This is a genomic window from Azospirillum melinis (genome assembly GCF_013340935.1).
GTDB classification, from domain to species: Bacteria; Pseudomonadota; Alphaproteobacteria; order Azospirillales; family Azospirillaceae; genus Azospirillum; species Azospirillum melinis.
On the sequence record NZ_WHOS01000013.1, the window covers coordinates 1 to 56043 of the forward strand.

Annotated in this window: 53 protein-coding genes (1 of these 53 only partly in view); 23 read left to right on the forward strand and 30 right to left on the reverse strand. The window is 68.2% G+C overall.

Annotated elements, in window-relative coordinates:
- Nucleotides 1–34 precede the first annotated feature (34 nt).
- The 4 genes from GBZ48_RS11935 to GBZ48_RS11950 form a co-directional block, all read right to left on the reverse strand.
- On the reverse strand, nucleotides 35–1123 hold the full coding sequence (locus GBZ48_RS11935; RefSeq protein ID WP_174471255.1) for an amino acid ABC transporter permease: 1089 nt from the start codon (nucleotides 1121–1123) through the stop codon (nucleotides 35–37).
- A 40-nt stretch (nucleotides 1124–1163) separates the two neighbouring features.
- A complete protein-coding gene (locus tag GBZ48_RS11940; RefSeq protein ID WP_174471256.1) occupies nucleotides 1164–2324 on the reverse strand; it encodes an amino acid ABC transporter permease in 1161 nt (386 codons plus the stop codon).
- Between the two features lie 37 nt (nucleotides 2325–2361).
- Nucleotides 2362–3414, reverse strand: a complete 1053-nt coding sequence (locus GBZ48_RS11945; RefSeq protein WP_174471257.1) for an amino acid ABC transporter substrate-binding protein — start codon at nucleotides 3412–3414, stop codon at nucleotides 2362–2364.
- Nucleotides 3415–3486: 72 nt separating this feature from the next.
- Entirely contained in the window at nucleotides 3487–4674 is a 1188-nt protein-coding gene (locus tag GBZ48_RS11950) for a trans-sulfuration enzyme family protein (protein ID WP_174471258.1), read from the reverse strand.
- A gap of 104 nt (nucleotides 4675–4778) precedes the next feature.
- On the opposite strand from GBZ48_RS11950, the gene GBZ48_RS11955 reads away from it, so the two are divergent.
- Both GBZ48_RS11955 and GBZ48_RS11960 read left to right on the forward strand, forming a co-directional pair.
- Nucleotides 4779–5678 carry a LysR substrate-binding domain-containing protein gene (locus tag GBZ48_RS11955; protein WP_174471259.1) on the forward strand — a complete coding sequence of 300 codons (900 nt, stop codon included), beginning with the start codon at nucleotides 4779–4781 and terminating at the stop codon, nucleotides 5676–5678.
- A gap of 91 nt (nucleotides 5679–5769) precedes the next feature.
- The gene (locus GBZ48_RS11960; protein WP_246307151.1) at nucleotides 5770–7125 is read left to right on the forward strand and encodes an ABC transporter ATP-binding protein; all 1356 of its coding nucleotides are present in this window, start codon (nucleotides 5770–5772) and stop codon (nucleotides 7123–7125) included.
- Nucleotides 7126–7430: 305 nt separating this feature from the next.
- Here GBZ48_RS11960 and GBZ48_RS11965 read toward each other — a convergent pair whose 3' ends face one another.
- From GBZ48_RS11965 to GBZ48_RS12030, 14 genes are all read right to left on the reverse strand, one after another.
- The gene (locus GBZ48_RS11965) at nucleotides 7431–8255 is read right to left on the reverse strand and encodes an amidohydrolase family protein (protein ID WP_174471260.1); all 825 of its coding nucleotides are present in this window, start codon (nucleotides 8253–8255) and stop codon (nucleotides 7431–7433) included.
- Nucleotides 8248–9018: an enoyl-CoA hydratase/isomerase family protein gene (locus GBZ48_RS11970; protein ID WP_174471261.1), complete on the reverse strand. Its 771-nt coding sequence runs from the start codon at nucleotides 9016–9018 to the stop codon at nucleotides 8248–8250. Before GBZ48_RS11970 ends, GBZ48_RS11965 begins: the two co-directional genes overlap by 8 nt.
- A gap of 1 nt (nucleotide 9019) precedes the next feature.
- Nucleotides 9020–10219, reverse strand: coding sequence for an amino acid ABC transporter substrate-binding protein (locus GBZ48_RS11975; protein ID WP_174471262.1), 1200 nt, complete (start codon nucleotides 10217–10219; stop codon nucleotides 9020–9022).
- A 49-nt stretch (nucleotides 10220–10268) separates the two neighbouring features.
- Nucleotides 10269–10685, reverse strand: coding sequence for a Zn-ribbon domain-containing OB-fold protein (locus tag GBZ48_RS11980; RefSeq protein WP_174471263.1), 417 nt, complete (start codon nucleotides 10683–10685; stop codon nucleotides 10269–10271).
- Nucleotides 10685–11848: a thiolase family protein gene (locus GBZ48_RS11985; RefSeq protein ID WP_174471264.1), complete on the reverse strand. Its 1164-nt coding sequence runs from the start codon at nucleotides 11846–11848 to the stop codon at nucleotides 10685–10687. The genes GBZ48_RS11980 and GBZ48_RS11985 overlap by 1 nt, the downstream gene beginning before the upstream one ends.
- Nucleotides 11849–11872: 24 nt before the next feature.
- Entirely contained in the window at nucleotides 11873–12595 is a 723-nt protein-coding gene (locus GBZ48_RS11990; RefSeq protein WP_174471265.1) for an ABC transporter ATP-binding protein, read from the reverse strand.
- Entirely contained in the window at nucleotides 12592–13374 is a 783-nt protein-coding gene (locus tag GBZ48_RS11995; RefSeq protein ID WP_174471266.1) for an ABC transporter ATP-binding protein, read from the reverse strand. Before GBZ48_RS11995 ends, GBZ48_RS11990 begins: the two co-directional genes overlap by 4 nt.
- Nucleotides 13367–14335, reverse strand: coding sequence for a branched-chain amino acid ABC transporter permease (locus GBZ48_RS12000; RefSeq protein ID WP_174471267.1), 969 nt, complete (start codon nucleotides 14333–14335; stop codon nucleotides 13367–13369). The genes GBZ48_RS11995 and GBZ48_RS12000 overlap by 8 nt, the downstream gene beginning before the upstream one ends.
- Nucleotides 14332–15213, reverse strand: coding sequence for a branched-chain amino acid ABC transporter permease (locus GBZ48_RS12005; protein WP_174471268.1), 882 nt, complete (start codon nucleotides 15211–15213; stop codon nucleotides 14332–14334). The genes GBZ48_RS12000 and GBZ48_RS12005 overlap by 4 nt, the downstream gene beginning before the upstream one ends.
- 12 nt (nucleotides 15214–15225) lie before the next feature.
- Complete coding sequence (locus tag GBZ48_RS12010; RefSeq protein ID WP_174471269.1) at nucleotides 15226–16407, reverse strand: acyl-CoA dehydrogenase family protein; 1182 nt, start codon at nucleotides 16405–16407, stop codon at nucleotides 15226–15228.
- Complete coding sequence (locus tag GBZ48_RS12015; RefSeq protein WP_209798328.1) at nucleotides 16404–17993, reverse strand: class I adenylate-forming enzyme family protein; 1590 nt, start codon at nucleotides 17991–17993, stop codon at nucleotides 16404–16406. Before GBZ48_RS12015 ends, GBZ48_RS12010 begins: the two co-directional genes overlap by 4 nt.
- 103 nt (nucleotides 17994–18096) lie before the next feature.
- Entirely contained in the window at nucleotides 18097–19014 is a 918-nt protein-coding gene (locus GBZ48_RS12020; RefSeq protein WP_174471270.1) for a hydroxymethylglutaryl-CoA lyase, read from the reverse strand.
- A gap of 3 nt (nucleotides 19015–19017) precedes the next feature.
- On the reverse strand, nucleotides 19018–20232 hold the full coding sequence (locus GBZ48_RS12025; protein WP_174471271.1) for a CaiB/BaiF CoA transferase family protein: 1215 nt from the start codon (nucleotides 20230–20232) through the stop codon (nucleotides 19018–19020).
- Complete coding sequence (locus GBZ48_RS12030; RefSeq protein ID WP_174471272.1) at nucleotides 20220–20405, reverse strand: hypothetical protein; 186 nt, start codon at nucleotides 20403–20405, stop codon at nucleotides 20220–20222. The genes GBZ48_RS12025 and GBZ48_RS12030 overlap by 13 nt, the downstream gene beginning before the upstream one ends.
- Nucleotides 20406–20502: 97 nt before the next feature.
- On the opposite strand from GBZ48_RS12030, the gene prpR reads away from it, so the two are divergent.
- Nucleotides 20503–22491, forward strand: a complete 1989-nt coding sequence (prpR, locus tag GBZ48_RS12035; RefSeq protein ID WP_174471385.1) for a propionate catabolism operon regulatory protein PrpR — start codon at nucleotides 20503–20505, stop codon at nucleotides 22489–22491.
- A 69-nt stretch (nucleotides 22492–22560) separates the two neighbouring features.
- Here prpR and GBZ48_RS12040 read toward each other — a convergent pair whose 3' ends face one another.
- The 9 genes from GBZ48_RS12040 to GBZ48_RS12080 form a co-directional block, all read right to left on the reverse strand.
- Nucleotides 22561–23361: a crotonase/enoyl-CoA hydratase family protein gene (locus GBZ48_RS12040; RefSeq protein WP_174471273.1), complete on the reverse strand. Its 801-nt coding sequence runs from the start codon at nucleotides 23359–23361 to the stop codon at nucleotides 22561–22563.
- 50 nt (nucleotides 23362–23411) lie between these two features.
- A complete protein-coding gene (locus GBZ48_RS12045; protein ID WP_174471274.1) occupies nucleotides 23412–24554 on the reverse strand; it encodes an acyl-CoA dehydrogenase family protein in 1143 nt (380 codons plus the stop codon).
- Nucleotides 24555–24582: 28 nt separating this feature from the next.
- Nucleotides 24583–25665, reverse strand: coding sequence for an acyl-CoA dehydrogenase family protein (locus GBZ48_RS12050; RefSeq protein WP_174471275.1), 1083 nt, complete (start codon nucleotides 25663–25665; stop codon nucleotides 24583–24585).
- Nucleotides 25666–25746: 81 nt separating this feature from the next.
- Nucleotides 25747–26847: a mandelate racemase/muconate lactonizing enzyme family protein gene (locus tag GBZ48_RS12055; protein WP_174471276.1), complete on the reverse strand. Its 1101-nt coding sequence runs from the start codon at nucleotides 26845–26847 to the stop codon at nucleotides 25747–25749.
- A 106-nt stretch (nucleotides 26848–26953) separates the two neighbouring features.
- Nucleotides 26954–27697: an ABC transporter ATP-binding protein gene (locus GBZ48_RS12060; protein WP_209798330.1), complete on the reverse strand. Its 744-nt coding sequence runs from the start codon at nucleotides 27695–27697 to the stop codon at nucleotides 26954–26956.
- Nucleotide 27698: 1 nt separating this feature from the next.
- Nucleotides 27699–28454: an ABC transporter ATP-binding protein gene (locus tag GBZ48_RS12065; protein ID WP_109095565.1), complete on the reverse strand. Its 756-nt coding sequence runs from the start codon at nucleotides 28452–28454 to the stop codon at nucleotides 27699–27701.
- Complete coding sequence (locus GBZ48_RS12070; RefSeq protein WP_174471277.1) at nucleotides 28451–29485, reverse strand: branched-chain amino acid ABC transporter permease; 1035 nt, start codon at nucleotides 29483–29485, stop codon at nucleotides 28451–28453. Before GBZ48_RS12070 ends, GBZ48_RS12065 begins: the two co-directional genes overlap by 4 nt.
- Nucleotides 29482–30342, reverse strand: coding sequence for a branched-chain amino acid ABC transporter permease (locus tag GBZ48_RS12075; protein ID WP_098735126.1), 861 nt, complete (start codon nucleotides 30340–30342; stop codon nucleotides 29482–29484). Before GBZ48_RS12075 ends, GBZ48_RS12070 begins: the two co-directional genes overlap by 4 nt.
- A gap of 142 nt (nucleotides 30343–30484) precedes the next feature.
- On the reverse strand, nucleotides 30485–31693 hold the full coding sequence (locus tag GBZ48_RS12080; protein WP_209798331.1) for an ABC transporter substrate-binding protein: 1209 nt from the start codon (nucleotides 31691–31693) through the stop codon (nucleotides 30485–30487).
- Between the two features lie 443 nt (nucleotides 31694–32136).
- On the opposite strand from GBZ48_RS12080, the gene GBZ48_RS12085 reads away from it, so the two are divergent.
- From GBZ48_RS12085 to GBZ48_RS12165, 17 genes are all read left to right on the forward strand, one after another.
- On the forward strand, nucleotides 32137–33228 hold the full coding sequence (locus GBZ48_RS12085; protein ID WP_209798332.1) for a mandelate racemase/muconate lactonizing enzyme family protein: 1092 nt from the start codon (nucleotides 32137–32139) through the stop codon (nucleotides 33226–33228).
- A gap of 67 nt (nucleotides 33229–33295) precedes the next feature.
- The gene (locus GBZ48_RS12090) at nucleotides 33296–34510 is read left to right on the forward strand and encodes a CaiB/BaiF CoA transferase family protein (RefSeq protein ID WP_174471279.1); all 1215 of its coding nucleotides are present in this window, start codon (nucleotides 33296–33298) and stop codon (nucleotides 34508–34510) included.
- Nucleotides 34511–34611: 101 nt separating this feature from the next.
- Nucleotides 34612–35448 carry an IclR family transcriptional regulator gene (locus GBZ48_RS12095; protein WP_174471280.1) on the forward strand — a complete coding sequence of 279 codons (837 nt, stop codon included), beginning with the start codon at nucleotides 34612–34614 and terminating at the stop codon, nucleotides 35446–35448.
- 40 nt (nucleotides 35449–35488) lie between these two features.
- Nucleotides 35489–35680 carry a 2-hydroxymuconate tautomerase gene (locus tag GBZ48_RS12100; RefSeq protein WP_098734949.1) on the forward strand — a complete coding sequence of 64 codons (192 nt, stop codon included), beginning with the start codon at nucleotides 35489–35491 and terminating at the stop codon, nucleotides 35678–35680.
- A gap of 137 nt (nucleotides 35681–35817) precedes the next feature.
- On the forward strand, nucleotides 35818–37515 hold the full coding sequence (locus GBZ48_RS12105) for a thiamine pyrophosphate-binding protein (protein WP_174471281.1): 1698 nt from the start codon (nucleotides 35818–35820) through the stop codon (nucleotides 37513–37515).
- An 89-nt stretch (nucleotides 37516–37604) separates the two neighbouring features.
- On the forward strand, nucleotides 37605–37766 hold the full coding sequence (locus GBZ48_RS12110; protein WP_174471282.1) for a hypothetical protein: 162 nt from the start codon (nucleotides 37605–37607) through the stop codon (nucleotides 37764–37766).
- Complete coding sequence (locus GBZ48_RS12115; protein ID WP_174471283.1) at nucleotides 37763–39190, forward strand: aldehyde dehydrogenase family protein; 1428 nt, start codon at nucleotides 37763–37765, stop codon at nucleotides 39188–39190. The genes GBZ48_RS12110 and GBZ48_RS12115 overlap by 4 nt, the downstream gene beginning before the upstream one ends.
- A 156-nt stretch (nucleotides 39191–39346) precedes the next feature.
- Nucleotides 39347–40186, forward strand: coding sequence for a ParB/RepB/Spo0J family partition protein (locus tag GBZ48_RS12120; protein WP_174471284.1), 840 nt, complete (start codon nucleotides 39347–39349; stop codon nucleotides 40184–40186).
- Nucleotides 40187–40365: 179 nt separating this feature from the next.
- Nucleotides 40366–41130, forward strand: coding sequence for an enoyl-CoA hydratase/isomerase family protein (locus GBZ48_RS12125; protein ID WP_174471285.1), 765 nt, complete (start codon nucleotides 40366–40368; stop codon nucleotides 41128–41130).
- Nucleotides 41123–41893: a creatininase family protein gene (locus tag GBZ48_RS12130; protein ID WP_174471286.1), complete on the forward strand. Its 771-nt coding sequence runs from the start codon at nucleotides 41123–41125 to the stop codon at nucleotides 41891–41893. Before GBZ48_RS12125 ends, GBZ48_RS12130 begins: the two co-directional genes overlap by 8 nt.
- A gap of 159 nt (nucleotides 41894–42052) precedes the next feature.
- Nucleotides 42053–43192 (forward strand): LLM class flavin-dependent oxidoreductase, encoded by a 1140-nt coding sequence (locus GBZ48_RS12135; RefSeq protein WP_174471287.1) that lies wholly within the window; start codon nucleotides 42053–42055, stop codon nucleotides 43190–43192.
- A 32-nt stretch (nucleotides 43193–43224) separates the two neighbouring features.
- Entirely contained in the window at nucleotides 43225–44013 is a 789-nt protein-coding gene (locus GBZ48_RS12140; RefSeq protein ID WP_174471288.1) for an enoyl-CoA hydratase/isomerase family protein, read from the forward strand.
- A gap of 1 nt (nucleotide 44014) precedes the next feature.
- Complete coding sequence (locus GBZ48_RS12145) at nucleotides 44015–45925, forward strand: AMP-dependent synthetase/ligase (RefSeq protein WP_174471289.1); 1911 nt, start codon at nucleotides 44015–44017, stop codon at nucleotides 45923–45925.
- Nucleotides 45926–45946: 21 nt separating this feature from the next.
- Nucleotides 45947–47074: a 3,4-dihydroxy-2-butanone-4-phosphate synthase gene (gene ribB / locus GBZ48_RS12150; protein WP_174471290.1), complete on the forward strand. Its 1128-nt coding sequence runs from the start codon at nucleotides 45947–45949 to the stop codon at nucleotides 47072–47074.
- 110 nt (nucleotides 47075–47184) lie between these two features.
- Nucleotides 47185–47682, forward strand: a complete 498-nt coding sequence (locus tag GBZ48_RS12155) for a flavin reductase family protein (RefSeq protein WP_343049528.1) — start codon at nucleotides 47185–47187, stop codon at nucleotides 47680–47682.
- A 247-nt stretch (nucleotides 47683–47929) separates the two neighbouring features.
- The gene (locus tag GBZ48_RS12160) at nucleotides 47930–49747 is read left to right on the forward strand and encodes a DUF1302 domain-containing protein (protein WP_174471291.1); all 1818 of its coding nucleotides are present in this window, start codon (nucleotides 47930–47932) and stop codon (nucleotides 49745–49747) included.
- Between the two features lie 111 nt (nucleotides 49748–49858).
- Nucleotides 49859–51217, forward strand: coding sequence for a spinster family MFS transporter (locus tag GBZ48_RS12165; protein WP_174471292.1), 1359 nt, complete (start codon nucleotides 49859–49861; stop codon nucleotides 51215–51217).
- A 132-nt stretch (nucleotides 51218–51349) separates the two neighbouring features.
- Here GBZ48_RS12165 and GBZ48_RS12170 read toward each other — a convergent pair whose 3' ends face one another.
- The gene (locus GBZ48_RS12170) at nucleotides 51350–52228 is read right to left on the reverse strand and encodes an AraC family transcriptional regulator (RefSeq protein WP_209798333.1); all 879 of its coding nucleotides are present in this window, start codon (nucleotides 52226–52228) and stop codon (nucleotides 51350–51352) included.
- A gap of 239 nt (nucleotides 52229–52467) precedes the next feature.
- On the opposite strand from GBZ48_RS12170, the gene GBZ48_RS12175 reads away from it, so the two are divergent.
- The gene (locus GBZ48_RS12175) at nucleotides 52468–52968 is read left to right on the forward strand and encodes an Lrp/AsnC family transcriptional regulator (RefSeq protein ID WP_244592227.1); all 501 of its coding nucleotides are present in this window, start codon (nucleotides 52468–52470) and stop codon (nucleotides 52966–52968) included.
- A gap of 132 nt (nucleotides 52969–53100) precedes the next feature.
- Here the strand turns inward: GBZ48_RS12175 and GBZ48_RS36920 are convergent, their stop codons facing one another.
- Nucleotides 53101–53478 (reverse strand): cupin domain-containing protein, encoded by a 378-nt coding sequence (locus tag GBZ48_RS36920; RefSeq protein WP_209798334.1) that lies wholly within the window; start codon nucleotides 53476–53478, stop codon nucleotides 53101–53103.
- A gap of 199 nt (nucleotides 53479–53677) precedes the next feature.
- On the opposite strand from GBZ48_RS36920, the gene parS reads away from it, so the two are divergent.
- Both parS and GBZ48_RS12190 read left to right on the forward strand, forming a co-directional pair.
- Nucleotides 53678–54157, forward strand: a complete 480-nt coding sequence (gene parS, locus GBZ48_RS12185) for a type II RES/Xre toxin-antitoxin system antitoxin (RefSeq protein WP_174471293.1) — start codon at nucleotides 53678–53680, stop codon at nucleotides 54155–54157.
- Nucleotides 54154–54657: a type II RES/Xre toxin-antitoxin system toxin gene (locus GBZ48_RS12190; protein WP_174471294.1), complete on the forward strand. Its 504-nt coding sequence runs from the start codon at nucleotides 54154–54156 to the stop codon at nucleotides 54655–54657. Before parS ends, GBZ48_RS12190 begins: the two co-directional genes overlap by 4 nt.
- Nucleotides 54658–54668: 11 nt before the next feature.
- Here the strand turns inward: GBZ48_RS12190 and GBZ48_RS12195 are convergent, their stop codons facing one another.
- Nucleotides 54669–56043, reverse strand: partial view of an FAD/NAD(P)-dependent oxidoreductase gene (locus GBZ48_RS12195; RefSeq protein ID WP_246307152.1) — the 3' portion only. 26 nt of this gene lie beyond the right edge of the window; the window shows 1375 of its 1401 coding nt (coding positions 27–1401); the start codon falls outside the window, past its right edge — the gene reads right to left on this strand; its stop codon occupies nucleotides 54669–54671.

Sequence of the window (56043 nt, forward strand, 5' to 3'; positions counted from 1 at the left end):
GGGGCAGGGGTGAGGACGGGCGGAGGGGAGGTCATCAGCGCAGATCCTTTTCCTGGACGCGGCCTTCCAGCCAGCGGGCGTAAAGCGAGATGGCGAAGCAGATGAGGAAATAGACCGCCCCCACGAACAGGTAGCTTTCCGCATAGGGGGCCGGCCAGACGGGGTCGGAGGCGGCGGTGCGCGCGGCGCTCAGCATGTCGAAGACACCGACGATCAGCACCAGGCTGGTGTTCTTGACCATGACGATGGCGGTGTTGGTCAGTGGCGGGATGACCTTCTGGATCGCCTGGGGCAGCACGACATGCCACACCGCCTTCCACACCGGGATGCCGAGCGCGCGGGCGGCCTCCATCTGTCCGCCGGGGACGCCCTGCAGGCCGCCGCGGATCACCTCCGCCAGATAGGCCGCGGCGAAGATGGTCAGGGCGGCGAGCGTGCGGCCCAGCTTGTCGACCGACCAGCCGGCCGGCAGCAGCAGCGGCATCATGATCGAGGAGATGAAGAGCAGCCCGACCAGCGGCATGCCGCGGATGGCCTCGATCACCAGCACCGACAGGAAGCGCGGGACCGGCACCTTGGAGCGGCGGCCGAGCGCCAGCGTGACGGCGACCGGAAACCCCAGCCCCAGCGAGAGGATCGCCAGCAGCAGCGTGACCGGCAGGCCGCCCCAGTTGGCGGTGGAGACGAAGGACAGGCCGGCGAAGCCGCCCCACATCAGCGCCAGCATCGCGCCGATTGCCACCCCCCAGGCCGTCAGCAGGCGGCGCCCCCAATGGCTTGGCGGCAGCGACACCAGCACCATCGCCAGCACCAGCCCGATCACGGCCAGCGGCCGCCACTGCTCGTCGGCGGGATAGACGCCGAACAGGATGAAGCGGATCTTGGCGGCGACGAAGGCCCAGCAGGCACCGCCGGCACCGCAGCGGGCGGGATCGGCCGTGCTCCACACGGCATCCAGCACACCCCAGCGCAGCGCCGGCAAGAGCGCCAGGACGAGGGCGCCGGTCATCACGGTCAAGCCGGCCGCGAGCAGGTCGCCGAACAGGATTTGCAGGATCGGGGTGCGGCGGCGCTTCGGCGGTCGGTCCGCTGCCGCGGCGGGAATGGCGGTGGTCATGGTCATGATCGGAAACTCTCTCATCGGCCTGCTCATCGCGTGACACTCATCGCGTGACCAGGGCGGTTCTGGCGTTGCACCAGTTCATCAGCAGCGAGACCGCGGCGCCGATGGTCAGATAGACGGCGAGCAGGATGGCGATGCTTTCCAGCGCCTGGCCGGTCTGGTTGATGACGGTGCCGATCACCAGCCCCAGTTCCGGGAAGCCGACGGCAAGCGCCAGGGTAGAATTCTTGACCGTCGAGAGATATTGCGTGGTCAGCGGCGGGATGATGACCCGCAGGGCCTGCGGCATGACGATCCGCATCAGCGTCTGCCGCTCGCTGAGGCCGAGCGCCCGCCCGGCCTCCCACTGGCCGCGGCCGACGGCGTCGATGCCGCCGCGGATGATCTCGCCGATGAAGGCCGCGGTGTAGAGCACCAGCCCGACCATCAGCGCCGCGAATTCCGGCGACAGCCGCATCCCGCCGCTGAAGTTGAAGCCGCGCAGTTCCGGCAGGCTCGCCGCGGCGCCGATGCCGGTGGCCCAGGCGAGGGCCAGGACAGCCGCCGCCGCTCCGATGGCGGGCAGGGCAGGGGCCGTCCGGCCTTGTCGGCGCAGCCGCCGGGCCAGCACCGCCGCGGCCGCGAGGATGGCCGCCGCCCCCGCCGCGAAGCCCCAGCCGTTGCCGCTCCACTCGATGCCCGGCAGATAGAGGCCGCGCTGCGACAGATAGACGTAGGGCAGGGGGTGCAGCGCGTTGCGCGGGGCCGGCAGAGCCGTGGTGGCGAGCGCGTACCAGAACAGCAGCTGCACGATCAGCGGTGTGTTGCGGACCGCCGTGACGAAGACGCCGGCCACCCCCGACAGCATCGGGTGTCTGGCCCGCCGGGCCAGCCCGACGAACAGGCCGAGCAGGGTGGCGGACAGGATCGCCATCGCCGAGATCATCAGGGTGTTGCCGATCCCGACCACATAGGCCCAGGCGAAGCTGTCCATCGGGCTGTAGGGAACCACGCTTTCCGAGATCGGAAAGTTGGCCGGGCGGGCGAGGAAGTCGAAACCGACGCGGATGCTGCGGACGGCCAGATTCTCCACCGTGTTGGCGGCGAGCCAGACCAGGGTCCCGACGAAGAGGAGCAGCAGAAGCGCCTGACCGGCCCAGGCCCGGAGGCGTGGGCTGTCCCAAAGGGCAGTGAGCTGGGCGGCGATCTGGGCAACGAGCATGGGCCGATCTCCCGGTTGCCGTGCGGATGCGGGGGGCTTACTGGAAGGCCAGCGGGAACATCAGCCCGCCGTCGCGGAACAGGCGGTTGTAGCCGCGGTCGATCTTCAGCGGGCTGCCGGCGCCGAGATTGCGGTCGAAGACCTCGCCATAGTTCCCGAGCTGCCTGACGATGTTGTAGGCGAATTTGTCGTCCAGCCCGATCGCCGTGCCATTGCCGGGCTCCACCCCCAGGAAGCGGCGGATGCGCGGATCGCCGGAGCCGAGCTTCTGGTCGATGTTGGCCTGGGTGATGCCGAACATCTCCGCCGCGGTCAGCGCCTGGAACGACCAGGTGACGATGTCCATCCACTGGTCGTCGCCATGCCGCACCGCCGGGGTCAGCGCATCCATGTACGGGGTTGCCGGGAAGATGACGTAGTCGGCCGGGTTCTTCGCCTGGGTGGCGCGGATGGAGGCCAACGCCGCCGCGTCGGTGATCAGCGCGTCGCAGCGGCCGGAGAAGAAGGCCTGCCGCAGCGCCGACACGCTGTCGAAGACCACGGTGGTCAGCCCGAGCTGATGCTCGCGCGACACGTCGTTCACCACCACCTCGGTGGTCGAGCCGGTCTGCACGCACACCGACGCGCCCTTCATGTCCTGAACCTTGGTGACGCCGAGGGTCTTCGGCATCAGGAAGCCGGTGAACTCGTAATAGTTGGGGGTGGTGAAGTTGATGCCGTTGCCGTCGCGCTGGATCGTCCAGGTCAGGGTGCGGGGCAGGATGTCGATCTCGCCGCTCTGCAGGGCCGGGATCCGCTGCTGGCCGCTGAGCGGCACGAATTCCGCCTTGTCCTTGTCGTTGAACACGGCGACCGCCACCGCGCGGCAGGTCTCGACGTCCAGGCCGCGCCAATAGCCCTTGTCGTCCGGCGCGCTGAAGCCGATGGTGCCGGAACTGGCGGCGCAGATCACCTTGCCGCGCGCCTTCACGGCATCGAGCGTGGTCCCGGCCCTCGCCGGAAGCGTCGCCGCGGCGAGGGCCAGGATTGCCCCGGTTGTCGCAATGGCAAGGCGGGCGGCGCGGCGCCGGCCGGATGTCTGTTCGGTCATGCGGGAAACCCCTGTTCGTCGTCTTGCTTGTTGCCCGGCCGCCTTCAGGCGGTCGTTTTAACCCCGCCGCCTTCAGGCGGCCTGCGCCCCGGCCGTCCGTGCGGCGATGTCGTCGAGGAAGGCGGTGAGGTCGTCGTGCAGGTCGGACGGATCCTCCAGCCCGACGCTGATGCGCAGGATCAGATCCTCGCCGGCCCATGGCCGGGCAGTGCGGTTGCGCCTGACCGGCATCGGCGCCATCAGGCTGCGGGTGCCGCCCCAGGAGGCGCCGATGGCGAAGGTCCGCAGCGTGTCGAGCGCCGGCGAGACGTGGGGAGTCGCCGCGGGCGTGAACACGACGCTGAAGACGCCGCTGGCCCCCAGGAAATCGCGCTTCCACACCGCATGGCCGGGGGAGGCGGGGAGGGGGGGATACAGCACCTCCGCCACCAGCGGATGGCCGGCCAGCCGTTCGGCCAGGGCCATCGCCCCGTCGGACGCCTGCCGCATCCGCACGCCCAGCGTCTCCATCCCCCGCAGCACCAGCGAGGCATCGTCGGGCGAAACGCCGATCCCGTAGCGGCCGAGAGCGCTGCGGATCGGCGCGATCAGGGCCTCGTTCCGTACGGTGATGGACCCCATCAGCAGGTCGGAATGGCCGCTGATGTACTTGGTCAGCGCTTCGGTCGCCAGATCGGCGCCATGGTCCAGCGGCTTGAAGTTCAGCGGGGTGGCCCAGGTGTTGTCGCAGCCGACCAGCGCGCCGTGACGGTGCGCCACCGCCGCGATGGCCGGCATGTCCTGGACCTCCATGGTGGTGGAGCCGGGGGATTCGCACCACACAACCTTGGTGCGTCCGTCGATCCGCCGTTCCAGATCGGCGACGGAGGTCGGATCGTAGTAATCGACCTCGATGCCGAACCCGACCAGATCGCGGTTGGCGAAGTCGCGCATCGGCGGATAGGAGGTGTCGGCGATCAGCATCCTGTCGCCCGCCTGCAGGAAGGGCAGGACGGCGAAACTGTTGGCGGCCTGTCCCGACGGGAGAAGGAAAGTCCAGGCACCGTTTTCGAGCGCCGTCAGCTTGGCTTCCAGCGTTCTTGTGGTGGGCGTGCCGTAAAGGCCATAGGTATAGCCGGTGTGCCCGCGGTCCCCGCGTGTCGCATAGCCTTCGGCATTGGCGAAGACGATTGTCGATCCACGGTGAACGGGCACGCTGAGGCTATCGAATCCTTCGGTGGCGACCGAAGGATTCACCACGCATTGGGTGAGATCTTTCATGGGAGGCGTCCTTTGACTGACGCCCCCGATTTGATGGCAAAGGCCCTATTTCGTCCAATATTGATTTCCAGCTAGTCTATTCCCCTGGGTTATAGGGGGGCAGCATGAATCTGCGACAGGTCGAGGTGTTCCACGCGGTGATGACCAACGGCACCGCATCGCGTGCGGCCGAGGTGCTGCGCATTTCGCAGCCGGCCGTCAGCAAGGCGATCCAGGAGCTGGAGCGGGAGATCGGCTTCCCGCTGTTCCACCGCGCGAAGGGGCGCATGATCGCGACGGAGGAGGCGCGCCTGTTCTTCCAGGAGGTGTCCTCGTCCTTCTCCGGCCTGATCCATCTGCGCGCCGCCGCCGCCCGCATCCGCGATTTCGGCTCGGGCGAAATCCGGGTCGCCTGCCAGTCGGCGATCAGCACCACCATCCTTCCGAAGGCGCTGCGCGCTTTCCAGCTGCGGCATCCCGATGTGTCGATCACTGTGCAGGCGCGCATGTCGTCGGTGGTGAAGGATCTGATCGCCTCCGGCCAGTTCGACGTCGGGCTGGCGGCCGACGAGATCGACGTGACGGGGGTGGATGCGACGCTGTTCATGCAGCAGCGCCTGGTGATCGCGGTTCCGGCCGGCCATCCGCTGGCGGAGCGCAAGGTCCTGCATCCCACCGACCTTCACGGCACGCCCTTCATTGCCCTGGCTCCGGAGGATACCGCGCGGCGCCGGCTCGACGGGGTGCTGGCCGCCCACGGCGTGATGCCGAAGATCGTGCTGGAGACCCCCTATTCGACGACGGTCTGCGCCATGGTGCAGGCCGGCATCGGCTGCGGTCTGGTCAGTCCGCTGACCACGGAACCCTATCTCGGCCGCGGTCTGGTCGCCTGCGCATTCGAGCCGGTGATCCGGTCGCGCACCCTGCTCCTGCTGCCGCCGAACCGGCGTCCATCCCGCATCGTCGCCGATTGCATCGAGGAATTGATGGCCTTCTCGTCCACCGGGGCGGACGCCTTCGACTGAGGCGGGACGGCTTGTGCGGCGCACACGCTCGATATATTCTATTGAATATAGCGTATCCCTCATCCGGGAGCCGGGGCGTGGAGAGCGAGCGATGAAGCCACCCATCGTCATAGTGGGCAACGGAACGCCATGGCTGCGGCTGGGCCGCGTCCAGCTGACCGCCGGGCAGTGCGGCCTGATCACCGGCCCCACCGGCACCGGCAAGACCAGCGTGCTGCGGGCACTTGCCGGGTTGCCGGGACATGACGGACGGGTGATGGCGGTCGAGGGCGGCATCGCCGTGCCGCGGGGGATCGCCTGTCCGGTCGCCTTCGTGCCGCAGATCCCCGACGTTCCCCTGCGCTCCGGCCCGGTGGAGGCAGCACTGACGGCCGGGCTTCGCCTCCAACTCCCGCCGAGCGGGGAAAGCGCGGCACGGATCGCCGATGCCCTGCGCGAAGTCGGGTTGGAGGGTGCCGCCGGCCGCCGGATCGAAACGCTGTCGATGGGAGAACGCCACCGCCTCGCCATTGCCGCCGCCCTGGCAGCCGATCCGGCGGTGCTGCTGCTCGACGAGCCCTTCGCCCTGCTGGACGATGCCGGGGTGCAGATGCTGCGCTCCGTCATCCGCCGGCGGCTCGCCATGGGGCGCATCCTGCTGGTCAGCGAGCACCGGCCGGACCGGCTGACCGGCCTGCCCGCCGTCCATCTGCACATGCCGGCCCCGGCCGGACGCGTGGCGCCGCCGGTTCCCGACGAGACTGTTCCGGGCGAGGACCTTTCAGGCGAGGACGGCAGGAGCCCGGCGGAGGCGCCGGTCTTGCATGCCGAAGGGCTGCGGGTTCCACGCGGCGACGGCACGCCCTTGTTCGACCGGCTTGCGATGATGGTGCCGGCGGGGCGGCGTTTCCACCTCAGCGGCGTCAACGGGGCAGGAAAGAGCAGGCTGCTGCGCTGCCTGATCGGTGCGGAACCGCTGGAGGACGGCACCGTCACCGTCACCGATCTGCGCAACCCCAGCCCGCGCGACCTGCCGGGCCGCGTCGGTTTCCTGCCGCAGGATCCGCCGCGTCATTTCTTCGCCGAGACGGTGCGGACGGAGATCGGCTTCGCCCTGACCCGCGCCGGCCTGCGCCCACCCGACCGGGCCGAACGGGTGGACCGGGCGATTGCGCAGTTCGGTCTCGCCCCGCTGGCGGACCGCGCGCCGCAGAGCCTCAGCGTCGGAGAGCGCCGGCTCGTGGCGTTGGCCGGTCTGGTGGCGGGGCGGCCCCGCCTGTTTCTGCTCGACGAGCCGCTGAGTGGGTTGGATCCGGGACGTGCCGCCCATGCCCTGGCTGTGCTGGCGGCGGCCGCCCGAAACGATGGCTCCGCTGTTCTTCTGGCGAGCCACGGCGCGCTTCCGCTCTCCGGCTGGGCCGACCGCAGCCTGCGCCTGGAAAACGGCCGCCTGCACGCACTGGCCTGAGGCCGCCGAGCTTATGCGACGCCGCATAACGCAAGAAGCCGATGCGTGTCGCGCTGCCGGCCGTCGCAAACCGGAGGGAAGACTGACACTTCTATGTTGCGAGGGACTGACATTTTGACATGGCGCCTACAATCAAAGAACGCATAAGGTATATTATGGAAATTTATTCTATCCGTCCTGAACCGCTTAATGGTTCCGTCAGCCCCCGCGCCGGAACTGGAGAATTGGCGCGGGAGCCGACGGCGGTGGATGAAGCGCTTCACCTCAGCCCGGCGGCAAGTCGATTCACCGCCCGGGCCTGTTTATCAGGCAAGCCCCAACAGGCGGCGGGCGTTGCCGCCGAGGATCTTCGCGCAGTCTGTGTCGGTCAGGTCGGAGGCCAGGATCTCCAGCAGGGGGAAAGGAACGCTGAACAGCTTGGGCGAGGAGTAGAAATCCGTGCCCAGCAGCAGCCTGTGCGCTCCGGCCTCGCGCACGAAACGCTCGATCATGTGGGAAACCGTAACCATCACCCCGGTGTCGAACAGGATGTTCGGATGACGCCGCGCGATGTGCGGCATCCAATGCGCGAAATCGGGTGACGAGAAGGCATCCAGTGCCACGAACTGCACGTCGCGGAAGCGTTCGGCCAGCACCTCCAGCTTCCATGGCGATTCCAGTTTCGAATCGCCGATGATGTGGATGAAGGCCGGCACGCCGTGATGGCGCACGCGCTCCAGCAGCGCGTCCATGCGCGGATGGTCGATAGCGCAGCCCTGGAAGCGATGGTGCCAGACGATGCCCTTCATCCCGAGGACCTGGATGCAACGGTCGATCTCGTCCAGCGCCGCATCCCCTTCGAGCGGGGATACGGTGGCGAGCGCCGCCGGGAAACGGTCGCTCCAGCGGTCGCGGTATTCGGCGACGGAATCGTTGACCCGTCGGGTGTCGGCGATGCCGTTCGGCGCCTGATAGCCGTTCGACGGCATCAGCAGGGCCTGGGCGATGCCGTGGCGGTCCATGAAGGCGATCCGCTGTTCGGCATCCGCCGCCATCCCCCCGCCTGCCCCGCCCCCATTTGCGCCGACAATGTCGAGCGAGCCGACATGGTGATGCAGGTCGAAGACCTGGAAGGATTTGGCGTCACGCATCCGATGTCCTCCAGAATTCGCTGTAATCGGGCCGCCGCCGGTCGCGGAACGCCCCCAGCCCCTCCGCCCATTCGCCGGGAGGCAGCTCGGCCAGCATCGTGCGCACCGCCGTCCAGTCGAGGGGGTCTGCGCGGCGCACCGCGCGCTTGACCGTGGCGATTGCTCCCGGCGGCGCCCCGTCGGTGATGGCCTGCGCCAGTTCAACCGCGGCGTCCACGGCGTTTCCGGGCGGGACGACGCGGGAGACCAGCCCCAGCACCGCCGCCTCCTCAGCCCCGATGCGGCGGCGGGTCAGGATCAGGTCCAGGGCGTGGCGCGGGCCGGCGATCTGCGCCAGCCGCGCCAGCCCGGTGTTGGGCACCACCCCCAGCCCCAGTTCGGGCAGCGCGAAGACGGCATCCGCCGTCGCGACCACCAGATCGCAGCACAGCGACAGCTCGAACCCGCCGCCGAGCGCCCGGCCATGGACGGCGGCGACGGTCGGGCGGGTATGGCCGTCCAGCCGCTCGAACACATCCATCGGCGTCGGCCCGCCGGGTGCCGGCGTCATCCAACCGGCATCCAGCAGGTCGCCGATGTCGGCCCCGGCGCAGAAGGACGGGCCGTCGCCGGCAATGACCAGGGCTGCGGCCTGACGCGCCTCGGGCCGGTCGAGCGTGGCGAGCAGGTCGGCCACCAGATCGGCGGCCAGCGCGTTGTGGCGGTCGGGCTTCGCCAGGGTGATCAGCCCGACCGATCCGCGCCGTTCGAAACGGACCGTCATCTCACGGTGCCGGATAGACGAGCTTGCCGCTCGCCTTGGCCGCCGGATAGACGATTTCCTCGCCCTCCTTGCGGTGCTGGACGATGACCATCGTCTCGTCCGACAGAAGCTGGTGCAGCCCGCCGCCCTCCGATGGCCGGTAGCCGATCTTGCCGTAAGGGGTGTCGAAGGTGGCGGTGGAGAGTGCCTGGCGCACCTTGTCCTGGTCCAGCGTGCCGGCGCTTTCGATGGACCTGGCCAAGGTCATCATGCCGACATAGCCCTGGGGGAAGACGGGAGCAATGGTCTGGCCCTTGGCCTCCACCTTGCGGATCAGCTCGGCGGCGGCCGGGGTGCGGTCGGCGGTGGACCATTCGGTGATCATGGTCAGCCCCTCGCTCATGTCGCCATAGTCGGCGCGGCGGTCGCCGGCCGACACCACCATGGTCAGCTTCGGCTTGATCCCCAGGCTCTTCATCTGGCGGACGAGCTGGAGGTTGTCGCCCGAATAGCCGACGGAAAAGAAGGCGTCGGGGTTCAGCGACTTGACGCGGGTCAGAACCGGCGAGAAGTCGGGCGAGCCGGATTTGAACGGCTCCTTCATCACCAGCTTGATCCCGGCCTTCGTCAGATATTCCTCGGCATATTTGGCGGCGTCGGCGCCGTAGAGCCCGTCCTCATAGGCCAGAGCCACCGTCTTGACCTTGGGATCGATGGAGGCGAGGAAGCTCGAAGCCGCCTTCTGGCGGTGATAATCCCAGATGTAGACATGATGGTACCAGTCCTCCGTGCCGAAGGTCTTTTCCAGACGGACGGACGAGGAACCGGTGTGGATGAACAGCGGCTTGTAGCGCTTGATGCTGGAGAGCAGTGCGAAGTCCGCCGTGCTGCCGTATCCGCCGACGAAGGCGTAGACCTTGTCCTCGGTCACCATCTTGGAGGCGATGGTGGCGGCGGTGTTGGGCTCGCTCTTGGTGTCTTCGATCAGCAGGGAGACCGGACGGCCCAGCAGGCCGCCGGCCGCGTTGATCTCGTCCGCCGCGAACTGCACGCCGGCCAGGATGGTCTGGCCGCCCACCGCCAGCACGCCGGTCAGCGGCAACGGCACGCCGATCCGGATCGGCTCCGCCGTCTGGGCGGCGGCCGGGGTCGGGCCGGCCATCGCCAGCGCGGCGATGCCCAATGCTGCGGCGCCGGCCGCCAGCCGTTTCACGAAGCGCATGGTTTCCTCCTGTTTTTATGGTCGTTGTCCGCGGGTGGTCTCCGCCGGTTCAGCCGGCGGCGGCGCGTTCGAAGAAGGGGTATCGGCGCTCGCCGATCCGGGGGAAGACGACGGACACGGCATCGCCGTTCCGCACGGCCGCGGCATCGTCGCCGATCAGCCGGCTGAGCATCCGCGGGCCTTCGGCCAGATCGACCAGCACCACCGTGTAGGGAAGCTGGCTGTCCCACGCCCCGCCCTGGAAGGCGACATGGACATGGCTGTGCGAGAAGACGGTGCCCCGGCCCGACATCCGCTGCCAGCCGAGGCCGGGGTCGCCGCAGAGCGGACAGTGCCGGCGCGGGTAGAAGAAGAGATGGCCGCAGCGTCCGCATTTGGGGAACAGCAGCTCTCCCCGGTCGCAGGCGTCCCAGAAGGGGGTGCTGGCCCCCGTCGGGTTCGGCGGGGTGGCGAGCAGATCCAGCATCAGGGTTTCTCCAGAATCATGGCGCCGCAGACCGAGAAGATGCCGCCGTTGCCGCTGACCAGCGCCCGGCGCGCGCCCTCCACCTGCCGCCGCCCGGCCTCGCCGCGCAGCTGGCGCACCGCCTCGGTGATGTGGAGCATCCCGCCGATGTGGGCCTGGGACAGCAGGCCGCCATGCGGGTTCAGCGGCCAGCGGCCACCGAGATCCATGGCGCCCGACCGGACCAGCGCCCCGCCCTCCCCCGGCCGGGCGAAGCCCAGCGCCTCCAGCGACACCAGCACCGAGATGGTGAAGGCGTCGTGCAGGTTGGCGATCTGGATGTCCTCCGGCCCCAACCCGGCCGCATCAAAGGCGTCGGCACCGGCGGCGGCCATCCCCAGTCCGGGAATGTCCGGCATCAGGGCCACCGAGTTGTGGGTGGTCTTCATGCCGATGGCGCGGATGGCGACGCCGCGGCCACGGCCCTGCGGCGCCCGTCCGGCCCGCGTCAGAACCAGCGCGCCGCCGCCGTCCGACACCAGCGAGCAGTCGAACAGGCGCAGCGGGCTGCTGATGAGACGGCTGGCCCGGTAATCCTCCAGCGTCATCGGCTTGCGCATCTGCGCGTTGTCGTTCAGCAGCGCGTGGCGGCGCGTGACCAGGGCGACCGCCGCCAGATCCGCGTCGGTGGCGCCGTAGAGATCGAGATAGCGCTGGGCGAGCAGGGCATAGGGGATGACCATGCCGTGCAGGCCGAATGGCTCCTCCCACTCCTCCCCGCCCAGCAGATTGTGCATGTGCAGGCCCTGGGCGCCGACGGGGCGGCCGGTCAGGGCGTTCTCGCCATAGACGCAGGCGGCCACGTCGCAATAGCCGCTTTCGATGGCCCAGACCGCCTGCTGCAGCATGGTCATCCCGGTGACGGTGCCGCCGACGTCGACCGTGCAGGCGAAGCGGGGCGCCACGCCCAGATGCTCGGCCAGCGTGGACGAGAACATGCTGTTCGGGGTGGCGTAGGGATCGAGGTTGATCAGCCCGTCGAGATCGGACAGGGCGAAGCCCGCGTCGCGCAGCGCCGCGAGAACCGCCGCCGCCTGGATTTCGACCGGCGACCAACCGGGCAGGCGACCGACGGGGGTTTCGCCGATGCCCGCGATGACGACGTCGGAACCGACTGCCGGCATGGGGTGTGCTCCGTTTCCGCTGCGTCAGATGCCCAGATAGGCGCTGCGCAGCTTCTGATGGTTGACGACCTCGGCCATCGGTCCGGAGAGGGCGGTCCGCCCCTCCTCCAGCACGACGCAATGGTCGGCGATGTGGGTGGCGTAGCCGACATTCTGTTCGGCCATGACGATGGCGCAGCCGGTCTCCCGCTTGATCTTGGCAAGCGTCACGAACAACTCCTCGACGACGATCGGGGCCAGCCCGGCCGAGGGCTCGTCCAGGATCAGGGCCGACGGCTCGGCCATCAGGGCGCGGCCGATCGCCAGCATCTGGCGCTGGCCGCCGCTCATGGTTCCGGCGATCTGGCGGCTGCGGTCGCGCAGGATCGGGAAATAGCCGCACACCATGTCGCGCAGCTGCCCATAGGGCGCTTGCCGCCGCCGACCCGCCGAGGCGCCATGGGCGCCCAGCAGATTGTCCTCGACGCTCAGGTTCGGGAAGCAGCGCGCCCCGTCCGGGACCAGCACCACACCATGGGCCGGAAGCTGCCAGGGCGCGCAGCCGCTCAGGTCCTCGCCGTCCAGCGCCAGATGGCGGCCGCTGGTGGCGACGGTGCCGGCGAGTGCCCGCAGCGCCGTGGTCTTGCCGGCGCCGTTGGAACCGAGGATCACGAGCATGTGCCCGCTCTCCACCGCGATGTCGAGCTGGTGGAGGACGCGCAGGCGGTCGTAGGAGGCGCCGCCGATCCGCCCGACGAAGCGGCTCATGACGCGAACCCCTTGCCCAGATAAGCCTCCCGCACCGCCTGGTCGGCCAGCACCGTGGCCGGCGCCCCTTCGGCCAGCAGGCGGCCGTTGTTCAGCACCACGACGCGGTGGCACAGGGTGGTGATGACGCGCATCAGATGCTCGATGATCACGATGCTGATCCCCTGTCCGTGGACATTGCGGATGAGGCCCATAACCTCCACCGAATCCTCGTGCGACAGGCCGGCCATCGCCTCGTCCAGCAGAAGCAGGTCGGGCGCGCAGGCGAGCGCGCGGGCAATCTCCAGCCGCCGGAGGTCGGTCACCGACAGGTCGCCGCAGAAGCGGCGGAACAGCGGACCCAGCCCGCAGAAGGCGGCGATGGAAGCAGCGTCGCCCAGCCCCGGCAGCCGGTGGCGGTCACGCCCGGCATAGAGCAGCGGAACCGACAGCACCTCCTCGACGGTCAGGGTTGGGGGAACGCGCGGGATCTGGTAGGTGCGGGCCATCCCGGCGCGGACGATCCGGTCGGGGCGCCGCCCGGTCACGTCGCCGCCATGCAGGCGGATGCGTCCGCCGCGGACGGGAAGCTGGCCCGACACGGTGTTGACCAGCGTGCTCTTGCCCGAGCCGTTGGGACCGATCAGGCCGGTGATCTCGCCCGCCGCGATGGACAGCGACACCCCGTCGAGCGCCTTCAGGCCGCCGAAGGCCACGGTCAGATCCTCGACCGCCAGGATCGCCCCGCCGGATGGCGGTGCAGACCGCCGGGTGGGATCGGGAGAGGCTGTGTCAGGCATGGCGTTCCCGCTCCTTCTTCTTCTCGCCGGCCGCGGTGCGGCGCCCGGCCAGCGTTCCGGCCTTGCGCAGCAGGCCGACGATCCCCTGCGGCATGGCGATGACGAACAGGATGATCACCGCGCCGTAGACCACCTGATAGCCGGTGCCGCCGATCACCGAGCGCGCCACCTCCTCCAGCGCCTTCAGCGCGATGGCGCCCAGCAGCGGGCCGATGGTGGTGTCCATGCCGCCCAGCGTGGCGATGGCCAGCGGCAGCACGCTCCAGTTGGTGGTGAAGACGTCGGTCGGCACGACATAGCCGTAGAGGCCGCCGTAGCAGGCGCCGGCCAGACCGATCAGCACGCCCGACACGATGAAGGCGAAGATCTTCATGCGCACCACCGGCACGCCGCTGGCCGCGGCCAGTTCCGGCTTGGTGCGGATCATGAAGAAGGCCGGGCGGAAGCGCAGGCCGAGCAGCGCGTCCGACAGGGCCACCGCCGCCAGCAGCAGAAGCCCGATCAGCCCGAGCTGCCAGCGCGGATCGCCGTCGGCCAGCACCGGCGGGGCGATGCCGCCCGAGCCGCCGGTCAAATCGGGGAACACCACGACCAGCACCTGCATCGACAGGGCGAAGCCCAGCGTGGCGATGGCGAAATACATCCGGCGCAGCCGCAGGGTCAGCAGGCCGAGCAGAGTCGCCGCCAGCGCGCAGACCACCACGACCGCGATCCAGGCCAGCGTCAGCCCGATCAGCGGCTCGAAGATCGCCAGCGTGTAGGACCCGATGCCGAAGAAGGCGGCCGACCCCAGCGACACCTGGCCGGTGCGCGACAGGATGTCCCAGGCCAGCGCCGTGATCGCGGTGATGGCGACGCCGATGGCGAGCTGGATCCAGAAGGGCTTGTCGATCCACACCAGCGCCAGCGTGACCAGCAGGATGAGGGCGTAGGGGAGGAGCCGCGTGAGTCCGGTCTTCATGCGCGCCGCTCCGATCCGAACAGGCCGGTGGGCCGCACGACCAGCACCAGGACGATGATGACGAAGGCGACGCCGTAGCCCCAGCTTCCCCCGCCCGGCACGAAGGTGGCGGTCAGGTTCTCCGCCGCCGACAGCAGCACCGCGCCGATCAGCGCGCCGCCGATGCTGCCCAACCCGCCCAGCGCCACGATGGCGAAGGCGCGCATCACCAGATCGACGCCGACCAGCGGCTGGACATAGAGGATCAGCGCCACCAGACCGCCGCTGACGCCGGCCGTCAGCCCGCCGATCAGGAAGGACAGGCGGAACATCCGCGTCACGTCCACCCCGGCCAGAACCGCCAGCTGCGGGTCGTCGGCGGCCAGACGCAGCAGCAGCCCCTGGCGGGTGTGCCGCATGAACCAGATCATCCCGGCATAGAGCGCGATGCCGACCAGCAGCACGACCAGATTGTTGCCGGGAACGATGACGTCGCCAAGCTGCAACGCCGGCAGCAGCGGCGGGGCGTGCATCACCCGGGCGTCCGGCGTCCAGGCGATCATCGCCAGATTGATCAGCAGGATCGACAGCCCGATGGTGGCGAGAATCTGGTTGTGCTCGTCCTGTTTCAGCACCCGCGACAGGAACCCGTCGAAGACCAGCCAGGACAGCGCCGTCATCGCCAGACCGGCGAGCAGCATGCCGGCCAGCGGCGGCACGCCCGCCGCCTCGTACAGGAAATAGGTCAGGAAGGCGCCCAGCATGACGAACTCGCCATGGGCGAAGTTGATGATGCCGGTGACGCCGAATTCCAGGGTGAGGCCGGAGGCGATGGCGGCATAGAGCCCGGCGGTGGTCAGGGCCAGCAGCAGGGATTGGGCCAGAAGCGTGGTTTCCATCCGCGATTGTCCTCACATCCGGTCGATCAGGCTGCGCGCGATCTGGAGCCGCTGCATCTCCGAGGTGCCCTCGCCGATGCGGAAGCCGCGCGCGTCGCGATAGATGCGCTCCACCGGCAGGTCGGCCATGAAGCCGGCCCCGCCGAAGATCTGGAGGACGCGGTCGGCCACCCGCCCGACCATCTCGGTGCAGTAGAGCTTGGCGCGCGAGGCGGCGATGCGGGCGTCGGGATGTCCCTGGTCCGACAGGCGCGCCGCCTTGGCGCAGAGCAGCCGCCCGGCGTCGATCTCCACGTCGCAGTCCGCCAGCATGAAGGCGATGGCCTGATGGTCGGCCAGCCGCCGCCCGAAGGTGGTGCGGTCGCGGGCATAGGGCACCGCCAGATCGATCAGCCGCTGGGCCATGCCGACGCAGCGGCAGGACACGAACAGCCGGTCGTTGTTGATGGTCGCCATCATCACGCCGAAGCCGGCACCGGGCGCGCCCAGCACATGGTCGTCCGGCACGAAACAGTCGTCGAAGTTGAGCGCCGAGAGGTGGTAGCCGTGCCAGCCCAGCTTGCGGAACCGGCGCTCGATGGTGAAGCCCTGCGCCCCGCGCGGCACGATGAAAGTGGTCAGCCGCCCCTTCAGCGGCGCGTCGCGGTCGGTCACCGCCAGCACGATGGTGTGGTCGGCGGTCTCCGCATGCGAGATGAAGGTCTTGGCGCCCGACAGCAGCCAGCCGCCGTCGGTCCGCCGCGCCCGTGTCCTGAGCGCGTTCAGGTCGGACCCGGCGTCCGGCTCGGTCAGGGCGTAGGCGACGGTGCGTTCGCCGCGCATCAACGGCCCGACGAACCAGTCGCGCTGGGCCGCGTCGGCGAACAGCAGCGATCCCGGCAGATGGCCGCAAGCCTCGGCCAGCGGCATGCTGGTGTGGCCGGTCGCCTCGTCGATGGCCGAGATGGCGACCCGGCTCAACCCCGGCCCGCCGATGTCCTCCGGCATGTTGTAGCCATAGATGCCGAGATCGGCGGCCGACCGGCGCAGGTCGCGCATCAGGCCGGGATCGACGTCGTCGGCGCGGTCCACCGTTTCCTCGTGCGGCCGCAGGGAGGTCTGGACGAAGCCGCTCACGGTGCGGACCAGCGCGTCGATTTCGGCGGCGTCGCCGCTGGTGGCGGCGGCGGCATAGGTGGACAGGCTGTCGCTCATGATGGCTCCACCGTCTGGCTATCGACCCAACTCTCGACCCAGCTTTCGATGGCGCCGCGCTGCACCTTGCCGGTGGTGGAGCGGACGATGCGCTCGGGCGGCACGAAGTGGATGGCCTTGGGTTGCTTGAATCCGGCCAGTTCCCGCCGGCACAGGGCGGACAGCTCGGCGGCCTCCAGGCGGGGGTTGGCGGACACCACCACCGCCACCGGGATTTCGCCCCAGCGGTCGTCCTTCCGGCGCACGACCACGGCGTCGCGCACGTCGGGATGGCCGACCAGCACGCGCTCGATCTCCGCGGGATAGATGTTCTCGCCGCCCGACTTGATCATGTATTTGGCACGGTCGACGAAATCATAGAGGCCGTCCGGCCGGCGGCGGAGCAGGTCGCCCATGTGGAACCAGCCGTTGCGGAAGTCCTGCCGGGTCGCCGCCTCGTTGTTCCAGTAGCCACTGAACAGCGTCGGGCCGCGCATGGCGAGTTCGCCGATGCCGCCGTCGGGAACGTCGACGTCGTCCGGGTCGACCAGCCGGATTTCCGCACCGACGCTCGGCGCCTTGCCGAGATCGCCGGTGGCGCCGCGGGGAAGCTGGCGGCCGGACAGCGGCGGGGTGCCGGTCTCGGTCGATCCGAAGCAGTTGAGGAAGTCGGCGCCCAGCAGTTCGCTCAGCCGCGCCACCTCGGCGGGCGGCGACAGGTCGGCCATCACGCCGCAGGTGCGCAGGCCGAGCGGCCTGACGTCGCGCCGCTCCAGCACCTCGATCATCCGGCCCAGCGTGCCCGGCATGATCGACACCCATTCGAACCGCTCGGTCTCGATCTTGTCGGCGATCCGGTCGGGATCGAAAGCGTCGAGCACGATCACCCGCCCGCCGGTCAGCAGGGCGTAGTGCGCCGGCTCGGTGCCGCCCATGTGGTAGAGCGGCGGCCAGCACAGGTTCGTGTTGCCCGGCCGCACCCCCAGGTCGAACGGCGCCGCCGTCATGCGGGCCAGCTGGCTGCGATGGGTCAGCACCGCCCCCTTGGGCAAGCCGGTGGTGCCGCTGGTGTAGAGGATCAGCAGGGGATCCTCCGGCTCGGCGACGTCCGGCGGCGTGTCGGCGGAGGCGGAGGCGAGGCGCCTCTCCCACTCCGCGCCGAACCGGATCACCGGGATCCCGGCGGTGGCGGCGTCGGACAGGATGCCCGCATGGCGGGGCGAGACCAGGATCGCCGTCGGCGCGACGAGGCCGATGCAGTGCTCCAGCTCGCGCGGGCTGAGGCGCCAGTTCTGGCAGGCGGTGATCGCTCCCAGCAGGGCGCAGGCAAGCTGCGTCTCGATGTATTCGAGCCGGTTCTCGGACAGCACGGCGACACGAGCGCCGCGCGTCACCCCCAGCGCCGCCAGCGCCGAGGCGCTGCGGTTCACCCGTTCGGCCAGCTGGGCGAAGGTCAGGATGCGGACCTCGTCCTGGCCGTCATCCTCGATGGCGATGCGGTGCGGATAAAGCCGCGCGGTGGAAAGGAACAGGCTTCCCACGGTGGAGGCGGCGGCCCGTGCCACCAGTGCGGCGGCCGGTCGGTCCATGCCGGTTGTCAAACTCATGACCAAGCTCCTCCCTGCTTTTCATTGGATCGTTGAGGACTTTATTCCCTTTTGTGTCTCAATTATCGGCTGTCCAAATGATGTCGAATATTCCGGTATGCACTCAACCGGGAACTCCAGTGGGCTGCGCGTGGCTGCGTCTCAGCCAGGGCATGGCCCGTCCGCCGAGAGGCCGGCCCAGCAGGCGTCCGGCCACATCGACCGCGTCGATCAGGGCAGGCAGATCGACGCCGGTGGCGAGGCCCGATTTCTCGGCCAGCAGCACCACATCCTCGGTGGCGAGGTTGCCGGCGGCGCCGGGGGCGAAGGGGCAGCCGCCGATCCCGCCGGCACTGGCGTCGAGCCGGCGGATGCCCGCCTCGATGGCGGCATGGGCGTTGGCGATGCCGAAGCCGCGCGTGTCGTGGAAATGCATGCCGATCCGCTCCGCCGGCAGGCTGGGAAGCAGCGCCCGCAGCAGGGCGGTGACCTGGCCGGGAGCGGCGGCGCCGATGGTGTCGGCGATCACCACCTCGCCGGCGCCGATGGCGGCGAAGCGCTCCGCCAGCCGGACGACGGCGGCCGGCTCCACCGCCCCCTCGAACGGGCATTCGAAGGCGACGGCGACATAGGCCCGCACGCCGATACCCGCCTCCAGGGCGCGGCCGATCACCTCTTCGGCGGCGGCGGTCGCCCGGTCCAGCGTCATGTTGATGTTGCGCCGGTTCATCTCCTCCGTCGCCGCCACCACGGTGGCGATCTGCGGCGTTCCGCAGGCCAGCGCCCGGTCCAGTCCCCGTCCGTTCATGGCAAGGGCGGAAACCTCGATCCCCGGCAGGGAGCGGGTTCCGGCGACGATCTCCTCGGCATCGGCCATCTGCGGCACCGCCTTGGGCGAGGCGAAGCTGGCGGCCTCGATCCGCGTCAGCCCGGCCTCGGCCAGCCGCCGGATCAGCTCAAGCTTGCCGGCGGTGGGAACGAGGGTCGGCTGGTTCTGCAATCCGTCGCGCGGGGCGACTTCGGTCAACAGCAGGCGGTCCATGGCTCACCCCACCCGTCCGGCGCGGCGCAATTCGCCGATGCGTTCGGGCCCGTAGCCCAGCAGCGTTTCCAGAACCTCGTCGGTGTCGTGGCCCAGCTCCGGCGGGGCGGTGAAACGGTCGGGCTCGCTCCCCGAGAGCTTGCCCCCCGTAATTTTGATCGGGTTGCCCGGCATCCGCACCGTGCCGCCCTGCGACAGCGGTACCTCGACCACCATGTCGCGGGCGACCACCTGCGGATCGGACATCGCCTGGGCGAAGTCGTTGACCGGGCCGCAGGGCACCCGCGCCTCGCGCAGCCGGGCGAGCCAGCTGGCGGAGCTGTCCTTGACCAGCTCCTCCCCGACGATCCGCTCGATCCGCTCCTTGTCGGCGTAGCGGCCGGGCTGCCGGCGGTAGTCCGGCGCTTCCAGCTCCGGCCGTCCGATGACCGGCAGCAGCCGCTCGAAGAAGGCGTCGCCGATGCAGGCGATGATGATGTGGCCGTCGGCGGTCCTGAAGGTGTTGTAGGGAACATGGACGAAATGGCCGTTGCCCAGCCGTTCCGGCACATGCCCGGACATCAGATGCATCGTGCCCATGTAGTTCAGCAGAGAGATCTGCACGTCCAGCATCGACACGTCGACATGGCGGCCGACGCCGGTCCGTTCCCGCTCCTGCAACGCGGCGAGCACGCCCAGCGCGCCGAACAGCCCGCCGCCCAGGTCGCCGATGGGGATGCCGGAGCGCAGCGGCGGCCCGTCGGGCAGGCCGGTGATGCTCATGCCGCCACCCATCGCCTGCACCACCTGATCGAAGGCGGGCCGGTTCGGATCGGGACCGTCGCCGCCGAAGCCGGTGACCGAGCAGGTGACGATGCGCGGGTTGATCGCCGACAGCGACGCGAAATCGATGCCCAGCCGCTCCGTCACCCCGGCGCTGAAATTGTCGAACACCACGTCGCTCTTGCGGACGAGGTCTAGGAAGACCGCCCGCCCCTCCTCGCTTTTCAGGTCGATGCAGACGCTGCGCTTGCCCCGGTTGAGCGTGAGGAAATAGGCCCCCATGCCGTGCCGGGAATAATCGGGATCGCCGGCCAGCAGCTGCCGCGTCCCTTCGCCCCGGCCCGGCGGTTCGACCTTGATCGTCTCGGCCCCCAGATCGGTCAGCAGCATGGTGCCGTAGGGACCGGACAACATGTGCGTCAGGTCGATCAGCCGGATGCCGTTCAATGGTGCCATGCCCCTCGCCCCAGATGCTTTGTTTGCGGAATGTTTGTTCGCTTATCAAACAGCAAGCGCCGTGCCAGTCCGGGACCGAATGGATTTTCTTTCTGTTTCAATGGATTGGTAAATTGCGGGACCGAAAGGGGCGTTTCATGAAACAGCTGGCCTGTTGCGATGAAACGTGCCATGAAACGTTCGTTTGCAACACAGATGAAACGCGGCGGTCCCGGCGCGACACCGCCGGTCCCTTCGAGGGGCGATGGCCGGGAGGAAGGAATCGTGCCGATGGCACTGGGCTATCCGAACACCGGGCGGCTGCGGTTGTGCTTCCTCAGCTACCGCCACCTCACCCGGCTGGCGCGTGCGGTGCTGGACGAGTACGCCCAGCGTGCCGAGATCGAGGTGATCGACCAGGCCTATGAGGCGGCGCTGGCGGTGGCGCGGGAGCGCGAGGCGTCGGGCGCGGTGGATGCCTTCGTCAGCGCCGGTGCCAATGCCAGCTACCTGCGCAGCACCGTGAAGTCGCCGGTCGCCACCATCAAGGTCGGCGGCTACGACATCCTGCTGGCGCTGCTGAAGGCGCGTGAGCGGTCGAACCGGGTCGGCATCGTCATGCACCGCCGCATCATCCCGGAACTGGACGCCATCAAGGGGCTGCTGCGGACCGAGGTGGAGCAGGGCTGCTACGAGACCCCGGACGAGGCCGTCGCCTGCGTCAAGGGCATGGCGGAGCGCGGCTTTCCCGTCATCATCGGGTCGAGCGTGGTGGTCGAGGCGACCGAACGGCTGGGGATGGAGGGCATCCTGGCCTATTCGGTGGCGGGCGTGCGCCAGGGGCTGGACGACGCGCTGGAAATGGCCCGCATCGCCCGGCTGGAAAACGCCCGCTACAGCCAGTTGAACGGTGTCCTCCGGAATGTCCAGGACGCGGTGCTCGCCGTCGATCCGGCCGACCGGGTGACGGCGGTCAATCCGGCGATGGAGGCCCTGCTGGGCTTTCCCCCGAACGCCATTCTCGGCCGGGTGGCGGCGGAGGTGGCGCCGGAACTGTCCCTGCGCGGGGTGCTGGGCAGCGGCGAGGCGGAAAAGGGCAGCGTCCTGACATTCCGCCGCCGCGACTGGATCGCCAACCGCATCCCGATCCGCGAGCATGGACAGGTCACCGGCGCCATGATCACGGTCTATGATGCCCGCGCCATCAGCGAGGCGGACGTCAGCCTGCGGTCCCAGACCCGGCGGCGCTCCAACCGGACGACCCGCTACACGCTCGACGACATCCGTGGCGACAGTCCGGCCATCGAGCAGGCGCGCGCCACCGCGCGGCGCTTCGCGGCGAGCGACCTGACGGTGCTGATTTCCGGCGACAGCGGGACGGGGAAGGAGCTGTTCGCCCAGGCCATCCACAATCTCGGCCCGCGTGCCGGCCGCCCCTTCGTGGCGATCAACTGCTCGGCCTTTCCCGAGTCCCTGCTGGAATCGGAGCTGTTCGGCCATGAGGAGGGAGCCTTCACCGGCGCGCGCAAGGGCGGCAAGGTCGGGCTGTTCGAGGCGGCGCACACCGGCACGCTGTTCCTCGACGAGATCGGCGACATGCCGCTGGCCTTGCAGACCCGGCTGCTGCGCGTGCTCCAGGAGCGCGAGATCGTGCGGCTGGGCAGCGTCGTGCCGGTGCCGGTCGACCTCAGGGTGATCGCGGCCACCCATCAGCCGCTGGAGGAGCTGGTGCCGCAGCGCGCGTTCCGGGCCGACCTGCTTTACCGGCTGAACACGTTGCGCCTGCGCCTGCCGCCGTTGTGCGACCGGGTGGAGGATGTGCCGGTGCTGGCCGAGGGCTTCGTCGCCGCCTGCCTGGAGCGGACCGGGCTCCGGCTGGCGCCGTCGGTCGTCGTCGGTCCTTTGAAATCCCGTCTCGCCAGCTACCGTTGGCCGGGCAACGTCCGCGAGTTGGAGAACATCTGCGAGCGTCTGACCATGCTCGTGCTGCAATTCGGCACCGTCGAGGACATTCCCGCCGGCATCCTGCGCCATGACTGCCCGGAGCTGTTTCTCGAACCGCCCGCACAGGACAGGCCGACCGGCCGGGACAGGCACGGGGCAGCCGGCGGGGACGGGAACGACGCACGGGAAGTCATCGAGAACGCCCTGTCCCGCAACCACGGCAATCGGGCGGACGCGGCACGCCAACTGGGCATCAGCCGCGCGACACTGTGGCGACGCATGCGCCAGCTTGGTCTTGGTGCCTCCACCGATGGCGATGACGCCGCACGGGACTAGCACCTGCGCGGGACGAGCCGGCACGGACGACAGGACGCAGTCAAAAAATCGAAAAGCCCTGGCGCCCGCCTAGGCGCCGGTGAAGTTCGGCGGACGCTTGCCCAGCAGCGCGGCGATGGCTTCCTTGTGGTCGGCTGTCGCATGCGCGAGCGCCTGCATGGCGGCGGACATCTCCAGCAGCGTGTCGAGCTTGACCGTCCAGCCTTCGCGCAGCAGGCGCCTCGTCATGCGCACCACATGTGGCGGATTGACGGCGATTCGCGCGGCCATCGCACGGGCCTGGGGCAGCAGATCCGCATCGGGAACGACGCGTGACACCAGACCGCAGGCGAGCGCCTCCGCCGCGTCGATGACGTCGCCGGTCAGCGCCATCTCGCAGGCCTTGGAAAAGCCGACGACCCGCGGCAGCAGCCATGCGCCGCCGTCGCCGGGGACGATCCCGACCTTGACGAAGCTTTCGGCGAAGCGTGCGCTCTCGCCGGCGATGCGGATGTCGCACATGCAGGCGAGGTCGCAGCCGGCACCGATGGCCGGACCGTTCACCGCCGCGATCACCGGAACCTCCATCGCCTCGAGCAGCAGCGGGATGCGCTGGATGCCCAGCTTGTAGTTCCGGCGCGTCTGGGCGGCGACCTTGTCGTTGAGGCCGCCGCTTTCCCCCATCTTCTTCACGTTCCCGCCGGACGAAAAGGCGCCGCCGGCCCCCGTTACGATGATCACCCGGGTCGCCATGTCCGCGTCGAGACCGCTCAGCGTCTCCACCAGCGCCTCGATCATCTCCGGATCGGAGATCGGGTTGCGCTGCTCCGGCAGGTTCAGGGTGAGCGTGACGATTCCGTCGTCGTTGTCCACCAGCACGAGATTGGTCATCGCGCCTTCCTTTCGTTTTACTATGTCGATGAGCGGGTCCCTGCCGCCGGTCAGCGGAGGCCGAGGCCGCGGGCGATGATGCCCCGCAGGATCTCGCGGGTTCCCCCGCGCAGGGAGAAGGACGGGACGTTGAGGATCGTGTGGGCCAGCACCGCGCAGAAGTCCCGCGTGGACTGCTGCGACGGCTCCGCATCGACCAGCTGGCGGGCGATGTCCGGGATCTCCTGTTCGAAGATCGCGCCCAGATCCTTGACCAGGGACGCCTGCAATGCCGGATTCTCCCCCATCTGCAACATGCCGGCAACCGAGCGCGACAGGCGCCGCAACACCAGAAGATGGGCGGTCAGGCGGCCGACCGCCGCGGCCGCATGGTCCGACGGGCTGGGACCGAGGGCGCGCACCAGCTCGACCAGCAGCGTGAAGGAGGACAGGAAGCGCTCCGGCCCGCTGCGCTCGAACGCCAGTTCCCCGACCACTTGGTTCCAGCCGTCTCCGAGCTGGCCGAGAAGGGATGTCGCGGGCAGGAAGACATCCTCGAACACCACCTCGTTGAAATGATGCTCGCCGGCCAGATCGGCGATGGGGCGGATGGTGATGCCCGGCGTCTTCAGATCGACCAGGAACTGGCTGGTGCCGCCATGCCGCTCGTCGGCACTGCCGGTCCGGCAGAACAGGATCATGTAATGGGCATGGTGGGCGTAGGTCGTCCACAGCTTGGTGCCGTTGACGATGAAGCCTCCGTCCACCGGCACCGCGCGGGTCCGCACCGCGGCGAGGTCGGAACCGGAATCCGGCTCGCTCATGCCGATGCAGAAGAAGCACTCGCCGGCGGTGATGCGCGGCAGGATCGACCGGCGCTGCTCCTCGGTGCCGACCTTCAGCAACAGCGGCCCGCTCTGGCGGTCGGCGAACCAGTGGGCTGCCACCGGCGCCCCGGCGGCCAGCATCTCCTCCAGCACGACATAGCGTTCCAGCGCGCTGCGCTCGTGCCCGCCATAGCGCTTCGGCCATGTCATGCCGATCCAGCCGCGCTGCCCGACCTTGCGGCTGAATTCGGCGTCGAAGCCGCTCCAGGAGCGCGAACGGTCCTGCGGGCGGCGGGTGGCAAGTTCCTCCGCCAGGAAGGCGCGGACCTCGGCGCGCAGTTCCTCGACATCCGTGTCGGGAGGGGGCGGAAAGGCGATCAGATCCATGGTCAATTCCTCGATGGCACCGGTGGGATCATGCGGCGGTGACGAGCGGCCAGAGCCCGTCCGCTCCGGCGCGCGCCACCTCCCGCCCGATCAGACGGCCCCACTCCCCTTCCCCGCCGAACTCGTCGCGCCAGGACCACAGGCGCTTGGTGAAGAAATGCAGGCTGTGCTCATGGGTGAAGCCCATGGCGCCATGCACCTGATGTGCGATGGCCGCCGCGACGCCGGCCGCCTCGCCGCAGCGGAGTTTGGCCGCCGCAATCGGCAGCAGGGCCCCGCCCTGCGCCACGGCCTCGGCGGCGATGTCGCCAGCCGCGCGGGCGGCGGCTGCCTGCCCGGCCAGCACGGCGAGATGCTGCTGGATGGCCTGGAACTTGCCGATCGGCCGGCCGAACTGGCTGCGCTCGTTGGCATAGGCGGTGGTCATCGCCAGGACGCGGCCAAGCGCCCCGGCCATCGCGATGCTGCGGACCGCGGCGCCGAGCGCGTGCAGCTCCGCCGGCGCGATGCCCGGCGAGGGGGCGACGCTCTCCGCCGGCAGCAGCGTCTCGAAGCGCAGGCTGTCGCGCGGCTCGTTCGCCAGATTGACGTCCGGCGCGGTGCCGGCCTGCCCGGCCGGCACCAGTGCCGCGAAGCTCTGTCCGTCCTGGCCGGCATCGTCGCAGGGGTCGTCGCAGCGGGCCAGCACGACGGTGGCGGCGACGCGGCCCCAGGGCACCCGGTGCGCCGTTCCCGACAAAAGCCAGCCGCCATCCCGCCGCACCAGGGTCAGCCGGTCTTCCGGACGCACCGGCGCCAGGGTCAGCGGCCCGCCGGGAAGCTCCAGCCCGGCATTCGCCAGGATGCGGTTCGCCAGCATGGTTTCGGCCAGCGGCAGCGGCACCGCGAAGGCGCCGACAAGGCGAATCAGATCCAGCGCCTCGACCACCGGCAGGCCGAAGCCGCCGGCCTCCTCCGGCACCAGGGCGAGCGGAAGCCCCATATCCTCGACCGCCTGCCACTGCGCGTCGAGCCACTGGCCGGATTCGGCCGTCACACGCTGCCTGGCCGTGAACTGTTCTTCGAAAAGCCTGGTCGCCGTATCGACCAGGATCTGGCTGGTGTCGCTCACCATATGTCTCCCTGTTGCCGGCCCTGAGTGCCCGGCCCCCGATGTCCAGTTCCCGATGTCCAGTTGCGGGTTTTGCGCAGGTCAGAGGTCGAGCCGGTAGCGGCGGAGGATGTCCGGGTCCGGATCGGCGCCCAGGCCGGGGCCGTCGGGAATGGCGATGGTGCCGTCGGGACGCGGGAGGCCGACCTCGCCGAACACCGGGGCGTCCAGATCGATGTAGAGCCGCTCGATGGCCCCGATTCCGCCGAAGACCGCGGTCATGTGCAGGGTCGCCAGGAAGCCGGGACCGGAATAGGGCGAGTGCGGGGCGAGCGTCCGGCCGTTCAGTTCGGCAAGCATGCCGACGCGCAGGAACTCGGTGATGCCGCCGACCTTGGTGACGCTGGGCTGGAGATAGTCGATCCCCTCGCAGGCGGCGAGCGGCTTGAACGCCCAGGCGTTCGGCGTGTTCTCCCCGGTGGCGATCGGAACCGGCGCGGCACGGCGCGTCCTGACCAGCCCGTCCAGATCCTCAGGTGGCCAGACCGGCTCCTCCAGCCATTTCAGGCGGTGGGGGGCCAGCCCCTGCGCCATCTCGACCGCCGTCCCGACATCCCAGGCGCAGTTGACGTCCAGCATCAGTTCGATGCCGTCGCCGACGGTGCGGCGGGCGGCGGCGACGGCGTCGATGGTCTTCTCGTGCAGCTTGATCTCGCGATAGCCGCGCTCCAGCGCCTGGGTGCAGGAGGCAGCGACGATGTCCGGCTCGGTCAGCCGCATCAGGCTGGCATAGACCGGCACCTGCCCCCGCGCATGGCCGCCGGCCAGCTTCCACACCGGCTGCCCGGCCCGCTTGCCGGCAAGATCCCACAGCGCGATGTCGAGACCGCTCAGCGCATATTGGGTGACGCCGCCGCGTCCGAAGATGTGGAGGGTCTTCTTCAGATCCTCCATCAGCCCGGCGATGTCCGCCACGTCGCGGCCGATGGCGAGCGGCGCCAGGGTCCGTTCGATGAAGGTCCTGGTCACCGGGATGACGTTGTAGCCGAAGGCCTCGCCGTAGCCGGTCAGCCCCTCGTCGGTCTCGACGCGCAGGATCAGGTAGTTGGCGGTGGTCCACAGCGCCCCGCCGAAGCCGGTGACCGGGCCGTTGTGCCGGTAGGGGATGGCGATCGGAATCGCCTCGATGGCGGTGATCTTCATGATGGTCTCTCGCTGGCAAGGGGGCGGCGTCGCGGGGCCGAAATCTTAGTGACAGGGGTGGCGGCGGTGCCGGTCGCGGGGCGTCGGCCCCACCGCGCTCCCTGGATCAGTGCGCGCCGCCGAGATAGACGCGCTGCAACAGGTCGCTGCTCTGTATTTCGGATGGCGTCCCCGACCCGACGATCCGCCCGGTTTCCGTGAGGTAGCAGTAGTCGGCGTGGCGCAGCGCCTTCTCCACCAGCTGTTCGACCAGCAGGATCGCCATGCCGCCCTTGCAGAGGTCGCTGGCGACGTCGAGGATGCGGTCGATGACGATGGGTGCCAGCCCGCCCGACGGCTCGTCCAGGATCAGCAGCTTGGGATCGCCGATCACCCCCTGCCCGACCGCCAGGATCTGCTGCTGGCCGCCGCTGAGGCGCGACGCCTGCTGGTTCCGGCGCTCCGCCAGTTCCGGGAACAGGCCGTAGATGCGGTCGAGCTTGGAGCGGTCGCCGCGCGATGCCCGCGCATAGGTGCCGAGGAGCAGGTTGTCCTCCACCGACAGGCCGCCGAACACCCGGTGCCCCTCCAGCACCTGGACGACGCCGGAGCGCACGATGTCGCGCGGCGTCGCCGCGCCGATCTCCGCCCCGGCCATGGTGACGCGCCCGGCCTTCTTCGGGATCAGGCCGGAGATCGCGTGCAGCATCGTGCTCTTGCCGGCGCCGTTGCGGCCGAGCAGGACGACGAACTCGCCGCCATGCACCCGGAAGGAGGCGCCGTGGACCACCTCGGCCTTGCCGTAGGCGACATGCAGGTCCGCCACGTCGAGCAGGATCGGATTGGGTCGATTGACTGTGCCCATGTGCATCTCACGCTCCCAGATAGACGCGGATGACTTCGGGATCGCTGCGCACCTCGGCCGGCGTGGCGTGCTTGATCATGCGCCCCAGATTCAGCGTGGTGACGCGGTCGCACACGCTGAACACGAAGTCGGTGTGGTGTTCGACGAGCAGGACGCCGATCCCGGCGTCGCGGAGTGCTGTGACGATGCTGGCGAGATGCTCGATCTCCCCCTCCGTCAGGCCACCGGCCGGCTCGTCGAGCAGGATGAAGCGGGCGCGCATGACCAGCCCGCGGGCGATCTCCAGGAAGCGCTGCTCGGCATGGTCGAGCAGGCTCGCCCGGCGATGGATGGCATAGCCGAGCCCGACGCCGTGCAGCAGCTCCTCCGCCCGGTCGCGCAGCGCGCGCTCCTCCCGCCGGGCGCGCGGCAGCGCCAGGGCGGTCTCCAGAAAGCCGGCGCGGGTCTCGCACCAGCCGCCCAGCATCGCGTTGTCGAGCACGCTGAGGCTGCCGAGCAGGCGGGGCTTCTGGAAGGTGCGGGCGACGCCGACGCGCGGGCGCTGCTGCACCGGCGAGCGGGCCAGCGACTCCCCGTCCAGCCGGATGTCGCCCTCGTCCACCTGATAATAGCCGGTCAGCAGGTTGAGCAGGGTCGTCTTGCCGCTGCCGTTCGGGCCGATCAGGCCGTGGATTTCGCCTTCCCGCAATTCCAGCGACACGTTGCTGAGCGCCGTCACGCCGCCGAAGCGCTTGCTCACTGTGTCGGCAACCAGCGTGCTCATGATGCGTGCCCCCGTTGGATGTCCTGTCGCATGCCCCGCCGGACGGCGGCGGCCAGGCGGCCGATGTCGGGCTGGAGTCCCTTCGGGTCCGGCCCCTTCTTCTGCAAACGGGCCAAGACCGACTTGATGACGTGGCCGATGCCCTCCGGCACCACCAGCACCACCGCCAGCAGCAGCAGCCCGTAGAAGAAGTTGCCGAGCTTGGCGAGCGGCGCCACCATCTCCGGCAGGGCGGTCAGGACAACCGTCCCGACGAAGGGGCCGAGAATGCTGCCGCGGCCGCCGATGATGATGCAGACGAAGAAGAACAGCCCCAGTTCGAAGACGAAGGTCTCCGGCGTGATGTAGCTCTGCAACGAGGCGAACAGCGCGCCGCCGATCCCGGCGGTGACCCCGCTGAAGGTGAAGACGGTCAGCTTCAGCCGGAAGATCGGCACCCCCACCGCAGCGGCGGCCACCTCGCTGTCGCGCAGCGCGATCAGCCCCCTGCCCCACATCAGCCGGGCGACGTTCCACGTCATCCAGGTGATCAGCGCCGCGACCAGCAGCACCAGCCAGTAGAAGCCGGTCGGCGTGTCGAAGGGCGCCGCGAAGCCCGGCACCGGAAGCCCGGCGCCGCCGCCGGTCAGGCCACCCTGGGCCAGCGACAGCTCCGCCATGATCAGGGCGAAGGCCATCGTCGCCATGGCGAAGTAGAAGCCGGGAAGGCGCAGCGACGGCAGGCCCAGCAGGAAGCCGCAGAGCCCGCCCAAGGCCCCGGCCAGCGCCAGCGTCAGCAGCGGGTCGACGCCGTAGCGCCCGACGACGATGGCGAAGGCGTAGGAACCGATGGACAGCAGCCCGACATGGCCGATGGACAGCTGGCCGGTGTAGCCGACCACCAGATTGAGGCCGGCGATCAGCACCCAGTAGACGCCGATCAGCGCCGCGAGGTGGAGCTGGTAGAAGTCGCCGACCCAGAATGGCAGGGTCACCGCCAGGATGCCGCCGACGGCGAGCGTCCCGAGGCGCGGAAGGGAGGATGTCGTCATACCGGGCGGACCTTCTTGGAGCCGAAGAGACCTTCGGGTTTGACCAGGAGCACGACCATCAGCAGGCCGACCGCAATCGTCTGCTGGTATTCGCCGCCGAACAGGTAGGTCGCGAGCGTCTGGAACAGGCCCAGCGCGACGCCGCCGACGAGCGCGCCGACATTGCTGCCCAGCCCGCCGACCGCCAGCGCGATGAAGCCGTAGAGCGTGAGGGTGAGGCCGAGCGCGAAGAAGGCGAAGGTCAGCTGCCCCGCCGCGAAGCCGGCCAGCCCGCCGAGCGCGCCGGCGATGGCGAAGGACAGGGCGCGGGTGCGGTCGGTGGCGATGCCGCGGGCGCGGGCGGCGAAGGCGTCCTCCGACACGGCCTGGAACACCTTGCCGTACATCGTCCGCCGGTAGAAGAATTCGAGCCCGAGCGCCATGGCGACCACCGCCGCGATCGGCAGCCAGTATTTCTGGTCCAGCACGCCGGCCGTGAAATCCTGGTCGGCCAGCCGCGGGAACGGGCGGGGCTCCGTGCCCCACCACAGGCCGACCGCCTGCTGCACCATGGTCGCCAGCGCCAGCGTGCTGAGCAGCCAGAGATGCTCGTCGGAGCGGGCGAGGACGCGGCGGATGGCAATGACTTCGGTCAGCAGGCCGAAGGCCGCCCCGACCAGGACCGCGCCGACCAGCGCCACCGGCGCCGGAAGCCCGAGGTCGAGCATGAAGTAGGCGCCGAAGACACCGCCAAGCATGCAGATGTGGCCGGTCGTCACGCTCAGGACCTTGGAGGTCGAGAACATGATGTTGTAGGCGAGGCCCGTCGCCGCATAGAGCGCGCCGATCGCCAGCCCCGACACCAGAACGGTAAGCATGCTGCCCATCCGTTTGTGAATTGCTGCGGAATTGCAAGACGGCGCGAATGCAGACCTTGCGGCCCGATGCGGGCCGCCGGTCGCCGGCCCGCGCCGGGGCCGTGGAGCCTTGAGTCCCGGCCGGCGACCCGGCCCGGACGGCTCAGTGCGGGGCGGCCTCGAAGCTGCCGTCCTTGAAGGTGTTGGCCTTGTTGATCACGATGCCGGAGTCCGGGAAGCCGTTGCGCTGCTTCGGGCCCCAGCTGTAATCGGCATAGGTGCCCTTGAGGTTCTGGGTGTTCTCCAAAGCCTTCTGGACGGCGGCCTTGTCGGTCGATCCCGCCGTCTTCACCGCATGCTCGATGATCTTGACGGTGTCGTAGCCCAGCGTGACCCACCAGAAGGTGAAGTTGATGGTGCCGCCGAACTCCGGCCGCATCTTGTCCATCAGCGCGGTGGTCGGCGCGGGCAGCTTGCCGTCGGCGCCGTAGGTCGTGCTGCTGTAGCCGGCGGCATAGGTCTGCTCCCAATATTCAGGCTTGTTCAGCAGATCCTTGATCGGGAGCCCCATGATGGCCGGATGCCCGACGACCGGCACGTCCCACTGCATGTTGCCCCGCGCGTTCAGCACGCGGGCGAGCAGGCCGGTGGCGGCCGACCACGGCATGACGACGTCGGCCCCGGCGGCCCGCGCCTTGGTCATCTCGTCGGTCAGGTCGGTCTTGTTGGCGTCGATCAGCACGCTGTAGACCGGCTTGATCCCGGCATCGGCCAGCAGCGCCTCGGCCTTCTTGGCGCTGGAGGTGCCGTAGCCGGTGGTGTCGCCGATGATCGCCACCTTGCTGCGCTTCAGCGTCTTGATGGCATAGTCGTTGGCGCTGCCGATCCACTGCTCGTTGGTGGCGATGGCGCGGAAGGCGCGTGGGTATTTCTGCGGATCGGTCAGTTCGTCCACCGTGCCGATGATGATGTTCGGCACGCCGGCACGGGCGAGGATGGGAACGGTGGCCAGGGATTCGCCGGAATTCACCGGACCGATGACGAAGTCCACCTTCTCGCTGAGCACGAGCTGCTGCGCGAAGTTGACCGCCTTGGTCGGATCGCCGGCGGTGTCGCGGGTGATCAGCTCGATCTTCCTCCCGTCGATTCCGCCGGCCTTGTTGATCTCGTCCACGGCGAACTTGACGCCCTGGTTCTCGGCGACGGCCGCCGACGACAGCGGGCCGGTCAGCGAGGACAGCCAGCCGATCTTCACCGGCGTCGTGTCGGCCCCGGCGGTCCCGGCGAACAGGCCGACCGCCAGGGCGAGGCCCGCGGCGCTCATGGTTGCGGGGCCGAAGTGCATCCTGGCGGGAATCCGGTCGGTGGTCATGGTTCCTCCCTTCTTATGTATCGTGCTTTAGACTGATCATCTCTGAGCCGAACATTATTTCGCAAGACATTTTTCATTCCGCGCTATTTTTTTGTCGGAAGATGTCGAAATGACGAAAGAGCCCATTCCCGGTTGTGGTTGGGGTCCAAACGCCGCCCATTTTGCGGGCTGAACGGAAATCTGCGGGAGCTTTCGCCTTTGCCAGCCGTGGGAAAGTCAGTCCAACGGGCCGAACGTAACGGCTGGGGAACGGTTCCCATTGATGGGCAAGCCGGATCAATCGGGGCGAGTCGCGATTTTTGATATGAACTATGCAATGAATGAAAAAACTGTTGCAACGAACGCCGTCCGGCGCGACGATGCGTGCCAATAACAATCACCATCGTGAACTGTCCGCGCCCTTCCCTTGGACGGGCGGGCCGCGGCAGCAGGGAGGTAGGGCTTTGCGCATCTCCGACATCGAACTGGCCGCGGTCGACCTGCAACTGGACCGGCCGCTGCGCACCGCGATCCACGAGATCAGCACGGTGTCGTGCCTGCTGCTGACCGTCAGGACCGACGAAGGGGTGTCGGGCGAGGGATATGGCTTCTGCTTCGGCATCGACCGTCTGCGCTCCATCGCCCAGCTGGCGGCCAGCCTGAAGCCGAAGCTGATCGGCCGCGATCCCTTCCAGGTCGAAGCCCTGTGGTCCGACCTGTTCCGCCATCTGAATTTCTGCGGGCAGGCGGGGCTCGCCCTGCATGCCATGACGCCCATCGACGTCGCCTGCTGGGACATCATCGGCAAGGTGGCGAACCAGCCTCTCTACCGGCTGTTCGGCGCCCACCGCGACCGCGTGCCGGTCTATGCCAGCGGCGGCCTGTGGCTGTCCTCCGGCCTGGACGAACTCCGGCAGGAGGCGCGGACTTTCGTCGACCAGGGATTCAAGGCGATGAAGCTGCGCCTGGGCTCGCCACGCTGGCAGGACGACATCGCCCGCATTGAGGCGGTGCGCGACGCCATCGGGCCGGACATCGCCCTGATGGTGGACGCCAACCAGGGCCTCACCCCGGCCCATGCCCTGCGGCTCGGCCGCGCGCTGGAAGCGTTCGAGCTGGTGTGGTTCGAGGAACCCGTCCCGACCTGGAACGACGAGGGCAGCGCCGCCCTGGCCGCGGCGCTCGACACCCCGATCGCCAGCGGCGAGACCGAATACACGCGCTACGGCCTGAAACGGCAGATCCAGGCCCGCGCCGCCGACATCCTGATGCCCGACCTGCAACGCATGGGCGGCTACACCGAATTCCGCAAGGCAATCGGGCTGATGGCAGCGCACGACCTGCCCTTCTCACCCCACATCTTCACCGAACACAGCCTGCATCTGGTGGCGTCGTCGGCTGGCGCCATCCATGCCGAACACATGCCGTGGTTCGGGCCGCTGTTCCGCGAGGCGATGGCCGTCGAGACGGACGGCACCATCCTGGTGCCGGATCGCCCCGGCGTCGGCTTCACCTTCGATTGGGACCGCCTGGACCCGATGCGCGCCGCGCTCTGAAAGCACTCCCGGGGCAGCCAACCGGGCCGCCGCAGGCCACGGCCACAGACGATTATGGATCGAAGAAATGACAGTGTTCGATGACGGCGCGGCGCCGGATGCGGCCCGCTCCCTGGGCCCCCTCCACGGCATCCGCGTCCTCGACCTCTCCCGTGTCCTGGCCGGCCCCTGGTGCACCCAGTGCCTGGCCGACCTGGGCGCGCAGGTCCTGAAGATCGAGAGCCCCGGCGACGGCGACGAAACCCGGAGCTGGGGTCCGCCCTACATGGGCGATCTGGCCGCCTACTACACCTGCGCCAACCGGTCGAAGCACAGCCTGACCGTCGACCTCAAGAGTGCCGAGGGCCAGCGCCTCATCCGCGATCTGGCCGCCGAGGCCGATATCCTGATCGAGAACTTCAAGCTCGGCACCCTCGACCGCTTCGGGCTCGGCTATGACGACCTGAAGCCGGTCAATCCGGCCCTGATCTATTGCTCGGTCTCCGGCTATGGCCGGACGGGGCCGGAAGCGGCCCGCGCCGGCTATGACTTCGTCATCCAGGGCGAGACCGGCCTGATGTCGGTGACCGGATTTCCCGACGGGCCGCCGACCAAGGTCGGCGTCGCCGTCTCCGATCTCTTCTCGGGCCTCTATGCCTCGCAGGCGATCCTCGCCGCCCTGCTCGGCCGCCAGCGGACCGGGCGCGGACAGTTCCTCGACGTGGCGCTGTTCGACTGCCAGCTGGCGGCGATGGCCAATGTCGCCGCCGGAGCCCTCGCCACCGGGACGGAGTCCCGGCGCTACGGCAATGCCCATCCCAACGTCGTGCCCTACGAGGTGTTCGAGACGTCCGACGGGCCGTTCGTGCTCGCCATCGGCAACGACCGGCAGTTCCGCACGCTGTGCGAGGCCGTGCTCGAGGACATCGCGATGCGCGACGATCCGGCCTTCCGCACCAATGCCGACCGCGTCGCCAACCGCGTCCTGCTCAGCCAGCGGCTCGCCGCCCGGTTCCGCGAGCGGCCCCGCGCCCACTGGATGGAGCGGCTCGCCGCCCGCAGCCTGCCCGCCGGTGCGGTGCGCTCCGTCGTCCAGGCGCTCGCCTCCGATCAGGTCGCGGGGCGCAACCTGCTCCACAGCTTCGAGACCGCGAGCGGCGGACCGATTCGCGTCGTCGGCTATCCGGTGAAGTTCGAAGACGGCCTGCCGCCGCCCGGCCGTCCTCCCGCCCAGGGTGAAGGCGGCGGGGAGATCGCAAAGCAGTGGCTGGGGAGCCGATCTGGAGCCGGCCGGACCCAATGACACGCAAAAACCTTGACACATCTTCCGGGAGAGCACAGGTCCGACGGCTGGGCCGGCCTGCCGCCCAGTCTCCCGGCAGGACAACGACACAGGGCACAGCCATGGTGAAAAGCGCGGACGAGGAACGGACCAAGGCCGGCAACGACGGTGAGCGCGAAGGACCGGCCGGCACGCTCGCCCGCGGGCTGGCGATCCTCGACGCCATCGTCGATGCCCCGCAGCCGCTGATGCTCGGCGAGGTCGCGGCGCTGACCCGTCTGGACCAGAGCACGACGCTGCGCCTGCTGCGCACGCTGGAGGACAGCGGCTACGTCGTCCGTCTGGCCGATTCCAAGCGCTATGCGCCGTCGCCCAAGGGCCTGCTGCCGCTGCCGCTGATGCATCCCATCAACCAGCTTCGGCGGGAATCGCACTCCGTGCTGATCGAGCTGGCGCGCAATTTGCGGGAAACCGTGGTGCTCGTCCTCTATCTCAGCACCGAGCGGATGGTGACCGACATCGCCCAGGCTCCGGGATCGCTGTCGCCCTATTACAACACGTGGCTCCAGGGGCCGCTGCACGGCTCCGGCTCGGGCAAGGCGCTGCTGCTCAGCCTCGATCCGGAACAGCGTGCCGCCGTCCTCGGGCCGGAGCCCTACAAGGTCTACACCCCGCAGACGATCGTCAACCGCGCCGAGCTGGACGAGGATCTGCGGGTCTCCGCCCTGCGGGGCTATGTGGTGGCGCATGACGAACACCATGTCGGCCTGACCGCCATCGCCGCCAACATCCCCACTTGGAACAACGGCCATGTCGGCTGTCTGGTGGTGACCGGGCATTCCCGCGACATGGACGAGGCCAGGATCGCCGGCATCGGCGAGGAGCTGGTCCGGGTGGCGAAGCTGATGCCCTATCAGCTCGGCAGCCTCCGCTCCGTCGCGCATGTCGTGGGGAAATGAGCGTCTCGACAATCACAATCGATCCGAAGGGAGAGGAAACATGCCTATCGTCAACATCACCCTGATCAAGGGCCGGTCGCAGGAAAAGAAGGCCGCCATGTACCGCGAGGTCACGGAGGCGATCCACCGCACCCTCGGCGCGCCACGCGAAAGCGTGCGCATCATGGTGAACGAGATCGAGCCCGAGCATTTCGCCGTCGCCGGAGAGGCCAAGACCGGCCCGTCGTCGTAACGCGCCGGCCTTAAGCCACCGCACATCGCTGACGTGCAGCGACGCTTCGGCCGACCGCCGGAGCGACGGGAGTCGTGCGTCCGCAAGGCAGGGCGACGGACCGCCGCCTTGCCGACGCACTGGAAAGGATGATCTCGATGAACAACGGATCCGCCCCGGCCACCGGTGGGCGCCTTCTGGTCGACATGCTGCGCCTGAACGGGGTCGACCGGGTTTTCTGCGTGCCGGGCGAAAGCTACCTCGCCGTGCTCGACGCGCTGGTCGATGCCCCGGAGATCGCGGTCACCATCTGCCGGCACGAGGGCGGAGCGGCGATGATGGCCGAGGCCTACGGCAAATGCACCGGCCGCCCCGGCATCTGCTTCGTCACCCGTGGGCCGGGCGCCACCAACGCCAGCCACGGCGTCCACATCGCGCACCAGGATTCCACGCCGATGATCCTCTTCATCGGCCAGATCGAACGGAGCGCGCAGGAGCGCGAGGCCTTCCAGGAGGTCGATTACCGCCGCATGTACGGCCCGCTCAGCAAATGGGTGGCGCAGATCGACGAGGCCGGCCGCATCCCCGAGATGGTCGGCCGCGCCTTCTACACGGCGACATCCGGCCGTCCGGGACCGGTGGTGCTCGCCCTTCCTGAGGATATGCTGGTCGAACGGGCGGCCCCCCGCCCGGTCGCACCCTACCGCCCGGTCGAGCCCGGCCTGCGGCCGGAGGATCTGGCGGAGCTGGAGCGGCTGCTGGCTGCTGCCGAAAGGCCGCTCCTGCTGGTTGGCGGCGGCGGCTGGACTGCGGAGGCCTGCGACGACATCCGCCGCTTCGCCGAAGCGTGGGACCTGCCGGTCGGCGTGTCCTTCCGCTCGCAGGATCTGTTCGACAACGCCCATCCCAACTATGCCGGCGATCTCGGCCTCGGCGTCAACCCCGCCCTGGCCAGGACCGTCCAGGAGGCCGACCTGCTGCTCGTCGTCGGTCCGCGGCTGGGAGAAGCGACGACCGGCGGCTACACGCTGCTCGACATCCCGTGTCCGCGCCAGACCCTGGTGCATGTCCATGCCGGGGTCGAGGAGCTGGGCCGCGTCTACCAGCCGGCGCTCGCCATCAATGCCGGCATGCGCACGACCGCCAGGGCGCTCGCCGCGCTGGCACCGCCGGCCTCCCGCCGGAACCCGGAACGGCTCCGGGAACGCACCAAAGCCATCCACGACGCCTATCTCGCCTGGACCGACCCGCCGTCCATCCCCGGCCCGCTGCAGATGGGCGAGATCATGGGCTGGCTGCGCGAGACCCTGCCGCCGGACACCATCGTCACCAACGGTGCCGGTAATTTCGCCATCTGGCCGAACCGATTCCACCGCTACCGCCGGTTCCGCACCATGCTGGCGCCGACCTCCGGTTCGATGGGCTATGGCATTCCGGCGGCAATCGCGGCGAAGCTGCTGCATCCGGAGCGGCCGGTGGTGGCCTTCGCCGGCGACGGCTGCTTCATGATGAGCGTGCAGGAACTCGCGACCGCCGCCCAGTACGAGGCGGCAATCGTGGTGGTACTGGTCAACAACGGCATGTTCGGCACCATCCGCATGCACCAGGAGCGCGAATACCCCCGGCGCGTCAGCGGCACCGAGCTGAAGAATCCCGACTTCGTCACCCTGGCGCAGAGCTTCGGCGCCCATGCCGAACGCATCACCCGGACCGGGGAGTTCATGCCGGCCTTCGAGCGCGCCATGGCGGCAGGACGCCTCGCCCTGCTGGAACTGGTCATCGATCCGGAAGCCATCAGCCCGACGCACACGGTGACGAGCCTGCGCGAACAGGCGGACCGGGCCCGCGGCGCCTGACCGCCGGCCGGCACGGAAAACCGGCCCGATGAATCAGGCCCGACAAACCGGAGTTGTCCCGCCCACCTGCGGACCAGGAACCTCACGACATGCTGACCTTCGACGATTGCCTCGCGCTCACCGACCTTCCCGCGGACAGGCTGCCGCTGGTGGACGGCATGGGGACCGTCTCCGCCTTCCTGCTGATGTCCGACAGCGCCACGTCGGATGCCGGATGCTCCCAGGGCGCCGCTCAGGAGACGCAGCCATGAAACACAACCACATCGCCGGCCGCTGGATGGCCGGCGGCGACGGACTCGACAACGTCAATCCGTCCGACACCACCGACATCGTCGGCAGCTATGCCGTTGCCGACGGCGGCATGGTCGCGGAGGCGGCCCAGGCCGCAAGGGCCGCCTTTCCGGCCTGGGCGCGCAGCACACCCCAGCAGCGCGCCGATATCCTCGATGCCGTCGGCAGCGAGCTGCTCGCACGCAGGGAGGAGCTTGGAACCCTGCTGTCGCGGGAGGAAGGGAAGATCCTGGCGGACGGCATCGCCGAAGTGGTCCGCGCCGCCCAGGTCTTCAAGTTCTTTGCCGGCGAGGCCCTGCGCATCCCCGGCGAGAAGGTCGCGTCCACGCGCCCCGGGGTCGAGGTCGACATCCTGCGCGAGCCCGTAGGCGTCATCGGCATCATCACGCCGTGGAACTTCCCGATGGCCATCCCGGCCTGGAAGATCGCCCCGGCGCTCGCCTACGGCAACTGCGTGGTTTTCAAGCCCGCCGAACTCGTTCCCGGATCGGCCTGGGCGCTGGCCGAGATCGTCACGCGCGCCGGCGTGCCGGCCGGCGTGTTCAATCTCGTCATGGGGCCGGGGTCGCTGATCGGGGACGCCCTGGTCGACGGGGTGGATGCCGTGACCTTCACCGGCTCGGTCGCCACCGGACGCCGGGTGGCGCAGCGGGCGGTCGGCCGCATGATCCGATGCCAGCTTGAGATGGGCGGCAAGAACCCGATGGTCGTGCTGGACGACGCCGACCTCGACATTGCCGTCGATGCCGCGGTGAACGGATCCTTCCTCCAGACCGGTCAGCGCTGCACCGCCTCGTCGCGCCTTGTCGTCACCGAAGGCATCCATGACCGTTTCGTCGCCGCGGTGACGGAACGGCTGGAACGGCTCGCGGTCGGCCATGCGCTGAAACCGGGAACCGAGATCGGACCGGTGGTGGACAGCCGGCAGCTGGAGCAGGATCTGTCCTACATCGCCATTGCCGAGCAGGAGGGCGCGCGGCGGCGGTGCGGCGGGCAGCGGCTGACCAGGGAAACGCCCGGCTTCTATCTTTCGCCATGCCTGTTCACCGAAACCACAAACGCCATGCGCATCAACCGAGAGGAAGTGTTCGGGCCGGTCGCCGGCGTCATCCGCGTGAGGGATTACGACGAGGCGCTCAGCGTGGCGAACGATACCCCCTTCGGCCTGTCGTCGGGCATCTGCACCAGTTCGCTGAAACACGCGACCCATTTCCGCGCCAACTCCGCGGCGGGGCTGGTCATGGTCAATCTGCCGACCGCCGGCCTGGACTTCCATGTTCCGTTCGGCGGACGCAAGGGCTCCAGCTATGGCCCGCGCGAACAGGGGCGTTATGCGGTGGAGTTCTACACCTCCGTCAAGACCGCCTATGTGCGGGCCGGGTGAAGACGCAGCGGGTGTACGGCCTCGGCATTTAGGTCGGGGAGTTTAAAGGATTTATTTCCTTTATATTGACAATATGCCTGCGAATCGGCACTGTCGTCGTCGCCCGCGGGCCAGCTGCGCCCGCAAATTCCCCCGCGCCCTGGGAGTTCGTGTGCCATGAGCCTTGCCGCCATGGGTGACGCCGCCTGCATTGCCGTCGCCGCCATCGCCGTGCCCGACAGCCATGCCCGCCGCCGCATCGACGACGACGGGCTGGATTCGCTCGCCCGATCCATCGAAGAGGTCGGGCTGTTGCAGCCCATCATGGTCCGTCCGCTGGGGAATGGACGGTACGAGCTGCTGGCCGGCGCAAGGCGGCTGCGTGCGATGCAGGCGCTGGGCCGGGCCGGCGTGCCGGCGGTGCCGGTGACCAACGAAGGCGCCGCGGTGCTGTCGCTGGTGGAGAACATGCAGCGCCAGGGGCTGGACGCGCTGGAACTGGCCGAAGCGCTCCAGCGGCTGGTGGAGCGGGGCTGGGGACGCGAAGCGCTGGCCCGGCTGGTCGGACGCAGCACAAGCTGGATCGGCGACATGCTGGGCCTGAACCGGCTGCCGGACTGGATCAAAATGGAATACCCGCAGGTGCGGCGGGTGGTGTCGCGCTCGCTGCTGGTGGAGATCGCGCGGGTGCGCGACGTGTCGGCGCAGGCGGAGCTGTGGCGGCAGGCGGCGGGCGGAGCGCTCACCGTGCGGCAGGCACGGCGGATGCGGCGCGAGGCGCTGCCGGCAGTCCCGCGCGCTTTGTCGGCGGTGCGGCGCTGCGCCCGCCAGCTGGACCGGATCGACACGGCGGCGGATCTGGCGGAGAAGGACCGGTCGGCGCTGCTGGCCCTGCGCGACAGGATCGACTTGCTGCTCGGCGCCGGAGGCGGGGGCGGGAGCGCGGATGAGGCCCGCGGCTTTCCCATTGGCCGTCTCCAGGCGGGAGGTGTCGTGGCCGCCGCGGATGCCCGGTGAAGGGAATGGCCGTCGGTCTTCGGCGGCGCCAAGGAGCGCGGCATCTTCGGCCGTCAAACACTCAGGTCACGCCAGAACATCCTTTCACGGGCGTGCCCGCGGGCAGTCTTCGGAAGAACCCTTCGAGGGGCACGCGCTAACCTCGGCCGGCACTCCTGCACGATCTGAAAGGATGCAAGATGCTGAGGATGGATCGTTTATCCACGACGCTGGTCCGGCTGACCATGGACAGGCCGCCCGCCAATGCGCTCTCCTTCGACCTGATCCAGGCACTGGCGGACGATATCGCCCGGTTCGGCGAAGAGGCCGACGCGCCGGCCGTGATATTGACCGGCGCCGGCGAGCGCTTCTTCAGTGCCGGCGGCGACATTCGCGAAATCGCCGCCAGGGCGGACACCGCGGTCCCGCGCATGCGCGCCTTCCACCGGCTGCTCGTCGCGCTCGAAGGCTACCGCTGCCCGCTGATGTGCGCCGTCAACGGCTATGCCGTGGGCGGGGCGCTGGAACTGGTTCTGTTCGCGGACCATGTCGTGGCGAGCGAGGGGGCCAAGTTCGGCTTTCCCGAAATCAATCATGGGCTGCTTCCCGCCGCGAAGGGCATGCGGCAGGCGATGGACCGCCTCGGGCGCCGGGCTGCCGAGCGTCTCCTCTATTCCGGGAACCTCGTTTCGGCGCAGGAGGCGAAGGCGATGGGCCTCGTCGATGACGTCGTCGGTTTCAGCGATTTGCAGGACCGGACCCGTGCCGCCGCCGAGACGCTTCGCCTGAAGGACAGGCACCTGTTCTCGGCGATCAAGCGGACCTTCGCCGATGCGCCGCGGATGACCGACGGGGAGCTGGAAGCGCGCACGCTCGGCGACATGCAGGAGTATCTGAGCCGCGGCGAGACGGCCGCGGCGCGTGACCGGTTCCTCCAGCGCAAAACGGGGCAGCAGCATGGCTGACGGCGATCATCTCCGGCTTGAGTTCATGACCTCGCCCGAGGTCGCTCTTGCCATTGCGGGCGGCACCCGGACCATCGTCATCCCCTGCGGGGCGGTGGAGCAGCACGGACCGCATCTGTCCCTCAGCGTCGATGCCGACCATGCGGACCATCTCGGCATCCTGGTGGCGAAGGGCGTGGGACGCGCGCTGGTGGCGCCGACCATCAGGGTCGGCTGTTCGTCCCACCATCTGGCATTTCCCGGCACGATCTCGTTGCAGGACAGCACTTTCGAAATGATCTGCCGGGACTACTGCACCAGCCTGGCGAGGCACGGGTTCGAACGCATTCTGATCTTCTCCGCCCATGTCGGCAATTCTCCGCCATTGGCCAAGATGCTGCCGCGCTTGCGGGCGGCCGTGCCCGCCTCCTGCCGCGTCTTTGCCTTCACCGATGCGAAGGCGTGGCTGGAATGCTGGCGCGATGCGGTGAGTGAGGCGGGCGGCGAGGCGATCAGGGTCGGCGGCCATGCCGATATCGCCGAAACTTCGCTGATGCTCGACATCCACCCCGGCCGGGTGCGCACGGAGCGCTACGAGGCCGGAAGGCTGGGGCTGCTTTCGCAAGGCGATCTGGAGCTGATGTGGCGCGACGGGCTTGCGGCGGTCAGCGCCAACGGCATTCTCGGCGACCCCACCGGTTCCTCGGCGGCCATCGGCAGCCATTGCATCGAGCGCATCGCCTCGCTTCTCGTCGAGAGCTTTTCCCGGGACGAGCCGGTTTGACGGCGTACGGCCCCACGATCCGACCGGTCGTTCCTACACAAAATAATGTTCTGAACGCGCAGTCCGCATAGCGGATCTTCGGCAGGTTCTGCCGGCGGCTTCATGACAAGCTTTCAATCACCGAAGAGGTATCCCAAACAAACCCGAGAGGGCATCCAAATGGCAGTCAAGTTCGGCTTCTGGTCCGAGCAGGAAACTCTGGTCGGACAAAGCTATTCGCGCCGGCTTCATGAGCTTGTCGAAGAGGCGGTGTTTGCTGAGAAGATGGGGTTCGACATCGTCAGCCTGTCCGAACAGCATGTCGCCTTGGGCGGGATCTCCAGCTCGGCTCCAGAAGTCGTGTATGGCTACCTCGCGGCGGTCACGTCCCGCATCCGGCTGAGGCCGGCGGTTTCGCTGATGCCCAAGAAGATCAACCACGCGCTGCGCACGGCGGAACGTGCCGCCGTCACCGACATCCTGTCCAACGGCCGCATGGAGCTGTATTGCGGCCGCGCGAATACCACCATCGCCATGCGCGCCTTCAATGTGGAGCCCGCGGAAACGCTTGAGCAGATGGAAGAGGGGATTGCGCTGATCCGCGAAGCCTTCAGCAAGGACATCTTCACCTTCGAGGGCAAGCATTACCAGGTTCCACCGCGCATGCTGGTGCCGAAGCCGGTCCAGAAGCCCTATCCGCTGATGGGCATCGCGGCGACCAGCGAGCGCAGCCATGTCTGGGCGGCCCGTCAGGGGCTCGCCGTCCTCAGCCACACGCTGTACCAGGGCTGGGACGCCCAGGCGAAGATGGTCGAAGCCTACCGGTCGAACTGGCAGCAGGATCCGAACGGCCCGCTCGACCGTCCGCGTCTCGGCATGCCGGTGTTCCTCGGGATCGCCGAAACCGATCAGGCGGCGAAGGACATCTATGCCGAGCCGCTGATGCAGTACGCCCGCATCTCGACCGATGCCTATCCGCGGCTGGCGAAGATCGCCGACGATTATGCCTACATGGGGGAAGGGCTGGAAGCGCTCCAGCGCGCGGCCACCGACTGGGATTATCTCCTGAACGACTCCGCCAGTCTGGTTTGCGGCAGCCCGGATACGGTCATCCGCCAGTTGGAACGCTTCATCGAGACCGGCGCCGAAGAAATCCTGTTCCACATCGACTCTGTTTCGCACGCCGAGATCATGAAGGCCATCGAACTGGTCGGACGCTACGTCATCCCGCATTTCAACGACCGCAACAATGTGGTGCGTCCGACCGACGAGATCCTCGACCAGATCCGCAGGATGCGGACGGTGAAAGCCTCGGCCTGATCCCCTCTCGACCGATCTGAAGAGAGTCTCATATGACCGACAAGACCTATAGGGGCCTGCTCGTCGAGAAACGCGCGAGCGGCGTGGCCATCGTCACGCTGAACCGGCCGGAAATCCTCAACGCCATCGACTGGCCGATGCATTCCGCGCTCGAAGAGCTGTTCGCGGACCTCGACAACGACCGGGCGGTCAAGGCCGTCGTCCTGACCGGTGCGGGTCGCGGTTTCTGCTCCGGCGGCGATCAGAATGCGCTCGATGACACTCTTGGGCCGATTTCACCCACCCGTTCCGGGCGCCATCTCATCCGCAACATGCTCGAGCTGGAATGCCCGCTGATCGCCGCGGTCAACGGCGTCGCCGTCGGGCTGGGCGCCACGCTCGCCCTGTTCTGCGATGTCGTCTTCGCCGAGCCCGCTGCCCGCTTCGCCGACACGCATGTGACGGCCGGCGTCGTCGCCGGAGACGGCGGTGCGGTGATCTGGCCGCTGCTTCTGGGGCCGGTGCGGGCAAAGCATTATCTGATGACCGGCGACTTCATTTCGGCGGAGGAGGCGGCAGCGGCCGGCATGATCAACAGGGTCGTGCCGGAAGGAACCGTCGTCGGGCATGCGGTCCGCTACGCCGAGATGCTGGCATCCGGCCCCCGCGACGCCATCGTCTGGACCAAATACGCCGTCAACAAGCTGATCAAGGAGCAGATGCACCTTAATCTCGACACGGCCATGGCGCACGAGATGCTCACCTTCCACAGCCCGGAGCGCAAGGAGGCCGTCGCCGCCTTCCGCGAGAAGCGCAAACGCTTTGCAGAAGGCGGCAATTGAGATGGGCGGGCCACAATCCTTTGTACCGCCCGTCCTGCCCTCAACTGCCGCATCCGCCATCGACCCTCCACCGGCGGCGCATGAGGACGCGACGCTGCCGTCGCTGCTGCGCGACCGCCGGGACGGCAGGGGCGAGGCCGTGGCGTTCTTCCAGAAGCGTGCCGGCACGTGGCACGCCACGACCTGGGGTGAATTCGCCAGGGACGTTGCGGCGCTTTCGCGTGCCCTCCTCGATCATGGTCTGGAGAGGGGGGACCACGTCGCCATCATGGGCGACATCTCGCAGGACTGGGTGATCGCCTACATGGCGACGGTCTGTGCCGGCGGCGTGGCGGTCGGGATCTATTTCACCTCTTCGACGGAGGAGGTGGAGTATTTCCTGGAGGACTCGGGAAGCAAATTCGCCTTCGTCGCCGGAGAGAAGGAACTCGCCGTCCTTCTTCGCAGCCGGCAGGCGGAGACCTTGAAGAAGATCGTGGTCTTCGATCCGGCGGTTCCGTCATCGAAGAATGTCGTCTCGCTGCCGCGGTTTTCCGCCTCGCCGTCGTCCGATTGTTCGTCGCTGCTCGACGAGCAGGCCGGCAAGGCGCGGGCGGAAGACAATGCCAGCATCGTCTACACCTCCGGCACGACCGGCAATCCCAAGGGCGCGATCCTCACCCACCGGTCGCTGATCGAGGGGCTGATGACCATCCGGGGCTTTTGCCCGGCGCTTTTCCGCGAACCCCAGCGGGTGGTCGTCCATCTCCCCCTCTCCCATGTCGTCGGGCTCGGGCAGGGCATCGTTCTTCCTCTCATCAGCGAGGTCACGCCCTATTTCGGCGAGACCGGAGCGGATTTCGCGACGACGATCCGCGACGTGAGGCCGACCTATTGGATGGCGCCGCCGCGCTTCTATCAACGCTATGCCGCCGAACTGATCAGCAGGATCAATGCGTCGGCCACGGTCGGCAGGAAATCCTACCGCTTCGCGATGTCCATCGCCCAGAAGGCGCTGGCGGACCGGCAGGCGGACGGCCCGGACGATCCCTTTCTCCAGGCGCTTTTCGCAACCTGCCGCGACCGGGTCTTCCTGCCGCTCCTGGCGGAGATCGGGCTCGATCAGCTGAGATATCCCTACACCGCCTCCGCGCCGATGCCGCCGGACGTCGTGAAGCTGTGGCAGACCTGGGGGGTGAACCTCAAGGAGGTCTACGGGCAGACCGAACTGGTCGGAGCGAACACCGGACAGATACGGGACTGGTCGAAGCCCGGCACCATCGGCGTTCCGATTGCCGATCCGCGCTGGAAGACGAGGATCGCCGGCGACGGCGAAATGCTGGTGACGGGACCCGGCCTGTTCACGGGCTACCTGAACAAGCCCGACGACACGCTGGAGGCACTGCGCGACGGATGGCTCCACACCGGCGACATCGTCGAGGTCCGGCCCGATGGCCAGCTGGCGATCATCGACCGGAAGAAGGAGATCATCAACACCTCCGGCGGCAAGTCGATCAGTCCGGCGCAGATCGAGAACGAGTTGCGGCGAAGCCCCTACATCTCGGAAGCCGCGGTTTGCGGCGACGGGCGGAAATACCTCGTGGCGCTGATCGAGGTCGACCGCATCGCGATGACCGACTGGGTGAAGGGGCGGAATGAAACGATCACCGACTACGCGGATTTCTGTTCGTCGGAAGCGGTCATCCACCTGATCGAGGGGGAGGTCGCCAAGGCGAACCAGAGGCTGGCGCCCGTCGAGCAGATAAAGTCGTTCCGCATCCTTCCCGAAGAGCTGTCGGCGGAAAACGGCGTCATGACGGCGACCCGGAAAAAGCGGCGCAAGGTGCTGAACGAGCGTTACGCGGCGCTGATCGATTCGCTCTACGACGACTCCGAGGATTCGCTGATCCGTCAGGCGCTGTCCAACCTGTGATGCGGTGATCGGAGGAAGATCATGACGATGCTGCCCTGCACCCCACGCCATCCATTCCTGTCTTCGACGGCGGAGATCATCGAAGAGGCCCGCAACGGCCGGATGTTCATCCTCGTCGATGACGAGGATCGCGAGAACGAGGGCGATCTGGTGATCCCGGCGCAGATGGCGACGCCCGAGGCGATCAACTTCATGGCGTCGCATGGCAGGGGCCTGATCTGTCTGGCGCTCGGCAAGGAGCGGATCGACCAGCTCGGCCTCCGATTGATGAGCGCGGAGAACGGCACCCGCCACCGGACGGCCTTCACCGTTTCCATCGAGGCGCGCGAGGGGGTGTCCACCGGCATCTCCGCGGCGGACCGTGCGCGGACGGTGGCGGTTGCAATCGACGCGGCCAGGGGACCGGACCATATCGTCTCGCCGGGCCACATATTTCCCCTGGTTGCACGGCCCGGCGGCGTGCTGGTCCGTGCCGGCCACACCGAGGCGGCGGTGGATGTCGCGCGCCTTGCCGGACTCAACCCGTCGGGCGTGATCTGCGAGATCATGAAGGAGGACGGGACGATGGCCCGCCTCGACGACCTCGTCGCCTTCGCCCGGCGCCACGGGCTCAAGATCGGCACGATCCGCGACCTGATCGCCTTCCGCCGCCGCCACGATCATGGGGTCGAGCGTGTCGTCACCACGAAATTCGACAGCCGATGGGGCGGCGAGTGGAGCGCCATCACCTTCCGCATCGAGGCAATCGGGACGGAAGCGATTGCGCTGGTGAAGGGCGTGATCGACGAGAGGCCGACCCTGGTGCGCATGCATGCGCTGGACATCCTGTCGGACGTGCTCGGCCAGACCGGCGACCGCGGCGACATCGTCGCCCGGTCCATGCAGGAGATCGCCGCCGAAGGGAGGGGCGTGATCGTGCTGTTCAACCGCGATGTAGCGCTCTCGCAGCTTCTTCGGGTGAAGGCAGGGGAGCCGTACGTCGACAAGGCGGAACTGCGCAATTATGGCGTCGGCGCCCAGGTCCTCGCGGATCTCGGCATTCACGACATGATCCTCCTGTCCAACTCGCAGCATGTCCCGGTGGCACTGCGGGGCTATGGCCTGAACATCGTGGAGCACCGGATGCTGCCGGTCACCCCTGCCCCGTAGCGCAGCGTCCACACAGGTGCCGGACGGCCACGCGGTGCCGGCGGCATGCCCTTCCACCGCCTTGCGTGAGGTTCACCATGTCAGGACAAGATTTTTCCGTTGCGGAACATGTGGAGACGGCCGTTTTCAAAAATGCGTTGCGGGCCATTGTGGGGTCGGTGTCGATCGTGGCGTCGGGCCAGGGTGACGACAGGCGTGGCCTGACCGTCACCGCCGCGGTTTCCCTGTGCGTCGATCCGCCGATGGTGCTTGCCTGCATCAACCGCAGTGCCGAGGCCCACGACGTCATTCTCCGGACCGGCGCCTTTTCCTGGAACGTCCTGTCCACCGATCAGATCCCGCTGGCGGAACGCTTCGCGGCGATGGACGGCAGCAAGGGCGCCTCCCGCTTCTCCCCCGCAGACTGGGGCGAGAGGTTCACCGGGGTTCCGGTCCTTCTGCAATCCGTTTGCAGCTTCGATTGCAGACTGCAGGACAGCGTGGAAGCCGCCACCCATACGATCATGATCGGTGCCGTTGTCGGCCAGACCCTCAATCAGGACAAGGTCCCGCTGATTTACTCATCGGGCAGGTTCGGCCGAATCGAACATTTTGAATCCGACAAATAGAACGGATTTTCCGCGTTCCTAACGTCGCATTTTTTATTTTGTCCGGTGGCGAATCCTGTCTTCCGCAAGGGGAGAGGGATATTCGAAGGAGAGCCTTGTCGCTCCACCCCCGGATGCGATTGCCCTGCATCAGGGGCAATGCCGAGTTCTTTCAAGCAAAAATGGAAGACCAAACCCTGGCCCGTCCGGAAAGATCGGGGAAGGACTTCCTTGTCTCAACTCCAATAAATCATCGCAGGGAGCAAAGATGGGGGACGTAATTCTGTCGGCACCCCGTGCCGCGTGGTGGACAAGCCTCGGCATCCGCCGGAAAGCGGCGATCCTTGCCGCCTTGTCGATCTCCTGGCCGGCCCATGCCTGGGAATTCAAGGAAGGAGACTGGTCGGGGGGCATCCGGGCCGTGGTCACCGTTGGAACGGCCATCCGCGCCAGTCCCATCGACCCGTCGCTGGTTCCCGCCGGTGACGGCGCACGGCTCCGGCTTGACCATGCGGCGCCGGGCGGCGTCAATTCCGACGACGGGAACCTGAACTATCGCAGGGGAGACCCGGTTTCCACCGTCGCCAAGGGGCTGGTCGATTTCGAAGCCAACAATGCCGACGGCTGGGGCGTCTTCACCCGCGTGAAGGGCTGGTACGATCACACGCTTGCCGAGGGGCATGTCGCGCTGGGCAACCTGCCGAACGATTATGCCGGCGGTCCCTTGTCCGACCGCGGCTTTTCGCAGGGCGCCAAGTTCCGCGGCATCTCCCTTGCCGATGCCTACGTCAAGGGGCAGTTCTCCGCCGGCGGGCTCCCGATCTCCGTCAAGGCGGGCCAGCAGACCGTCGAGTGGGGACCGGCCTTCACAATTCCCGGCGGCCTCCGCGACATCAATCCGCGCGACTTCGCGGCCTTGTCCCGGCCGGGCTTGCAGCCGCAGGAGGGAGCGAAGCCGTTCCTGGCGCTGTCGGGCAAGCTCGACCTCTCGGCAACCGCAAGCCTCGAAATCTTCTATCAGCTGCTGTCGGCGACATCGACGCAGCCCGGTTGCGGAACATTCGCCGCCACCGCCGATTACGCCTCGCCGGGTTGCGACAAGGTCATGGTGTCCAATGCGTTGTCTTCCGCCGACGGGCTGGCGACCGGGCGGTTCCTGAAGCGCGGCAGCGACGGGACGGCGGGCGATGCCGGCCAGTTCGGCATCGGCGGCTCCTATCTGGTGCCGGACATCGGCACCCGGTTTTCGCTCCACTTCACCAACATTCACTCCCGGACCGGCTATGTCGAGGCCGACCGGACCGGCCGGAGCGGCGCCATCGTCCTGCCGGGAGATCCGGACGGTTTGAACCCGGCCTATCGCTTCCAGTACCCCAAGAACATCAGAATGCTGTCCGGCAGCTTCGCCACCAGCGTTCCCGCGATGAAACTGCGGGTCGCCGGCGAACTCGACCATAAATTCAACCAACCGCTCGCCTTCAACGCCCCCGATCTTTTGCAGGCGGCCGTGAGCGAAACCGGGGTGCTGGCGCGGGATTTCGCCCTGGTGCCCCGGGGCGGGCCGTTCGCCGGTTACGAGCGCTTTCACGTCACCCAGGGGCAGCTCGCCGCATCGGGCGACATCGGCAGCGTGATCGGCGGCACCCTGACCCTCGGCGGCGAGGTCGGCGCCAAATATGTCCACGATCTGCCGGACCCCAATTTCCGCCGCTATGGCCGGTCCGACATCTTCGGAACCGGCCCCAACAACGGCGTCTGCGCGGCCGGCGCCGACCCCAAGGCCTGCACCACCAAGGGCTTCGTGACGCCGTTCTCGTGGGGCTATCGCCTTCAGGCGAGCTTGAGCTATCGGGACATTCTGCCGGGGGTGACCCTCAAGCCGTCCGTCGCCTTCGCCCACGATGTCAACGGGACGTCCTATGACGGCGCGTTCAATCAGGGGCGCCAGATCCTCCGGCTCGCCCTCGATGGCACGGTCAGGGACAGCTATCTCTTCAACCTGACCTACCAGACGACCCTCGCCGGCCCCTACGACCCGCGCGCCGACCGTGACGTGTTTCTCATCAGCACGGGCGTCAAACTCTGACCGCATGCCGAGCCGTATGCCGGCCGCACCCATTCCCAGCACCTCCCGACACCGCGTTCCGACCGAAACCGACCCGGCCCCCCTGTGCCCGGTCTTTTTGGAGACTGCCGTATGACCGACGACGCAACGACCACGGTGTCGGTGCCGCAGCCGAAGCCGGTGGGCATGACGATCCACTATCGGCGCTATGCCCTGACCATGCTGTTCCTCGTCTACATGCTGAACTTCGTCGACCGTCAGATCGTCAACATCCTGGCGGAACCGATCAAGCGCGAACTCGGTCTCATGGACTGGCAACTGGGATCCCTGACCGGACTGTCCTTCGCCATCTTCTACGCGACGCTGGCGCTTCCCATCGCGCGGTGGGCGGAGCATGCGAACCGGGTCAGGATCGTTGCACTGTCGGCGATCACCTGGAGCCTGTTCACGGCGGTCTGCGGCGTGGCCCAGAACTTCACCCAGCTGTTCCTCGCCAGGGTCGGCGTCGGTGTCGGAGAGGCGGGCTGCACGCCGGCATCCCAGTCGCTGATCAGCGATTACACGACACGGGAGAAGCGGGCCTCGGCGCTGGCCTTCTTCTCAATGGGCATTCCAGCCGGTTCGCTGGTCGGGATGGTGGTCGGCGGCCTGATCGCGGACAGCCTCGGCTGGCGCGCCTCCTTCGCGCTGGTCGGGGTACCCGGCATCGCCCTTGGGCTGCTGGCCTATTTCACGCTGCCCGAGCCGCGGAAATCCTCCGTCGCAGCCAGCCAGGCACAAAGCACGCCCAGCCTGAGGGAGGCGCTGGCCGAACTCGGCGGGAAGCGCACCTACATCTGGCTCACGGTCGCGATGGCGGCCATGAGTTTCGGGATTTACAGCAATCTTGCCTTTCAAAGCTCCCACTTCCTGCGCAATCACGCCGAAGGGTTGGGCGTCCTGGCGGCCAGGCTGAACGACCTCACCGGGATCCGGCTGGGACCCACCGGTTTCCTCGGTACGGTGCTGGGCCTGATCGTCGGCATCTGCGGAGCCGCCGGCACCTGGCTGGGCGGCCGGGCGACGGATCGCGCGGTGGCGCGTGGCAGCCTGAATGCCTACGCGACCATTCCGGCGGCGGCGGCCCTGTGCATGCCCTTTGCGCTTTTCGCGGCTTATCTCACCTCGAACACCGTGGCGGCACTTTGCCTGATGGGTTTGCCGATGATGCTGCAATCGGTTTATTACGGCCCCATCTTTGCGGCGGTCCAAAGCCTGGTGCGTCCGCGCACCCGGGCAACGGCCACCGCCATCTTCCTGTTCTTCGCCAATCTGATCGGGCTTGGCCTTGGACCGCTGTCGGTCGGCATGATCAGCGATCTGCTTGCGCGGTCGATGGGGTCGGGCGACGGCATCCGCTGGGCGCTGATCAGCACCTCGCTCGTCTATGTCCTGGCGGCGATGGCCTTCATGGTGGCGCGAAAGACCATCAGGCGGGACATCGTGAGCTGACAAGGTAAATAACGGCAGCCATCCGCGCGGGGACCGTAAGGCCGGTCCCCGACAGCACCGACGGCCCTCGATCCCGACAGTCGGATCGAGGGCCGTCGGCATGAGAGCCAGCATGAGAAGGGCGATGCGTCGTCAGTTCGTCGCGCCGTCGGCCCGATCCTGCAAATACCGGCGCGGAGGCTGCCCCATGTGTTTCCTGAACATGGCGGTGAACGCGCTCGGGGAATCGTATCCCAGTTCCTGGGAGATCGCCTGCACGGTGGCGCCCATCGACATCCGTTGGACGGCGATCACGATATGGAGTTGCTGGCGCCACCGGCCGAACGACATTCCCGTCTGTTTCTGGATGAGCCGGGCCAGCGTGCGCTCGCTCATGGCGACTGTTGCCGCCCAGTCCCGGATGGTCCTGCGGTCGTCCGGCGCCTCCAGCAATTGGGCGGCGATGCGCTGGATCCTGGGATGGCTGGAGACCGGGAAGTGGAGCGGCTCCGCCTTCATCTGTGCAAGCTCGTCCAGGATGACCTGGACCAGACGGCTCGTCGGACCCTCCAGGGGATAGAGCGGCGGCAGATTGGCCAGATGAAAGATCATCTCGCGCAGCATCGGACTGATCGAGAATGTCGCGCAGGACTCCGGCAGGGGTGAAATCTCCGGATTGATGAAGACGCAGTATGACCGGCCCTTGTCCGACATGGAAATGCTGTGGGGAATCTCTCCCGGAATCCACACCGCTCCATTGGATGGGACGATCCGAAGCCCGTCGAGCGTCCGGCACATGACCGAGCCTTCCGCCGCCACCACCAGCTGGCCTTTCCGGTGCCGGTGGATCGGCAGCTCGTCGTCATCCACATTGCGCCGGACAAGGAACGAGACCAGCGGCCGGGCAAACTCGTCAGGATCCTCAGCGGTGAAGCTGATGCGCAGGCCGGTGGGATCCCATGCCATCGGGAGGGCATCGCCGGCCGCCGGGGCTTCCGGCCACTTCGCACCAATCCGCGCACTCTTCGGCAATGTTGCGGCCTCCGTGCTGTTCGAAGCGGACCTCGGTCCGAGTTTGACAGTTTCGCGACATAAAATGGCAATCCCGTAGATTCTGCCATTGGTTGGGCTCGGATACACTCTGCCGTATGCACAGTCGAATGGCGGAAGGGAATGCGCGCTGCACTCAAATAGGTTTGTTCCGCGGAATTTCCTGCCGTTCTTCGCTTCGGTTGCAGGACAGGCCGTCAAGACTACAACAGGGAGTCATCATGATGAACACGTTGACGCTCGACCGAACGGACATCAAGATCCTCAACGAGCTGCAAAAGGACGCAAACCTCACGAACGTCGAGCTCGCCGGCAGAATCAATCTTTCCCCCTCGCCCTGCCTCACACGGGTGAAGAAGCTGGAGCAGACCGGCATCATCGACCGGCGGGTCACACTTCTGAATCCAAAGGTGATGGGGCTGGAAATCAATGCCTATATCCAGGTCAAACTCGACAAGCAGCCGCAATCGGCACTGGAGAATTTCCGCGACGCCGTCGAGCGGATTCCCGAGGTGATGGAATGCAACTGGATGACGGGCGACTGCGATTTCCTTCTGCGCGTGATCGTCCGCGACGTCGAGGAGCTGGAACATCTGATCGCCAGCAAACTGTCGAAAATAGAGTTCGTCTCCACCATCAGGTCCAATCTGGTGCTGAAGCAGATCACCTATAAAACCGAGCTGCCGATCAGCACATCGCATGCCATAGTCATTCGATTCTGACACGGTCCTCCCTGAAAGTGTCGCGGCGAGGCGAAGGCCGGGATCGGTGACGACGGCGTCCGGCTTCGCGCGCTCGCCGTCGACTGGGAGGCATTGAACCCGGCCCCTCTGCCGCTGCCATGGCCGAACGGCTCAGCCGTCGAGGTCGGTTCGGTCGCCCCGTGTCGTCGGGGACGACACGACGAGAAAATGCACGTCCGCGCCGCTGTCGTTCCGGGCCTGATGGCGGCTTCCCGGAGGAATCTCGATCCCGGACATCGCCGTGATCAGGTGGCGGGTTCCTTCCAGTTCCATCGTCAGTTCGCCGGAGAGCACGTAGAAGAACTGGCGCGCCTTGCCATGGACATGCCTGCGCTCCGCCGTTCCGGCCGGCATGCGCTCCTGAATGACCATCATGTCCGGAGAGGGGGAAAGCACCCATCCGTCGCAGCGGTCCCCCCAGCGGTAATGCTCCGCGTTCTCAACGCTGCGCTTCACGATCGCCTCCGGCCAACATCGGGTTTCCTTCACTCTTCGGCTCGTGCCTGAGCATCGGGCAGACCGGATCGGCGCCCGCCACGAATCCCCTTCCAGGGCTTTGGATCACAACGCCTCCATTCTGGGAAGTCCATTTCCCCATCCGGACCGCGAGGGTCGGTCACCGAGGGGGGCCGCTTGAATCCCTTCGCGTCACGTGTCACATTTGGGACGACACGTGACGGAGGATGCCATGCCCGCGGCCGGAGCCCACATGGGACGGGGTGAGACAGGACCCTATCAGCGGGTCACCGACCTGCTCGGTGGTCCGCGGGTGTTCAAGCGCCCGGTGGTGACGCAGCTGGATGCCCACAACGCCATCAAGACCGGCTTGCCGGGCGGCGCGCTCTACCATCTCGTGACCCACCTGCGGGTCCTCAAGCCGGCGAGCATCGAGTCCGCCGTGGGGATGAGCGTGCGCACCTACCAGCGCCGCAAGGGCGCGCCGGACAAGCCGCTCAGCCCCGAGCAGGGTGGCCGGACCTGGAAGCTGGCCGAGATCCTGGCCCAGGCCTCCGAAGTCTTCGGCTCGCAGGAGGAGGCCGAGCAATGGCTGGAGCGTCCGGCCATCGGGCTGGACGACAACCGTCCGCTGGACCTGCTGGACACCCCCGCCGGGGTCGAGATGGTCGAGGATTACCTGGGGCGGATGGCTTCCGGGGTCTACACGTGACACCGTTGCCGGCGGCGCTGGGCGGCACCGAGCTGGTCGCGTGGCGTCTCGACCCGGAGCCCTTCCGCACGAGCTGGGACAGCGGCGAAGGCGCCTACCGCTTCGGCGGGCGCTGGAACAGCAAGGGGGTCCGCGCCGTCTACTGCTCTCTCGACCCGGCGACCGCGATCCTGGAGGTGGCGGTGCACAAGGGCTTCAAGGCGTTGGACACGGTGCCGCATGTGCTGACGGCGCTGACCGTCACGGACCCCGCCGCCGTCCATGTGGTCACCCCGGCCGATGTGCCCAACCCCAACTGGCTCCGTCCGGGCATCCCCAGCGTCGGCCAGCAGCAGTTCGGCGATGCCGTGCTGAGTGGGCACAAATTCGTCCTGATCCCGAGCGCGGTGTCCCCGCACAGCTGGAACCTTCTGTTCACCGCGTCTGTGGCGACGGGGGCGTACAGGATGCGCTCGCAGGAACGGTTTGCCCTGGACACGCGGCTGCACCCGCCGCCCTGATCAACCGCCGCTCACGCCTCCTCCAGCAGCGCGCGGACCGGCGCCGGCCGGACGGGGGCTTGCGCACGCAGGAGCCCCACCTCTCCGGCATGCCCAAGCCCGCCGGAGGCGGCGATCAGCTCGGCCGCGGCCAGCTGGCAATAGCGGCCCTGGCAGCGCCCCATCCCGGCACGGCCCAGCGACTTCACCCGGTTGGCCTCCGCCCCGCCATAGGCCGCCGTCTCACGCACCGAACCGGCGGTAATCCCCTCGCAGCGGCACAGCACGGTGTCGTCGGGGACCGCCCGCACCCGATCCGCCGGCCAGGGGAAGGCGCGGGCGATGCCGCGGGCGAAGCGTTCCAGCCGGGCGAGGCGCTTCAAGTCGGCCGCAACGTCCGGGCCCGGCACCCCCAGATCGGAAAGGCAGGCCGCCGCGGCGAGACGCCCGGCGACCTCCGCTCCGTCGGCCCCCAGCAGGCGCAGACCGTCGCCGGCCAGATAGACGCCCTCCCCGGCACGCCCCATGCGGTCGGTGCTGGGCAGCCACTGCGCCCAGGTCGCATCATAGGCGAACCGGCAGCCGGCAAGATCGGCAAGCTGGGTTTCCGCCTTCAGATGCCAGCCCAGCCCGGCGGCATCGCAGGCCGTCCGCCGGGACCGTCCGCCGGCATCCGTCCAGCGGACCGCCGTCACGCCGCCGTCCGTGATCCCGCCTTCCGCCGCCTCGATCCCCTCCAGAACGACGCCGGCATGGTAGAGCCGCCCAAGCCGCGCCCGCATCGCCAGCCCTTGCAAGGCGAAGGACGGGCGAACGGCGAGGTCGGGAACGGCGGCGATCTGGCCGCGCAGGCCGGCGGTGTCGAGGACCGCGGCGACCTCCGCCCCCGCCTTCAGCAGTTGGGTCGCCAGCAGCGTCAGCAGCGGCCCCGACCCGGCCAGCACGATCCGCCGCCCCATCGCGACGCCCTGGGCCTTCAGCGCGATCTGCATCGCGCCCAGGCTGTAGACGCCGGGAACCTGCCAGCCCGGCACCGGAGCCAGACGGTCGGTCGCGCCGGTCGCCAGGATCAGCCGGTCGTAGCCGATCCGGCGGCTTCCGCCGTCGCTGACCGCATGCAGCACACCGCCGGCAAGCGCGACGACGGAATGGCGCGGCAGATGGACGATGCGGCCCGCCGCCGCCAGCCCGTCGAAGGCGGCGTGCAGCGCCACCGCCTTGCCGGCCTGCGAGCCATAGAGCAGTTCGGGCGGGCGGGTGAAGCCGTCGGGCGGGCGGCGGTAGATCTGCCCGCCGGCCCGTGCACCCTCGTCGATCACCGTCGGGCGCAGACCGGCCGCCGCCAGCGTTTCCGCCGCCCGAATCCCGGCCGGCCCGGCCCCGACGATCACGACGCGCGGCCGGTTC

What these genes read in the sequence shown, in the direction of transcription:
- GBZ48_RS11935 (WP_174471255.1), bottom strand. Translation starts at nt 1,123, where the DNA reads ATGACCATGACCACCGCCATTCCCGCCGCGGCAGCGGACCGACCGCCG.
- GBZ48_RS11940 (WP_174471256.1), bottom strand. Translation starts at nt 2,324, where the DNA reads ATGCTCGTTGCCCAGATCGCCGCCCAGCTCACTGCCCTTTGGGACAGC.
- GBZ48_RS11945 (WP_174471257.1), bottom strand. Translation starts at nt 3,414, where the DNA reads ATGACCGAACAGACATCCGGCCGGCGCCGCGCCGCCCGCCTTGCCATT.
- GBZ48_RS11950 (WP_174471258.1), bottom strand. Translation starts at nt 4,674, where the DNA reads ATGAAAGATCTCACCCAATGCGTGGTGAATCCTTCGGTCGCCACCGAA.
- GBZ48_RS11955 (WP_174471259.1), top strand. Translation starts at nt 4,779, where the DNA reads ATGAATCTGCGACAGGTCGAGGTGTTCCACGCGGTGATGACCAACGGC.
- GBZ48_RS11960 (WP_246307151.1), top strand. Translation starts at nt 5,770, where the DNA reads ATGAAGCCACCCATCGTCATAGTGGGCAACGGAACGCCATGGCTGCGG.
- GBZ48_RS11965 (WP_174471260.1), bottom strand. Translation starts at nt 8,255, where the DNA reads ATGCGTGACGCCAAATCCTTCCAGGTCTTCGACCTGCATCACCATGTC.
- GBZ48_RS11970 (WP_174471261.1), bottom strand. Translation starts at nt 9,018, where the DNA reads ATGACGGTCCGTTTCGAACGGCGCGGATCGGTCGGGCTGATCACCCTG.
- GBZ48_RS11975 (WP_174471262.1), bottom strand. Translation starts at nt 10,219, where the DNA reads ATGCGCTTCGTGAAACGGCTGGCGGCCGGCGCCGCAGCATTGGGCATC.
- GBZ48_RS11980 (WP_174471263.1), bottom strand. Translation starts at nt 10,685, where the DNA reads ATGCTGGATCTGCTCGCCACCCCGCCGAACCCGACGGGGGCCAGCACC.
- GBZ48_RS11985 (WP_174471264.1), bottom strand. Translation starts at nt 11,848, where the DNA reads ATGCCGGCAGTCGGTTCCGACGTCGTCATCGCGGGCATCGGCGAAACC.
- GBZ48_RS11990 (WP_174471265.1), bottom strand. Translation starts at nt 12,595, where the DNA reads ATGAGCCGCTTCGTCGGGCGGATCGGCGGCGCCTCCTACGACCGCCTG.
- GBZ48_RS11995 (WP_174471266.1), bottom strand. Translation starts at nt 13,374, where the DNA reads ATGCCTGACACAGCCTCTCCCGATCCCACCCGGCGGTCTGCACCGCCA.
- GBZ48_RS12000 (WP_174471267.1), bottom strand. Translation starts at nt 14,335, where the DNA reads ATGAAGACCGGACTCACGCGGCTCCTCCCCTACGCCCTCATCCTGCTG.
- GBZ48_RS12005 (WP_174471268.1), bottom strand. Translation starts at nt 15,213, where the DNA reads ATGGAAACCACGCTTCTGGCCCAATCCCTGCTGCTGGCCCTGACCACC.
- GBZ48_RS12010 (WP_174471269.1), bottom strand. Translation starts at nt 16,407, where the DNA reads ATGAGCGACAGCCTGTCCACCTATGCCGCCGCCGCCACCAGCGGCGAC.
- GBZ48_RS12015 (WP_209798328.1), bottom strand. Translation starts at nt 17,993, where the DNA reads ATGAGTTTGACAACCGGCATGGACCGACCGGCCGCCGCACTGGTGGCA.
- GBZ48_RS12020 (WP_174471270.1), bottom strand. Translation starts at nt 19,014, where the DNA reads ATGGACCGCCTGCTGTTGACCGAAGTCGCCCCGCGCGACGGATTGCAG.
- GBZ48_RS12025 (WP_174471271.1), bottom strand. Translation starts at nt 20,232, where the DNA reads ATGGCACCATTGAACGGCATCCGGCTGATCGACCTGACGCACATGTTG.
- GBZ48_RS12030 (WP_174471272.1), bottom strand. Translation starts at nt 20,405, where the DNA reads ATGGCACGTTTCATCGCAACAGGCCAGCTGTTTCATGAAACGCCCCTT.
- prpR (WP_174471385.1), top strand. Translation starts at nt 20,503, where the DNA reads ATGGCACTGGGCTATCCGAACACCGGGCGGCTGCGGTTGTGCTTCCTC.
- GBZ48_RS12040 (WP_174471273.1), bottom strand. Translation starts at nt 23,361, where the DNA reads ATGACCAATCTCGTGCTGGTGGACAACGACGACGGAATCGTCACGCTC.
- GBZ48_RS12045 (WP_174471274.1), bottom strand. Translation starts at nt 24,554, where the DNA reads ATGGATCTGATCGCCTTTCCGCCCCCTCCCGACACGGATGTCGAGGAA.
- GBZ48_RS12055 (WP_174471276.1), bottom strand. Translation starts at nt 26,847, where the DNA reads ATGAAGATCACCGCCATCGAGGCGATTCCGATCGCCATCCCCTACCGG.
- GBZ48_RS12060 (WP_209798330.1), bottom strand. Translation starts at nt 27,697, where the DNA reads ATGCACATGGGCACAGTCAATCGACCCAATCCGATCCTGCTCGACGTG.
- GBZ48_RS12065 (WP_109095565.1), bottom strand. Translation starts at nt 28,454, where the DNA reads ATGAGCACGCTGGTTGCCGACACAGTGAGCAAGCGCTTCGGCGGCGTG.
- GBZ48_RS12070 (WP_174471277.1), bottom strand. Translation starts at nt 29,485, where the DNA reads ATGACGACATCCTCCCTTCCGCGCCTCGGGACGCTCGCCGTCGGCGGC.
- GBZ48_RS12075 (WP_098735126.1), bottom strand. Translation starts at nt 30,342, where the DNA reads ATGCTTACCGTTCTGGTGTCGGGGCTGGCGATCGGCGCGCTCTATGCG.
- GBZ48_RS12080 (WP_209798331.1), bottom strand. Translation starts at nt 31,693, where the DNA reads ATGACCACCGACCGGATTCCCGCCAGGATGCACTTCGGCCCCGCAACC.
- GBZ48_RS12090 (WP_174471279.1), top strand. Translation starts at nt 33,296, where the DNA reads ATGACAGTGTTCGATGACGGCGCGGCGCCGGATGCGGCCCGCTCCCTG.
- GBZ48_RS12095 (WP_174471280.1), top strand. Translation starts at nt 34,612, where the DNA reads ATGGTGAAAAGCGCGGACGAGGAACGGACCAAGGCCGGCAACGACGGT.
- GBZ48_RS12100 (WP_098734949.1), top strand. Translation starts at nt 35,489, where the DNA reads ATGCCTATCGTCAACATCACCCTGATCAAGGGCCGGTCGCAGGAAAAG.
- GBZ48_RS12105 (WP_174471281.1), top strand. Translation starts at nt 35,818, where the DNA reads ATGAACAACGGATCCGCCCCGGCCACCGGTGGGCGCCTTCTGGTCGAC.
- GBZ48_RS12110 (WP_174471282.1), top strand. Translation starts at nt 37,605, where the DNA reads ATGCTGACCTTCGACGATTGCCTCGCGCTCACCGACCTTCCCGCGGAC.
- GBZ48_RS12115 (WP_174471283.1), top strand. Translation starts at nt 37,763, where the DNA reads ATGAAACACAACCACATCGCCGGCCGCTGGATGGCCGGCGGCGACGGA.
- GBZ48_RS12120 (WP_174471284.1), top strand. Translation starts at nt 39,347, where the DNA reads ATGAGCCTTGCCGCCATGGGTGACGCCGCCTGCATTGCCGTCGCCGCC.
- GBZ48_RS12125 (WP_174471285.1), top strand. Translation starts at nt 40,366, where the DNA reads ATGCTGAGGATGGATCGTTTATCCACGACGCTGGTCCGGCTGACCATG.
- GBZ48_RS12130 (WP_174471286.1), top strand. Translation starts at nt 41,123, where the DNA reads ATGGCTGACGGCGATCATCTCCGGCTTGAGTTCATGACCTCGCCCGAG.
- GBZ48_RS12135 (WP_174471287.1), top strand. Translation starts at nt 42,053, where the DNA reads ATGGCAGTCAAGTTCGGCTTCTGGTCCGAGCAGGAAACTCTGGTCGGA.
- GBZ48_RS12140 (WP_174471288.1), top strand. Translation starts at nt 43,225, where the DNA reads ATGACCGACAAGACCTATAGGGGCCTGCTCGTCGAGAAACGCGCGAGC.
- GBZ48_RS12145 (WP_174471289.1), top strand. Translation starts at nt 44,015, where the DNA reads ATGGGCGGGCCACAATCCTTTGTACCGCCCGTCCTGCCCTCAACTGCC.
- ribB (WP_174471290.1), top strand. Translation starts at nt 45,947, where the DNA reads ATGACGATGCTGCCCTGCACCCCACGCCATCCATTCCTGTCTTCGACG.
- GBZ48_RS12160 (WP_174471291.1), top strand. Translation starts at nt 47,930, where the DNA reads ATGGGGGACGTAATTCTGTCGGCACCCCGTGCCGCGTGGTGGACAAGC.
- GBZ48_RS12165 (WP_174471292.1), top strand. Translation starts at nt 49,859, where the DNA reads ATGACCGACGACGCAACGACCACGGTGTCGGTGCCGCAGCCGAAGCCG.
- GBZ48_RS12175 (WP_244592227.1), top strand. Translation starts at nt 52,468, where the DNA reads ATGATGAACACGTTGACGCTCGACCGAACGGACATCAAGATCCTCAAC.
- parS (WP_174471293.1), top strand. Translation starts at nt 53,678, where the DNA reads ATGCCCGCGGCCGGAGCCCACATGGGACGGGGTGAGACAGGACCCTAT.